This is a genomic window from Streptomyces atriruber, from assembly GCF_001418325.1.
GTDB lineage: Bacteria > Actinomycetota > Actinomycetes > Streptomycetales > Streptomycetaceae > Streptomyces > Streptomyces atriruber.
Genome location: NZ_LIPN01000062.1, coordinates 1 through 56457 on the forward strand (window position 1 = coordinate 1; position 56457 = coordinate 56457).

Sequence of the window (56457 nt, forward strand, 5' to 3'; positions counted from 1 at the left end):
CCCCGCCGACGACCCCAAGCCGACGAAGCCCCCGGAGCCGACCCCGACCGAGACGTGCGACCGCTTCCTGTGGTGGTGCACGTAAGCGCCTGGAGCCCGTCAGCGCCTGGAGCCCGTCGTGGACCGTGGTCCGGCCGAGCGCGATCAGCCGCAGCCACCTTTTTGAAGGGAGCTGAACACGTTGTCCAATGAGGGGAACCTCGTGGGCAGGTCGGCCTGCGCGCCCGCATGGACGGTGAAGCAGCCCGTGCCGTAGTTGTATCCGTCGTACAGGGCCCACTGATCCCCGTTGCGGTTCCAGTACGAGGTGGTCCGATTGTCCATGGACTGGCCTCGTAGGTCCGGGGATCCGGAGCGGAACCAGGCGATCGTCCCGGTTCCGTTGCGCCCGTCGAAGACGCAGAAGGAACCGTTGGGACAGCGGTCCCACCCGGCTGCCGGGGCGGCCGATGCGGGCTGCGCCGAGGCCGTGCCAAGAGCGAGGACGAGGGCGGCTGTGGAGCCCAGCGTCGCAAGTTTCACGCGCATTGCGGTTCCTCCGATGGGCGATTGGGCGATGTCCAGAGGGGGATCCGGGTGGCGTGCGGGGTGGCCGCGCCCGGTTCGGGGGTGTTACGGCGTGCAGCCCACCCCGTCGGCGTACTTGGAACTGCTGATGAACCAGGTCGGCCCCAGAGTGTAGGTGGAGTGGGCCGCCACACACTGGTAGCTCTTGCTGGCGCCCAGCGCCCAGGTCTCGATCAGGTGATTGAAGTTTCCGCAGTTCCTCCACACCGCCCGGCCGCCCCAGTTGTCGGTGTAGCCACAGTTCGGCTCGGCGGCTGCCGTGGGCCGCTCCGCCGCTTGTGCCGATGTCGGCATCACCAGGAGGCCCGACAGAGCCAGTCCCAGTGCCGCTGCGGTGATCGGGAGTTTCCGGAGCATCGCTTGTTTCCTTTCCGGTTCCGTCCTGGCCCTCCTCTGTGAGGGGCAGGCGGCTGTCACCGTGGCACGGCCCGGATGGCTGTCGCCATCGTTTCAAGCACCGCTGAAAGGATCGCTCCGCCCGGTGGGGACGAGGTATGGCGTCGCGCGAAGGAGGCCCGGCCGCCGCATCGGTGTCAGGGGCACCGGGGAGACTGGAGAGGTCCACGAAGGCGGCGGTGCGGAGGGCGGGGGCCGTGAAACGCATTCATTTCACCGCGGAGGATCTTGCACGGACCAGGGTGGCCGTGTCCCTCGGGGTGGCGGCAGAGACGTTCGACGGCGTGCGGCTGCTTCGGGCGAGCGCGGACACTCCGGCCCTGGCGCCGTTCCTACGGTGGCGGGCCGCGGTCGGCGGGCGGCTGGGCGAACGGGCGGGGCCTTTGGCCGCGTTGATGCCCGGACGCGGACCGGTGTTCGACGCGATGAGCCTGATGGGGAACACGGCGGACCTCGACGAGGCGGTGGAGAATCTCCTGGCGGCTCCGCGGGCCCTGCTGCGGACGGAGCTGGAGAACCTTCGTATCCGGCCCGCGCACCGCAACTGGGCCCGGAATCTGGCGGACGGCGACCGCGAGGCCCGGCTCCAGGTGGCCGCGGCGCTGCGGACGTGCCACGCGGTGACCATGGCGCCTTACTGGCCGCGGATGCGCTCGTTCCTCACCTCTGTGCGAGACGGCCATGTGCGCGCGATGGGCGAGGGCGGGACCGAGAGGATGCTGGAGTCGCTCGATCCGTCCCTGGTGCGCTGGCGGCCGCCGGTGCTCGAAGTCCGCCATCGCCACGAGGCGGACGTCCACTTGGGCGGGCGCGGCCTGGTCGTCTCCTCGGCCGTGTTCTCCTTGCGACAGGCTGAACTGCTGGCCTGTCCAGGGGACTCGGCGCAGGCACCGGTGCTCGCCCTGCCGGCCTTGGGGGCCGAGCCGCCGGGGGCGGGTCTGTGGAGCGTCGGTGACACGGCGGGCCGGCCGCTGGAGGAGTTGCTGGGACGTACCCGGGCAGCGGTGCTCGAAGCGGTGGCGGACGGTTGCAGCACCACGGACCTTGCCCGTCGGGTACGGGTGTCCGCCAGCTCCGCCAGCCAGCACGCGACCGTGCTCCGCAAGGTCGGCCTGATCACCACCGGCCGCGACGGCAAGGCCGCCCGCCACACCCTGACCCCGCTGGGCGCAGCGCTGCTGGAATCCGGCGTCCGCCACCCCTGACCGGAGAGAACGACCTCTGAAACGACCTCTCAGCTTGACTCTGTCGGGGATCTTGGAGTTCCGGGTGCGGCAGCACGGTCAACGGGCATGCTCGGGTAGTTCGGCCGACCGATGCAGCTGTCGAGGCGCCCGTTGTCCCTGCGCCCCCGTTCCGGTGAGCAAGTCCCTCCTCTGACTGCGCAGGTGGCGCGGGCGAGCAACTCGGTTGGTACGACGCCGATATGGGTGCGGGATCGCCTCGATGGGCTGTGGCGTGACGAGGACTTCGCCGACTGGTACCCGCGGGACGGGCCTCCGGGGCTTTCGCCTGCTCAACTGGCCACCGTCTGTGTGCTGCAGTTCCTGTTCGGCCTGTCGGACCGGCAGGCCGCCGAGGCGGTCCGCTGCCGCATTGACTTCAAGTACGCGTTGGCGATGGAGCTGGACGATCCGGGCTTCCACTACAGTGTGCTGGCCGACTTTCGCGACCGTCTCACCGAGGGCGACCGTGCTGACCGCCTCCTCGACCTCGCGCTGGACCGCCTCAAGGAGGCCGGCCTGGTGCGTGAGCGCACCACGCAACGCACCGACTTCACCCATGTCCCGGCCGCGGTGCGCGACTTGACCCGCCTGGAGCTGGTCAATGAGGCGGTCCGCGCCGCACTCGAAGAAGTCGCCAGCACCTCCTCTCACCTGCTTGACGATCTGGTCGGCGAGGACTGGGGGCGCCGCTACGGCCGGCCGGTCCGCCTGGGCAAGAACCCCACCAGACCCAAGACCAGGATCCTCGCCACCGGAAACGACGCCGTCCGGCTCCTGGAACACCTCTACCGGCATGGGGCAGATCGCGTGTCTGGCCCTCAAGTCCAGGCCCTGCGGCAGATCGTGGTGCAGCACTACCACCGTGACGCCGCAGGGCACCTGCGCTGGCGCAGCGCCGAGAAAGAAGGCGGAGCCGGGTTGCCGCCCTCGTCCCGGGCGATCATCTCTCCCTACGACACCGCGGCCCGCTACGCACGGCACGGACACATCATCAGCTGGAAGGGCTTCGCCGCCCATCTCACCGAGACCTGTGCTCCGGACAGCCCCAACGTGATTACGGACGTGGCCACCACGGCGGCAACCACCCACGACAGCCGGGTCCTTCCCGGCATTCACACCCGCCTGGCCCGCCGCGGACTGCTGCCCGCCGAGCACTTGGTCGACGGCGGCTACACCTCACTGATCCGCCTGGAGCAGGCCGCCCGCGAACACCAGATCACTGTCAGCGGCCCGCTCACGGTCAACCCCACCCGCCAGCACCGCCGGGGCGACGGATTCGGCCGGGAAGACTTCCACATCGACTACGACCGCCACCAGGTGACCTGCCCGAATGGCCAGCGCGAGAGCTCCGCGAGCTGCAACTCCGCGTCCGCGCTGAACAGCAGACACCCGAGTGGAAAACCCGTTACGCAGTCCGCTCCGGCATCGAGGGCACCGTCAACGAGTTCGCCCACGGACATGGCATGCGCCGCTGCCGCTACCGAGGCCTCCGACCGCCTTCCAGACCTACCTAGACCAGCACCAGATCCCCCGGCCCAAGTCCTGGCGGACCCTCGGAACCTGACCCCGCTCATCAAGATCCCCGACAGAGCCAAGCTAAGAGGCCAGCGCGGAACATAATCAACTCAAAGCTCCTAAAACGTAAAAAAATGTCTCAGACATCATCAGAGATGGGCAAACGCCGCTCGGTATTCCCAACGCACGGGCCGGTCTCCGGCACTGTCCTGCGGTCGGTGAGGTCCGTTGGTTCTGATGAATCCCCAGGTTCGGACACGTTGAAGGGAAACCCTATCGCCATCCCGTCAATTGCTTTTCGACCTGGTGTGGCAACCTGGGTAAACTTCTGGGCGCGGCGAGCAGAAGCTGACCAGGGGTGTCTGTGGCGCCCAATTGTTGCGAGGAGGTGACGTGTTGATGAAAGAGCCCTCATGGCTTACTCAGAGACGTCATGTGGACCTCGGGCGTGTCTCCAGCGCCCTGTGTCGGCGCGCCGACCGGTAGCAAGGTCTCATCTGACCTGCTTATCCCGAGCCGCCTATTTTCCTATTTCCCGGGGCCGGCCCACTTCTGCCGCCATTCTGGCGCCTCACCTTCTTGACGGCTTTCTCGAGGCATGCCCCAAACATTGCTTTCGTGCGCCGATTCTCCAGCTTCTAAGACGTGCGGAAACGTGTGCCGATGCCGTATTCACCTGCTCTTCCCGCGGAAGCGCCCACGTGCCCCGGGGACGCCGGCCCGCTCTTACAGACCCACTGGGAGTACCTCATGCCCACCCCCTACCCTTCCGACCCGCTGCGTTTCGCCTACTGGGTCCCCAACGTCAGTGGCGGCCTGGTTACCAGCACCGTCGAGCAGCGCACCGACTGGAGCTACGACTACAACCGCGAACTGGCCGTTCTGGCCGAGAACAACGGTTTTGACTACGCGCTCACTCAGGTCCGATACATGGCCAGTTATGGCGCCGAGTACCAGCACGAATCCACCTCCTTCAGCCTGGCGCTGCTGCTCGCCACCGAGCGTCTGAAGGTCATCGCCGCCGTCCTCCCCGGTCTCTGGAATCCCGGCGTGCTGGCCAAGTTCGGAGCTACTGCGGACCAGTTGTCCGGTGGCCGGTTTGCGGTCAACGTCGTCAGCGGCTGGTTCAAGGGCGAGTTCACCGCGCTTGGCGAGCCCTGGCTGGAGCACGACGAACGCTACCGGCGGGCTGAGGAGTTCATCACTGCGCTCCGCAGTATTTGGACCCAGGACCATGCACGATTGGCGGGCGACTTCTACCGGATCCGCGACTTCTCGCTCAAGCCCAAGCCGGTCACCTTCCCGTCGCGGCCGCACCCGGAAATCTTCCAAGGCGGCAACTCCACCGCGGCCCGCGCCATGGCCGGACGCGTATCCGACTGGTATTTCAGCAACGGTAAGGACTTCGACGGTGTCACGGAACAGCTCACCGACGTGCGGGCGTCGGCCGCGGCGGCCGGGCGGCCCGCGCCGCGTTTCGGGCTGAACGGCTTCATGATCGCGCGGGACACCGAGACAGAGGCACGTGACGCGCTGCGGGAGATCATCGCCAAGGCGGACACCGAGGCCGTAGGCGGCTTCGGGGAAGCCGTGAAACAGGCGGGTCAGTCCGCCGCCGACGGCAAGGGCATGTGGCAGGACTCCTCGTTCGAGGACCTCATCCAGTACAACGACGGGTTCCGTACGGGGCTGATCGGCACTCCGGAGCAGATCGCCAAACGCATCGTCTCCTACAAGCGCCTCGGCGTGGACCTTTTCCTCCTCGGATTCCTGCACTACCTGGAAGAGGTCGAGTACTTCGGCCGGCGCGTCCTGCCGCTCGTGCGCGAGCTGGAAGCCCAGCTGCCCAACGAGTAGGCGCAGCAACCAGTCCGAGCGGTGGTCTGACCGGCCCGCCCGGGCCGCTGGCCAATCCGTTTACTACCGCCGCCCCTTCAAGACCTAGGTGACCGCCATGTCCACTGTCCTGTCCGTCTCCGGGAGTCCCTCCGCGACCTCCCGCACCGCCCGCTTGCTGCGACACCTGAACACCAGGCTCACCGACGACGGCCACCGAGTCCTGGAACTCGACGTGCGCACGTTGTCCGCCCAGGCGCTGTTCGGCGCCGACTTCCAGCACCCCGACATCGTCACCGTCACCGAGCTGTTCGCGCAGGCCGACGGCGTGATCATCGGAACGCCCGTCTACAAGGCCGCCTACTCCGGACTCCTGAAGTCGTTGCTCGACCTGCTGCCTCAGCACGCGCTGGCGGGCAAGACCGTGCTGCCGCTCGCCACCGGCGGCAGCACGGCCCACGCCCTGGCCGTCGACTACGCGCTGCGGCCAGTGCTCTCCTCCATGGGCGCCGCGCACATCGTCCAGGGGTGGTTCGTCCCGGACCGACAACTCGACCTGCGGGAGGACGGCACGCTCGCCACTGAGCCGGCCACCACCGAGGCCCTGCACCGCGTCACCGACCAGTTCTCCAGCGCCCTCGGCCGGGCTCCACTGCTCGCCGCGGCGAGCTGATCCACCACCGTAAGGAACCTCCGTGACTACCCCCACCCCCACCACAGCGGCGCATCCGGACCAGCCCGCACCTGACCACGTTCACGTGATCACTGACGACGCCGAAGCGATCGCAGTGGCAGCCGCACTGGCCGACGCTTTCCGCCCCGGTGCGGCGGAACGAGACGCCCAGCGACAACTGCCGCACGCCGAAATCGAGCAGCTCTCGTCAAGCGGCCTCCTCGGCATCACCGTGCCGCGGGCACACGGTGGTGCCGACGTCTCCGCCCGAACGCTGGCTGAGATCTTCCGACTGCTGGCCACCGCCGACCCCAGCATCGCCCAGATCCCACAGAGCCACTTCGTGTACGTCAACGTCTTGCGCGCCCAAGGCAGCCCTGGCCAGAAGGAGTTCTTCTTCCGCGAGGTGCTGACCGGGCGCCGCTTCGGCAACGCGCAGGCAGAGGCAGGCACCCGGCACACCCAAGACATCCGCACCCTCCTGGAACCTGACGGCGACGGTGACTACATCCTGACCGGAACCAAGCACTACTGCACCGGCGCCCTGTTCGCCCATTGGATCCCGGTGCTGGCCCGCGGTGCCGAGGACAAGCTGCACGTCGCATACGTACCGCGTGGCGCGCCCGGCGTGACGGTCGTCGACGACTGGGACGGCATGGGGCAACGCACCACCGCCAGCGGCACGGTCAGTCTCGACGGCGTCGCCGTACCGGCCGACCGCATCGTGGCCCACCACCTCACCTTCGAGGGCCCGCAACTGCACGGGGCGTTGGCCCAGTTGTTGCATGCGGCCATCGACAGCGGTGCAGCCCAGGCAACACTGACCGAAGCGGCCGAGTTCGTCCGGACGAAGAGCCGCCCCTGGTTCGAAAGCGGCTCCGCCACGGCCGCCGAGGACCCGCTCCTCATCCAGCGCTTCGGCGCCCTCGAACTAAGAGTCCGGGCTGCGACGGCCCTCTTGGAGTCCGCGGCCCAGGCCGTGGACACCGCCGCCGCCCGCCTCACCGACGACACAGCCGCCGAAGCGTCGATCGCGGTCGCCGCAGCGAAGGCGTACGCGGCAGAGACGGCCGTGGACACGGGAAGCGCGCTCTTCGAAGTGGCCGGCACCCGGGCCGCCCTGGACGGCCTCAACCTGCACCGGCACTGGCGCGACGCGCGCACCCACACGCTGCACGACCCGGTGCGCTGGAAGGTGCAGCACCTCGGCCGGTACGTCCTCAACGGCACCAAGCCGCCCCGACACGGTCTCTTGTGACCGCGCTTCCCCTCCCGGCCCTGCTTCTTTCCCTGTTCCCGGAGATACCGTGAGCCTCACCTTCCACTGGTTCCTGCCGACCTACGGCGACAGCCGGCACATCGTCGGCGGCGGCCACGGCCTGCCCGCCGGTGTCGCGGGCGGGCAGCGCCCCGCCACCCTCGGCTACCTCACCCAAATCGCCCGCGCCGCCGAACAACTCGGCTTCGAAGGCGCCCTGACCCCCACCGGAGCCTGGTGCGAAGACGCCTGGCTCACCACGGCCATGCTCGCCCGGGAGACCGAGCACCTGAAATTCCTCATCGCTCTCCGGCCCGGCGATATCTCCCCCACCCTGGCCGCCCAGATGGCGGCCACCTTTCAGCGGCATGCACCCGGCCGGCTGCTCCTCAACATCGTCACCGGCGGCGAGAGCCACGAGCAGCGCGCGTACGGCGACTTCCTGGACAAGAACGCCCGCTACGCCCGTACCGGCGAGTTCCTGAGCATCGTGCGGGGCCTGTGGCAGGGACGGACAGTCGATTTCGACGGGGAGCACCTGCGGGTCGAACAGGCGCGGTTGGCCCGTGTGCCTGCCCCCGTACCGCCCATCTACTTTGGCGGATCATCGGCGGCGGCGGGGGAGGTCGCTGCCCGCTTCAGCGACGTGTACTTGACCTGGGGCGAGCCGCCCGCGCAGGTTGCCGAGAAGATTGCCCGGATCCGCAAGCTTGCCGCCGACGCGGGGCGCACGGTGCGTTTCGGCATCCGGCTGCACGTGATGACACGGGACACCGCCGACCAGGCATGGGCCGAGGCCCGCCGCCTGCTGGACGGCTTCTCGCCGGAGGCGATCCGCGCTGTACAGGAAGGACTGGCCCGCAGCGAGTCCGAGGGACAGCGGCGGATGATGGCCCTGCACGGCGGCAGCACGGACGGACTGGAGGTCGCGCCCAACCTCTGGGCCGGCATCGGCCTGGTCCGCGGTGGCGCGGGCACCGCTCTGGTGGGCAGCCACGCCGAGGTAGCCGAGCGGATCGTCGAGTACCAGAAGCTCGGCATCGAGGAATTCGTCCTGTCCGGCCACCCACACCTCGAGGAAGCGTACTGGTTCGGGGAAGGGGTGCTGCCGCGCCTGGCAGAGGCAGGGCTGTGGTGGCGGCCGGCAGGTGTTGGGGAGCAGGGGGCAGGGACTGAGGTGCAGATCCCTTTCGCGGGACGGTGATGAGCGGCTCCACGGAACCGGGCTGATCAGTCCTCACTCCTTGCCGGAGCCTCCGGCGTGATCATCCAACCGGACCCGTCGGCGCACCGGACTCCTGGTGAGCTGTGGCACCCGCCTCGACGCGGCAGTCCCATGCCGCGTCGAGGCGCTGAACATCGCTGTGCCAGGGAGTCCGCGGGCCCGGACACGGCGCGGGACCCGCCGAGGTCAGCAGGCCACCGGCCACCACCCCGTGGAAATCCCTTGCCCGCACGAACCCGGTCCGCCGTGAATGCCTCACCTTGGCCGGCGCCGTCGTTCAGGAAAGCCACCACTCGGCCAGGGCGCGGCACAGACTGAGCAACTCCCATCAGGTCCCGTCCCTCAGAGGATTTCCCAGGTCGGTTCGTTCTCGTCGGCTACGCGCAACCGCCAGGCCCTGGCGATGTCCCGCACCTTCAGCAGGGACCAGCAGGGCGGCAGCAGGTCGTAGTGGCCCGGCTACCGCAGCCGGTGGACCGGGTGGTGGCCATGTGGATGACGAAGTCCTCGTCGCCACTGCTCAGTAGGCGGGGACGGCTTCCCGCCCACTGAGGGTTCAGGCATACGAGCCGATCTCGTTGAGACGGTGGATCACATCATGGACGGTGCCCTCGCGTGCCTGGACCAGACGCGCGATCACCAGAACCGTGCTATCGCCGGTCGAGGCCAGCAGCATCATCGCCCGCCCCGAATCTCACCGAGCTGGTACTGCCCCGGCGCGCGATGTGCTGGAGCTTCTGCCCTTCCTGCTCCGTCAGCCTCCGGACGTCGACCGGTGGTGCCATCCCGCCTCTCTGCTGGTTGGAAGTTGTCGCTTCTAACCAGCCCAACGAGCAAGTCGGTGAACTTATGTGGATCCGTGAAAGGGAATCCTTGTCACCGGATAGGAATTTCCTAATCGACTGCAGTCAAGTCTTCAAGTAAAGTCCGACTGCGGAATAGGTGAGCGGCGTCCATTGAGGCGTGGGCTACGCATTGCCGAGTCGCGCCTGTTGCTGCCGAAGGTGGAACGCTTCTGCCGTTAAGAGAAATAGAGAGACTTGACGTGCACGTTTCCCGGAAAAGAATGAGAGACCTTCTCTCTATCTACGCGGATCTCCGCTCCGTCTACGACGAGCTGCAGGTTGCGAAAGCCGGTCAGGATGAAGAACAAGTTCGCCAGAGACTGGATGACATCACGTATGCCTTGTGCATTGCCACATATACCTTGTGCGTGGTCACGAACGCTCGGAACATCGATGCCGCCCTGGCGGCTGCAAGGCTCCACTCGATGAATCAGGCCGAGCCCCAAATAGGACGCAAGCCGGACCAGTTGGAAACGTGAGATGTGGTCCATTGTTTTCCGTAGCCACTGGTGAATATCTGGCGGCAGGCACAGGGGCCGAGCCGTAGCGTTACGCCAACCAGGAGGCGGCTTGCGCGCTGCCGCAGCTCGCGCCTAAGGGTCATTGCGACAGATGCAAGCTCTCTCTTTTGGTTCAGTCGACTCGGAACATCGCTGATGCTGCCTGGCTAGATCGTATGCCCAGGAGATTCGCACCCGCCAGGCAATCCATTAGCGAAGAGACGCGGGAGTATGTCGACATCTCTGCGTAATACTCGATATGAATTTCGCCGAGGCTTCACCCTGATCGACTCACCCGCATTCCCTCCTTTCGGATTCTATTTCAAAGAAAGAGAAAGCAGTGAAGAAGAGTCACATTCGAATGGTTGCCGCTACTGCAATGACTGCAGTACTCTTCGGGTTTGCTGCACCTGTTGTCAACGCAGTCGAGGATCGCCGTGACCTGGCCGAGGTATCGCAGTCAGCAGAGTCGCTGCGGCCTACTCCCGACGATGTCCGCGACCTCATATCTCACATGAGGGAAGACGGCGCAGATGCCAAGCAGGTGCGGGAGTTCGAGCAGTATGCAAAGTGGCTCGAGAACCCTGACGCCCGCAAGGGCAGCGAGCGGATCCTGGGGTCGGGCACGATCGTTCGTAAGCTGATCGTCGCTGGACTGCGCCACGGTGGCGTGTGGGCCGGCAAGATCGTAGGAAAGCTCCACAAGAAGAGCGGCGCCTTCCTCAAGCGCAACGGCGGCAAGGTCGCTGACGCGATTGAGGACGTCGAGAGCTGGAGCGAAACTGCGTTGACCATCGCTCTGGTCAAGGCCGGTGTTCCAGCTGACATTGCCAAGGATCTCGCCACGGCCATCATGCTGGTCGCCGCCTGAGGCCGCTGATTTCGCGGGTGGCACCGGCCGGCCGGTCCGAGTGTCACCCGCTACCCCGATTTTCCCACGGAAAGGAGGCATATTGTGGAGCCCCTGCGGCCGGATGGCGAACCCACCTGGGCCTCACTGTCAAGGCGTGAGAAGGTGTCCGCTGGCCTCGGCATGACCGGCCTGGGGCTCGGCATCCTCGCCGCCCTGGCTGTAGCAGCCGTAGGAGGCACCCTGGCTGTCGCTTTTCTCTCCGGTGACTTGATCCAAGCCGACAGCGGCAGCACTCTCGTCTGGGCACTCGTGCTGCTCCTACCCTGTGGCCTACTCGCGGGTGCATGCGCTGTTCCTGTACGTCTTGCGCTGCGCCTGATAGGTGTTCATGGAAGAGCAAAAAGTATCTCGGACGCGGCCATATCCATGGCGACTACCTTTCTGGGGGTGCTGCTCGTAGAAGCCTTCACTCCCGGACTTAACGTCGAACACTCATGGCTCCCAGCGCTGCTGGCAACACTGTTGGTCGCTCTTGTCAATCTAGTGATCGACCGTATTGAGTGCCGGAAGGGCAACCTCAAGAGCGGCGTACGTTGAGCCCAAGGCGCACGCATATAGGTCTGCGGTGGTCAAGAAAATGTCCCGGAGGCCAACTCGCCAGTGGCGGGGAACGGGAGGTGCCGTCACTGAACCGCGGCCACAATCAGCGCAATGCTGTCGAACGATGCATCAACCGGCTCACGCAGTGGCGCGACTGGCACTGCGAACGGACAAGTTCGCCATCGCCCACGATCCGGCGCCACAGCCGCATACGCCAGGGGGCACATGTCCAGTTTCAGTGATGTGCAGAAGGCTGTTCGTGCAGAGAAGTTCCGGATTTGGTTCACATGAATGTGTGGGGGTGCTGCGAGGCCGCTGTTCACCCAGCAGGCCGGAATAGCGGTGCCGAGAACAGCTTCTAAATATCCTCAGAACCTCGATCGCTGATCCGCGGAACAGGTCGATACGGCCCCAGCTGTGGCCGCTGCATTTTCCAAAGATGCCGGTGCCACCACTTGATACACCAGATAGCGCATGAGATCGGCACGACGGACAAAAGCGTGGGGACCGCTGGCGGTAGCCACGGCAAGACGGAGTTGGGCCATACCACGGCGAGGACGATGGGGAGTACGAAACTTTGACCGAGCATGAGGGTTCCCCACCCATACTCCACCCGAGACCACCACGATAGCCCTTCAAGATACGTCTCCAACCGAAACATGACGCTAATAATCAGCGCCACGGCCGGTGCGATCACCCAAGGAGAAGTGGGCAAACCGCGGTTGCCGATACATTCACCGATAAGGGTGCCGGGTATATAGGCCACCAGAAGGAACATGGCCGTATAAAGAACGCCTCCCCCTATGGCCCCAAGCTCATCATCTGAGTCAGCAACGGGACTTTTTTCATCGCTTTTCACGGCGCCCACTTCCCTTCGTTATCCTACAGGCACGCCTCTGCCAGTGCGGGGAGTCCCGTGGAGTTGACTATGAGGTTAGCAATGTCCTCGTCGATGCCAGTGGGGCGCTTCTTGTGCTTTATCCAAGCCCAAACAGCTTTGATCACCTTCTTACCCCCCTTGGCGATCTTGTAGACCTTGGCGACTCCGATCGCGTTCTCAGCGGAAAGCTTTGCCACCCCAGCCGCGCACTGGAACCATCCCCGCGTTGCGGGTTCTGCACTAGCAGCCTGGTTCAGAAAATCTGCCAACTCCTGCTGCGCCCCATGGTCACCGGCCTCGATACGCTGAATGAGCGAATCGGGAATTGAACCAATAATGTCGAACGCTTGCTGGAGTGCGGCCACTCCCTCCTCGTCGCTGACGCCATCAAGGCGACCGGAGCGAATGAGGGCAGAGGTTGCATCTCCGGTTGACTTCCGTACCTCGATACGGATTACGGAATCCTGCAGACTCTGCAGCGCATCAACAGATGCTGCCGCCTGCGGCGTCTTCTCTTTCTCTTGCGTTCGATCGGCGGCAGCGGCTGCCCCGGAGGCAGCGGTGCCAATCATGGCTGCGGCGACAAGAGTGGCAACTCCTGCCGCGACAAGGCGACGGTGAGCCATGTTCTCTCGCACAACAGTCCTTTTGCTCTGAGTTCAAGCGCGACTCGGCAACGCGTCGGTCCAGTCCGCAGTCGCCACAGATCGCCTCTATTGCGAGAGGACATTACTTACATCTTCAGCCCCAGTCGATTAGGAAATTCCGTTATAGCGATAGGGATTGCCTTTCACCTCTTCCCGCCCCGTCCAATTGGCTGGCCTGTCATGAGTCCTGGGGCGGCCTGCTGGGCGCACAGAAAGGCATAAATGCGGTGGGCGAGGTCGGGAATCTACTGCGGCAGTAAGTCCCCGGTGGCGCAAACTGGAGGTGAAAGAACTTGATGGAGCCGGCCGGAGCCGTGCGAGCCACTATCAGAAGTGGCTACGTCGCGCTGCTCACAGCCCAGACGATCAACGGCCTGCCCGTGACGGCACGACTCTCCGATATCACCTTCCTCGGCCGGTGCCCGTTGCAGGCGCACCCGAGTGGGAGGCGCACCCGCCGATGCGGCAGGATTCCTCGGCCAGGTGCAGGTTCATCTCCGCCTCGACAGCGGCCTGCATCAACTCGCGCGTGAGCTCGACCAGGAGGCCGCCCTCACCCATCAACCGCTGTCCGCCATCGCGGCCCTTGTCCGCGGCGAGCTCAGCCAGTTCGTCCATCAGGCCGGGACTCAGCCTGCGCTCGGATGCCGCCCGGCGGCTCGCCGCTGTCGTCTTCGATGCAGCACCGGCACCGGCAACGTCCATGTCCAGCACCGCAACCGACACGCCGCCAGCGTCCTAGACCGGGTGACCGTTCTCCGTGTCCATCAGGGGGCCCTTCCGAGCGGGCGCCCACCTGATTCATGACACTCCCAATCAGAGCTGTTTGGCTCCGGCGTGTGGGTTCGTGCGCTGTTCTATGGCCCGGCGTATGAGGATGGCGTGTAGAGCGTGTGCGGCTGGCGGCACCGATTGTGTGTGGCGTCGTTGAATCATGACGCGAAGTTCGGTGGCGTCGTCTGCGAGAGGGCGGTAGGTGATGGTGCCGCTGCGTTCCAGTGGGTCGCCGTGCACGCTGTAGTCGGGCAGGACGGTGGTGCCGAGTCCCTCGGCGACCATGAGTTTACCCATTTCGGCGCCGTCGGCCGAGTAGGAGAAGGCTGGTGCTCTGCCGCTGAGGAGCCGGTGGACATAACGGTGCATGACGTAGCCGGCTCGCATGGCGATCAGAGGCTGAGCCAGTAGGTCGGCGACGGTAACTGTGCTGAGTGCGGCCAGTGGGCTGTCCTGGCGCATGCAGACGACTGGGCGTCCGCGGAGCAACTCGGTGGTGTGCAGGCCGGGCGGAAGGTCGTCATCGCGGAGATAGCTGACGAGCCCGAGGTCGAATCCGCCCTCGGCGAGGTGTTGTTGGATACCGTCGTGCCGGTCTGCGATTACTTCCACAGGGGTGGATGGGTGGGTGGTGTGGAACTCGCGGATGGCTGGTGTCAGGAGGGTAACGGTGGCCGCGTTGACCGTACCCAGTCGCAGTGTGCGGCCGCTGTGGTGCTGCTCGCCAGCTGCTCGGCGCAGACGGTCGACTGCGTCCAGTACCGCGGCGATGTGCGGCAGCAGTTCGCGTCCCTCGTAACTGATCTTTGAACCGGACCGTTTGCGTTCCAGGAGCTCCACTCCCAGTTCCCGCTCCAGTTTGCGTAGCGTCTCACCCAATGCCGGCTGGGACAGGTGCAGTTCTTCCGCAGCGCGACGTAGTGACCCCAGGCGTGTGACTGCCTCCAGGTATTCCAACTGTTCCACGCGCATATCCAGCTACCTCCGATGCGCATCATAAGCCAACCACCGGTACGGATAGGTGAAAGGTGAACCCTATCGCCATATCGGAAATCGTCGATAGACGCCACCAGGAATGCTCGTTAGAGTTGCCCCCAGAGGGCCTGGTCGGCTTCCCTCATCTCCCGTTCAGCGGCCGACCAGGCCCCATTTTTCATCGCACCCAAGGATCTCTCATTCCGTTTATTGAACGGATTGACAGAAGAGTTTCCTTGGGGAGTCTTCATCTCTTCTGATGGCTGACTTCCTGTCCATTTCGCCATCAATGGAATCCGCGGAACCGCCAAATAGGCAGGAGCGTGAGGCGCCGGAATCTAAGCCACTCGAAGAAAGGAGGAACCGTGAGGCAATCCACCCATCAAGTGCTGCTGGCTGCTACTAAGAATGAGGCATCAGGTGTCACGTCCGTTGTCGCTATCTGCGCCTGCATCGGCGCTGCCCTGTTGTTTGTTGGCGCGCTTATCAGTATCGCGCGGTCACGTCTGACTGGAGGTATGAAGTTTGCTTGGCTGGTCTTCGCTTTCGTGCTCCCCTTCCTGGGAAGCCTGCTTTGGTTTCTCTTCGGTCGCCGTGACTCCCTACGTGAACCACGAACGCGGTGACTCATTCAGGAATTGAGGGCGCCTGGGGCTTTGAGGCATGGCCGTAGCCGCCTTTCTTCCCAGCTTGCAGGGGGACTTGGTCAAGCTCACCTCTGAGTTTGGCCAATCCAAAATTCACAAATGTTGACGATTCAAGGGTAGGGGCAAAGGTACTGACAAATTCAGGCCCTTCGGCCGTATGCTTTGGGGCTTTGTCCCCTGTCGGCGAACGATCTGGTTCGTGACGCCGGGCGTCGTCATCCGGATCGCAGAGGCCTCAATTGGGAGTAGCAGGCGTCGGAGCTCCGGCAAGGGTTGTTGCTGCACTGTGCGGGCGCTTCGTTGGCCTGCTTGGCTGATGCCGTGCATGCGAGAGATGAACGTCCATTTCATGAATCCGAATTCGGATCGAATCGGAAACTCCATCAAGGCTTTGGGTGAGCCAGAGGGCGTGCGCCCCCTAGGTGCTGTTGTCTCGCTCGGCGTATCCCTTGGGGGGCCTCTTCGTAGCGACCGATGGGACCATCCTGCCGGTTGGATTAGATATTTACTCGATGGCTCTCGATTGGGTGATCCTGGGGAATTTTGTCGCTTTTTTATAGTGTCTTCAATGCTTTACCTCTTTGTTGTTTACCCTATCGGGTGCGGCTTGAAGGGGAGGAGCTTCGACTGATCTCGGCACGTTTTGAAGATGGATAATTGTTAAGTTCCCCCCCTGGGTAGGTGTTACGTACGGCGTGAAGAATATATATCTATTGTCCGACGTCGAGCAAAGGTTGGCCATTGAAGGAATTCTGCGCGCCTATCCTGATTGGAGCGACGAAGGGATAGCGGAACTCACAGGAATCGGCATGCAGAGGATCGCTGCTGTGCGCCGCCTGTCAGCTGAAAAGACCTCCCCGTCGATGCCAAGGGCACCGCACGGCGGTTCAGCACGTAGATCTGCCGTCAAGACTGGACGGAAAAGAGCTGCGGAGCGAGCAGAAATAGTCAGTAATGCTCGAACGGATCTCCGCGCCCAGTCAGAGGAAACCGAGGGGGATCCGCAGAAGAGGATCGGATCAACGGCCGACTACTACCGGCTCCTGCGCGCCCTGCGCAATGATCCTTCTGTCCGAATGACGGAAACGGGGAGACTCCTTATCCAGTGGCTCGGCATCCTCTCGCTCGATTCAGAGCTCTTGGACAGTCTCATCACCTCTGTGCCGACGCACCAGACCGGTTCAATGGCGAAGCTTGCTGAACAGTGTGCTGCTACCTGGCAGAAATTGTCCGATCAATTCGCGCAGCGGACATGCTAGGGTCCAGCATCGGAGAGCTGAGGAATATGCCATACCTGCCGACGGCCACTGCATACAGCCCAGGCAGCACATGCGACTGTTTGAACGGCTCAGCGGGATCCCTGCCACCTGGCGCCCACCCGACGCGACGGCCGGGCCACCACCATTCTCACGAGTAGCCCGCAACAGAGGCAGGGATGGTGTCTTGTTCGGAGAGTAGTTCGTACTCAATCGGGGTGCGGTAGCCCAGTGCTGAGCTTGTTCTTCAACCTCTGGGGTCGAACTGGGCGTCGTGCAAGGTCACTCAACTGAGGATTCGTCGGTCAGGCGGACGGCCCTCGCATGATCCTGCGTTCCGCCACGGAAACAGATTCATACGAAGGCCGCAGAGGTGAGCTGGCTGCATCACGATGCCCGGCGCGACGCGTTCGACGTCACGTCACACTTCCGGGGAGACCTGTACGCGTGCCTGTCCCGGCGCGGTGACACCTTGTTCGAGCTGTGCGACGCGATGCTCTGCGAGAACGGGCCGGTGACCTCGCCGGTCGATCTGACGCTGCCGGCCGAGCACCGCCGTGGGCACGGTGCGCTCTAGACGCGCTGAACTGCGGGCGCATCGAGGCGGCGGGGTCGCGCCGTGCGCCGGCGGTGCTGCCGCAGCCCAAGGCCGCGGACGACCGGCTCGTCCTGGCGGTCGACGTGACCAACTGGCTTCGCTCGGACGCCCCGTGCAGCCCCGAGCGGCTGTTCTGCCACGTCTATGGGCGCTCGGGCCGCTCCAGCGACCAGTTCATCCCCGGGCGGCCGTACTCGTTCCTCGCTGCACCGGAGACCGGCCGCACTTCGTGGTGCCAGCTGCCGGACGCGGTCCGCCCCGGCCCTGACGACGACATCGCCGAGGTCACTGCCGCCCAGGTCCGCGGCGTCGTCAAGGACCTGATCGACGGCGGCCAGTGGGAGCCAGCGGATCCCGACATCCCTGGTCGTCTTCGACGCCGGCTACGACGCCCCCGCGCATGGCCTACCTCCTCGACGGCCTCCCGGTCGAGGCTCTGGGGCGGATGCGCTCCGACCGCGTCATGCGCCGTCCGGCGCCCTCCCGCGAGGAGTTCTACCGGGCCGACCCCCGCGGCGGACACCCACCCAAGCACGGCGGCGAGTTCCGCTTCGCCAAGCCGGACTCCTGGGGCGATCCCGACGCGGCAACGGTGCAGGGCACCGACCGCTACGGCACCGCCCAGGCCATGGCCTGGGACCGTATCCGCCCCAGGGTGACCACCCGCAACGCCCGGATCGACCACGACGGTGAACTCCCCGTCCCCGAAGGAACCCTGATACGCCTCCAAGTCGACCACCTGCCCGGCGGCCAGGACGCGCTGCCCATCTGGCGGTGGTCCTCGAAGACCGGCATGAAAGCCACGGACATCGACCTTGCGATGGCAGACGTTCCTCCGCAGATTCGACCTCGAACACACCTTCCGCATGATCAAGCAGACGCTCGGCTGGACCCGGCCGAAGCTCCGCACTCCCGAGGCCGCGGACCGCTGGACCTGGCTCGTCATCACCGCCCGCAAAGGTCAAAGAACAAGCTCAGCAGATGTGCGGGCTGCGGCGCTCGGCCAGCACCATCCATATGCCCAGGCAGCAAATCAGGCGAGCGATGAAGGGACGGCGGTGTTCTTCAGCGATCTGGTGCGGTGCGAGACCCGCCTGTACAACACGCTCAACGACCGGCTGCGCAAGGGCTACGGGATCACCGCGTCCCAGTACGAGTTCCTGCGCCATCTGCGCGAGCACCCGCACGCCCGCGCGCGAAGCCCGTACATCGCATCAGCCGGAGAGAGCTACTCGTCACTTCACCGGAGCTTCGGGAGGACCGGGCACAGAGACCCGCGAGTTCGCGAAAACTGAAGCGGTCAGATCTCTTCGCCCAGCATCCTGCGCAGCAGCCCCCGCAGCGCGAGCCGCTCCTCGCGCGAGAGCTCCGCCAGCGGCTCGCGCGCGAAGTTCAGCGACTCCCGCAGGCCGCGGGCGACCTCGACGCCCTCCGCCGTGGGCGCCGCCAGCTTCACGCGCCGGTCGGCCGCGTCGGGGCGCCGCTCGACGAGGCCGCGCGCCTCCAGGCGGTCGACGATCCCCGTGATGTTCGACGGCTCGCACTTCAGCTTCTGCGCGATGTGGCGCATCGGCATGGGTTCGAGGGAGAGCAGCCCGAGGACGCGTGCCTGCGCTCCGGTCAGCGCGTGCTCGGCGGCCGCCTCCTCGTACTCCTCGTAGTAGCGCGCCACGACCGTGCCGATCAGCTCGACGACTTCGAGTGTCAGCGGGTCGGTGCGGGGGGTGCGGGCGCTGGAGCTACTGGTGGGCATGCTCGCCAGGCTACCCGTTTACTTGACATCATGAAATATTCAGGAGCATGGTTGTTTTACAACCTCAAGCATTTTTCGTGACCCCCGGCGCTGGCACACGACAGCCCGCACGCAGTAGGAGGACGCCCCCCATGACCGTCACCCCCGAGCAGCTTCCCTCCGTCAGCCGCGAATGGCACCTCGTGCGGCGCCCGTCCGGCTGGCCGGTCCCGGAGGACTTCGCGCTGCGCGAGGTCCCGGTGGAGGCCCCGGCCCAGGGCCGCGTCCTGGTCCGCAACCTGCACTTCTCCGTGGACCCGTACATGCGGGGCCGCATGAACGACGTGAAGTCGTACGTGCCGCCGTTCCAGCTCGACCGTCCCATGGAGGGTGGCGCGGTCGGCGAGGTCGTCGCGTCGAACGCCGAGGGCTTCGCGGTGGGCGACCACGTCCTGCACTTCGCGGGCTGGCGCGAGTACGCCTCCGTGCCCGCCCAGCACGCCACCAAGGTCGACCCGCAGGCCGCTCCGCTCTCCGCCTACCTCGGCGTGCTCGGCATGACGGGCCTGACCGCGTACGCCGGGCTGCTCGAAGTGGCCTCCTTCAAGGAGGGCGACGCCGTCTTCGTCTCCGGCGCCGCCGGTGCGGTCGGCGGCCAGGTCGGCCAGATCGCCAAGCTGAAGGGCGCCTCGCGCGTCGTCGGCTCGGCCGGTTCGGACGAGAAGGTGAAGCTGCTCGTCGAGGAGTACGGCTTCGACGCGGCCTTCAACTACAAGGACAAGAAGTCCGTCGCCGAGCAGCTCAAGGAGGTGGCCCCCGACGGCATCGACGTCTACTTCGACAACGTCGGCGGCGAGCACCTGGAGGCTGCCATCAGCCGCCTGAACCTGCACGGCCGCGTCACCATCTGCGGCATGATCGCGGGCTACAACGACACCGAGCCGACCCCGGCCCCGCGCAACCTCGCCATGGTCATCGGCAAGCGGCTGCGCCTGCAGGGCATGCTCGTGCAGGACCACGCGGCGCTGCAGCCCGAGTTCGTCCGCGAGGTCGGCGGCTGGATCCGCTCCGGCGAGCTCAAGTACCGCGAGACGGTCGTCGAGGGCGTGGAGAACGGCGTCGAGGCCTTCCTGGGCATGCTCCGCGGCGAGAACACCGGAAAGATGATCGTCTCCCCGGGCTGAGCGACTCCGGCCGCCCCATCGGAAAACTTCCGGTATCCGATAACCTAATTCCGCAAACCGTGGTTGTGGGCGCGCGCCACGTCATGTCTCAGGAGGAAAAGGCAGTTATGTCCATCCAGAAGATCGACGTCAAGTACACCGCCGTAGCCACCGCGGAGAACGGCCGCGACGGCCGTGTGGCCAGCGACGACGGCAAGCTCGACGTCGTCGTGAACCCGCCGAAGGAGATGGGCGGCAGCGGCGCGGGCACCAACCCGGAGCAGCTCTTCGCGGCGGGCTACAGCGCCTGCTTCCAGGGCGCCCTCGGCGTGGTCGCCCGCAAGGAGAACGCCGACATCACCGGCTCGACCGTGACCGCCAAGGTCGGCATCGGCCAGAACGAGGCCGGCGGCTTCGGCCTGGAGGTCGTCATCACGGCCGCCATCCCGAACGTGGACGCGGCCACCGCGCAGTCCCTGGTCGAGAAGGCGCACCAGGTGTGCCCCTACTCGAACGCCACGCGCGGCAACATCAAGGTCGAGGTCTCGGCCGCCTGACCGCAGGCCGTACGTACGTGAGGGCCGCACCCCGCTCCGGGGGGCGGCCCTCACGCGTGCGCGGGGCGCGTGGCCCGCTTCGGCCGGGGCGCTCAGCCCGCCGCGAGCGCCGCCTCGTGGACCGCCCTGACCAGCCGCTCGTTCTCCGTGGCGGGGCCGCCGGGGTAGGCGAACCGCCGCCGCGTGTAGCCGTAGGCGAGCCCGCTGCGCGGATCGGCGAACGCCTGCGAGCCGCCCGCGCCGCTGTGCCCGATCGTGCCCGCGCCCAGGAACGGGTACACGGCCACCGAAGTCGCCTGGAAGCCGACGGCGAACGCCTTGAAGGCCCCCGCCACCAGATCGTGGCCGACCGACTGGATCTGCCCGAACTCGGCGACCGTGTCCGGTTCGAGCAGCGCCTCGCGGCCGTCGACGCCGGTGACCGCCGCCGCGTACATCCCGGCGAGGCCCCGCGCGGACGCCGCACCGCCGACCGAAGCGGGCCCGGCGGCGCGCAGCGGGCGGGAGTTGGGCACCGCCTCCAGATCGGTGGGCTCGGCGGTGTGGCGGTTGAAGGCGATGGAGCCGAGGCTCTGCGGCCGGGGCGGCAGCGCGTCGAGCAGGGCCGCCTGCTCGGGCGTGGGCGCCATCGGCTGCACGGCACGGAACCGGCTCTCGTGCTCCTCGGGCAGCCCCAGGAAGAAGTCGAGCCCGTACGGGGCGCGCACCCGCTCCTCGTACACCTGCTGCAGGGTCTGCCCGGTGGCGCGGAACACCACCTCTCCGGAGAGCGCTCCGATGGCGAGCGCGTGGTAGCCGAAGGCGGTGCCCGGGCGCCAGAAGGGGCGCTGCGCGGCCAGGCGCGCGGCGATCGCCCGGTCGTCGGCGATCTCCTCGGCCCGGAAGCCGGAGTCGGCGCCCGGGACGCCGGCGCGGTGCGCGAGCAGCTCCCGCAGGGTCACCGCGCCCTTGCCCTCGGCCGCGAACTCCGGCCAGTAGTGGGCGACGGCCCGGTCCAGGTCCAGGACCCCGTCCTGCACGAGGAGGGCCACGACGAGGTGGGCGGCGCCCTTGGTGGAGGAGTAGACGCCGTAGAGGCTCTCGCCCGTGACGTCCGGGCCCACCCACAGGTCGACGACCTTGCGGCCCCGCACATGGGCGGCCAGCTGCCCCTCGTACAGGGGCAGCTCGTTCGCGAGTACGGCGGTGAACTCCTCGCGCACCGCCTCGTATCCGTCGGCGACCGTGCCCTGCACTCGGATCTCACGGGTCATGGCGGAGAAACCTCCAGGGGCGCGGCGGTGTGGCAGTGACATGATCAACCGCCGCGCCCCCGAACTGCATTCCCGCTATCGGCCGACGCTCAGCAGCGCCCGGCCGACCTGCGGGAACATCCCCTTCGGGTGGTCGCGGAAGAGCGGTTCGGTACCGAAGAGGACCACGTCCGTGCCGCCGTCCGACCCACTGACGACCGCGGCGCGGCCCGCGGCGTCCGCGGGCCCTCCCGTGCCGTCCTCCGCGGCCCGCCAGTGCCCGGACACCAGCGGATTGCCGGTGCCGTACTTCTGCTCCACGCGCACACCGGGGCCGAGGTCGGTGAACCACGACGGCGAGTAGACGAAGCCGTGGTCCGGCGCCCCGCCGGTGACGGTGCCGCCCGCGTTCACCACGCGGACCACGCCGTTGGCGTCGCCGTTGCCCCCGACGGCCTTGACGGCGAGGAGCCCGGCGTCGGCGTTGAGCGCGGCGCCGGTCGCGCCCCGCCCCACCAGACCGCCGCCCCCGGCGAGGAACCGGTCGAGCCGTTCCCTGGCGGCCGCGTTCAGCTCGCCGCGGTCCAGTCCGGCCGACACGAAGAGCGCGTCCGTCTTCTTCCAGTCGAAGCCGGAGTTGAGCACGGCCGTCGACACGGGCACCACGTCGAAGTTCATCTCCCGCAGCGCGAACAGCTCGCCCGGCGTGACGGCCGCGGCGACCCGCGTACGGTGCAGGGCCGTGCCGCCCTTCGCCTTCGTGGCGTCGAAGGCGACGTCGTACTTCTTCGCCGCGACGGCCGCGGCACGGCGCGCCGAGGACGGCAGGACGGCGCTCCCGTCACGGTCGCGGCGTGCAGAGACCCCCTGCGCGAGAAGGGAGTTGAGTGCGGCGATCTCGCGCGGGTCGTCGAGCCGCAGCCGCAGGTCGCCGCGCGGCGCCACGTACCCGACCTGCGAGGCCGCCCGTACCGGACGCGCGTGCACGCCCGTCAGGCCGCCGCCCTTGACCGCGTCCACGCTCGCGCCCCACAGCCGTCCGAGGCTCCAGCCCGAGATGTCGTACATCGTCGACACCTTGTCGCTGATGTCCCGCCCGTCGGCCAGCATCACATTGGCCAGGCCCCGCTTGGGCTGGTGCATGTCGACGACGTACGAACCCTTCGCGTACGTCCGCCCGCCGAGCCGGAAGGCGTGGCTCGCGCGTTCCACGCGGACGTCGTTGGCGATCAGATGGTCCACGAGGCGCGACGCCGCCGCGGCGGAGCGCTGGCCGCGCCCGCCCTCGGCGCCGTCCGCCGGAATCACGTACGCCCGGGGGAACTCGGTCGTGTACACGTCCTCGGGACCGATCCCGGGCACGCCCGGCACGGTCTCCTCCGACACCGGCACCTGCTTCGCGCCCGTCGCGCCCCGCCGGAAGACCTCGATCTGGTCGGCGATCACCGAGGCGCGGTGCCGGTCGGTGTAGTCGAGGGTGGCGCGCATCGCGGCGCCCGCGATGTCCGTGTTGATCCTGGCCCTGCGGCGCAGCTCGGCGACCGGCTGCGACTCGTACTCCCCGTTGTTCACCTGCATCGGGAACTCGATGGTGTGCGTGGCGACCGCGCCGTGGAAGGGCATGTACTGCGGGGTGAAGATCGGCGGCCAGTCGTCCCAGCCCTCCTTCTGGTCACGGAAGGGGATGACGGCGGGCCGCACGCCGTCCTTCGCCTCCGTGTACCCGAGGCCGTTGACGGCCGCCTCCATGCCGAGGGCGTTGGCGTAGGAGTTCTTGAGGAAGAGGTCGTACTCGTAGTTCTCGCCGTGCGGGGGAGTGGTCGGCTCGATCAGCGTGCCGTTCACATAGCCGTGCAGGTCGATCATGACCGCGGGCTGCTTGGCGATGGCGATCTCGCGGACTGCGCGGGCCTCGGGCTGCGAGGCGGTGATGAAGTCGCGGTTCAGGTCGAAGCCGTTGGCGTTGGCGCGGGTGCCCGCTATGCGGCCGTCGGGGTTGGTGGTGACGTTGAAGTAGAGGCGGTGGTGCGCGAGCAGGTCCCGGCTCTTCTCGTCCTCGGCCTTCGCGAGCTTCTCGATGAGCTTGAGGGCCGCGTCGGTGCCCTCCCACTCGTTGCCGTGGATGTTGTTGTTGATGAAGACGGGCGTCTTGTACGAGGACTTGATCGCCCCGTCCTTCGCGGCTGCCGCGGGGTCGTTCTCCATCTTCTCCCGCATCCGCGCCTGCCGGGCCGTCTCGCGCGCGGACTCGGGGGCGGTGACGGTCACGAGGTAGAGCTGGTGTCCGCCCGCCGAACGGCCCGCGATCTCCACGCTCACGCGGTCGCCGATGCGCTGCAGGTCGTTCAGCTTCGGGGCTATGCCGTGGTACGGCGTCAGCCCCAGTTTTATCGACTTGTCGGCAGGGTTCTCCGGGGGCGGTTCGAGCTTCCGCTCGCGCGGGTACCCGCGGCCCCGGTCGCCGAGCCTCGCAGCGCCGGACCTCGCGTCGCCGAGGGCGCGTTCGGCCGCGGCCTCCGGGGTCCTGGCGGCCCGGTCGGCGCCGGGCGGCGTCCCCTCGCGGATGACCGGGCGCGGCGTCGGGTCGGCGGTCGCGCTGCCCGGGACAAGCGCGGTGAGGACCAGCGCACCCGCGGTGGCGGCGGTGGTGAGCAGAACGGGTCTGGATGGCCGGGACATACCCATATGTACCTCCGGAAGATCGGTAAGCGAGGTCTTACCGGTTCAACTCCCGTTCAACAAGAGGGCCTTGATTGCCAGCTGTGACAGTCCCGGCACACGACCCCGAACAAACCCCCGGCGACCTGCGGCTAAGGTGTGCCGCATGCGCGATCTGGGTGTGGGCTTCGGCTACTTGATGAAGGGGCAGCGCTGGGTCGCCCAGCACGGCAGGCAGTACGGATGGGGGCTGCTGCCCGGCCTCATCACGCTTGTCCTCTATGCGGCCGCGCTCGTCTCGCTCGCCCTGTGGGGCATCGACCTCGTCGGCTGGGCCACGCCGTTCGCCGACGACTGGTCCTCGCCCTGGCCCGGCCTCTTCCGCGGCTTCCTGACGGCCCTGCTCTTCGCCCTCGCGCTGCTGCTCTCCGTCGTCACCTTCACCGCGGTGACCCTGCTCATCGGGGATCCCTTCTACGAATCGCTGTCCGAGCAGGTCGACATCTCCGAGTGCGGCCACGCCCCCGAGTCGGGCCTGCCGCTCTGGCGAGACCTGTGGATCTCCGCGCGGGACAGCCTGCGCATCGTGGTGCGCGCGCTGGTGTGGGGCGTGCTGCTCTTCGCGCTCGGCTTCATCCCCGTCGTCGGCCAGACCGTCGTCCCGGTGATCGGCTTCTGCGTCACCGGCTTCTTCCTCGCCGAGGAGCTCTCCGCGGTCGCGATGCAGCGCCGCGGCGTCGAACTCCGCGAGCGGCTCGCTCTGTTGCGCTCCCGCAAGCGGCTCGCCTGGGGCTTCGGCACGCCGCTCGCCGTCGCCTTCCTGGTGCCGTTCGTCGCCGTGTTCCTGATGCCGGGCGCGGTCGCGGGCGCGACGCTGATGGCACGGGACCTGCTGGGCGAGAACGGCTCGGACGGCGACGGCTCACGCCATGGCGTCGGCGGTCAGGACGACGACGCGGCGACCCCGAGGATCTCCCGCACCTGAGCGATGATGTCGAGCCGGTTCCGCACGAACTCGGGATCGGTGACGTCACCCGTCGCCGGGTCGGTGTTCCCCGCGCCGAACTGCAGCACCGGCGTGTGGACATGGCCGCCGGGCAGCCGGTCGTGCAGCCCGAGCCGGTCCCGCAGCAGGGTGGCGCGGTAGGCGATCTCGTTCGACAGGTAGTCCCCGCCGCCGCCCGCCCGCGCCGCCGACCCCTCGGTGGGGCCGTCGGGCCGGACCACGGGCTCGCCGCCGCCCGCCGGTATCTCGGTCACCGACGTGTTGTCGTACACCGGGAAGCGCCCGGTCTTCGCGGCCGCGATCTCCTTGTACGGGAGGGTCGTGGACGTCCACTGGGGTTGCGTCGCGGGATCGCTCACCGGGACGATCCCGGTGCGTGACAGGTTCTCGTTGTCGGCGAAGCCGCCGCGCCAGGCGCCGTTGGTCCGCTCGATGTCGAACTTCCCCACGCGGCCCTGGCTGATGGTGGTGAACAGGTCGACGCGGGGCAGATACGGCCGCAGCGCCCGCTCCACCGCGCCGTCGGCGAAGTCGTCCCAGCGGACCGGGAAGACGACCGCCTCGACGCGCGCGGGCCCGTCGGCGGTCCGGATCGTCGTGCCGTCCAGGGCCAGGGCGGCGGCGCCCGACGGATTGCTGATGCGGACGTCGCGGTCGAGGGTGAAGGGGTCGAACCCGGTGACGAGGATGCGCTTGACGTGCCCGCGCCCGTGTCCGTGCTTTCCGGGGCGGTGATCGACGGTGTCCTGTCCGCGGGACGACCGCTCCAGGGCGCCCATGAGCCGGTCCCGCTGCTCAGGGGTGAGGGCGAAACGATTCGGCTCCCACTGCCGCAGCTCGCGCGTCATCCCGAGCCGTGCCCAGTACAGCGGCCGGTCGTCGTCCTTGCTGAGGCCCGACTGCTGCTTCCCCTGCGCCCGGTCGACGGCCCGCCGCCACAGCGACTGTCCTTCGCGTACGACCAGACGCTGCGCCTGGCCGTAGGAGCGGACCTTCTCCAGCGCGTCGGCGAGCTCCGGGGCCACGGAGTCGAATCCGCTGCGCCGCAGGATCTCCTGCGGGGCGGCGCGGTCGAGTCGGGCCTCCTCGGCGGTGGGGGCCGTGCGCCCGGCCGGGGCGGCGGAGGCGGAGGCCGGGACACCGAGCCCGGTCAGCAGGGCGGCGACGCCGAGGGCGCCAAGTCGTGAGAGCACGCGAGTCCTTCCGTGACGGGTGAGGTGGCGGAAGTATCGCGGGACGGGCGGCGTGAGCGCTACGGCACGTCAGGGTGCGTTGCGCGGACTCCGGGCGCGGGCCGCCGCCGCGAGCAGCGCGCAGCCGACCGCGCCGACCACCAGATCCACCCAGGCCGGCGCCCCCGCCTCCCGCAGCACGGCGGAGACCCCGAACGAGGTGTCCCACCCCGACTCCGTGATCGCGGAGCCGAAGCCCTGCACGAGCAGGATGGCGCCGAAGAGGGCGAGGAGCCCGCCGGTGGACTTCTTGGACTTGGTCCTGGGCTTGCCCTGGAGCGTGGTCCGGTTGCGGCTGGTCATGCGTGTCTCATCTCCCCGATGGCGATGCCTCGCGGCGTCACGTTTTTCCGATGCGGTCGCATCAGATCATGCACCTCTCCGCGATATGATGCAACCGCATCGAAAAGGCCCGAGGATCGAGAAGGCCCGAGGAAAGGCGCCACCGACATGCCCAAGCAGGTCGACTACGAGGACCGTCGGAGCCGCATCGCCGAAGCGGTCTGCCTGCTGATCGCCCGCTCCGGAATGGAGTCCGTCAGCCTGCGGGACGTGGCCGCCGAGGCCGGGGTGTCGATGGGGGCGGTACAGCGCTGCTTCCGCACGAAGGACGAGATGCTGCTCTTTGCCCTCGAAGGCATCTCGGAACGGATCGGGGACCGGGCGAAGGCCCGCATCGAGGCGTCGGGCACCCCGGAGTCGGCCGTGACGCTGCTGGACCAGGCCCTGTCCGCGCTCGCGCTCGTCGAGCCCGAGGACAGGACGGAGGCGCAGGTCTGGGGGGCGTTCGTCGCGCATGCGGCGGTGAGCGAGGAGTTGGCGGGGGTACTGCGGGACACGTACGCGAAGCTCCACGAACTCCTCGTCTGGCTCCTCGACTACGGCCGCACCACGGGGGAGCTGCGCCCCGACGTGGACGCGTCGACGGAGGCCCGCGTCCTGCTGGCCCTGACGGACGGCCTCACGGCCCAAACGGTGGTGGGCCACCACACGCCGGAGTCGGCGCGGGGGGTGTTGAGGGGGTACGCGAAGGGGTTGGAGGTCTACTAGAGGCTCCTCCCCCCGCTGGACGCCGCGGAGCGGCGGTCTTGAGGCTCCTGCCCAGCAGGACGTCGCAGGGCAACAGGCCGGACCGTAAACCGGTTGCCGCCCCCTCCCCGCCTCCGCGAGGCTGACCGCATGAGCGCGGTCATGATCGCGGGCCTGCTCGCCGGTTACGGCATCGCGATGCCAGTGGGCGCCGTAGGCGCCTACCTCGTGGCCCTCACCGCGAGGACGACCTTGAAGGTCGGCGCCTGCGCCGCGTTGGGCGTGGCGACCGCCGACGGACTCTACGCACTCGTGGCCGCACTCGGCGGCGCCTCCCTCACCGACGTCGTCGAGCCGGTCATGGAGACGCTGCGCTGGGCCTCGGTCCTGGTGCTCGTCGTGATGGCGGCACGCGGTGCGGTGACGGCGGTCCGCGAGCACCGCGCAGGCGACGCCGCCACCGTCAGGACCGGCGCCCCCCTCGGCCCCGCCCGCGCCTGCGCCGCCCTGCTCGGCCTCACCCTCCTGAACCCGGCCACCGTCATCTACTTCGGCGAGCTCGTCCTCGGCAGTCCCGCCACGGCATCGCTGACGCGCACGGAACAGGCGGTGTTCGCGCTGGCCGCCTTCCTCGCGTCCGCGAGCTGGCAACTGCTCCTGGCGGGCGGCGGCGCGCTGTTGGGCAGGGCCCTGACGGGCCGCGCGGGCCGACTGGTCACCGCGCTGGCGTCGAGCGCGCTGATCACGGGCCTGGCGGTCCACCTGCTGCTGAGCGCCTGACGCCGGGTGGAAGCCGGGTGCGGGCCGGATCCGTCAGTCGGCGAGCCCGGTGAGCCGACCGATCACGCACCGCGCGGTGTCGGCCATCACGGGGTTCGTCTCCTGGTAGTACGAGAGCTCCATGAGCGCGATCGTGAGCGCCCAGCCCTGCCCGCGCGCCCACATGTCGTCGTCGACGGCCGCTCCGAGGGCGGTACGGAAGACGGGGCGGGCCGCGGCGTCCATCAGGTACCACGCGGCGATCAGGTCGACGGCGGGGTCGGCCGTACCCATGCACTCGAAGTCGATGACGGCACCGAGTCGGCCTTCGTGGACCAGTACGTTCCCCGGCTGGAGGTCGCCGTGCACCCAGACGCCGGGACCCTGCCACGGGGCGGCGCGCAGCGCGGCGTCCCATACGGCGGTGACGGCGTCGACGTCGACGACCCCGCGCAGCCCGCTGACGGCCTCGCGCGTGGCGGTGTCGCGCGACGCGAGGGCATCGCTGCGGTAGGCGGCGGGTGCGCCCGTCGGGTCGACCTCGCGCAGGGCGGTGATGAACTCCGCCATGTCCTTCGCGAACAGGGCGGGTTCGGCGAGCGGCCGCCCCGCGACGGGCGTCTCGCCGTCGAGCCACCGGAAGACGGACCACGGGTACGGGTAACCGTCGCCCGGCCCGCCCATGCCGAGCGGCGCGGGCACGGGGACGGGGAGCGCCGCCGCCAGCCCGCGCAGCCACCGGTGCTCGCGCTCGATGTCCTCGACGGAGCCGGACAGTCGGGGCAGCCGCACCACCATGTCCGCGCCGAGCCGGTACATCGCGTTGGACGTCCCCGCGGAGTCCACACGCTCCACGGGCAGCCCGGCCCAGGCCGGGAACTGGTCCTCGACCAGCCGACGCACCAGCGCCCCGTCGATGTCGACCTCGTCGGCGTGCATCTTCCCCGTACTCACATGTCCCCTTCGTCCACCGGACCCGGGCCCGGATCCCGAGCCCGGACCGTATCCGCTTCCGTAGGGTCGGTCGAACAGAATTCGGTGAATCTCTCAGGAAGAAGCCGCATCCGAATGACCGTGACCGTGAACCTGACCGTCGAACCAGCCCCCGGCAGACCGGGGTTGACGCTCCGCCCCTGGACCGCCCGAGACGTCCCCGCCCTCCTCGCGGCCCACCGCGACCCGGACCTGCGCCGCTGGCTCGTGCTGCGCCTGGAGAGCGCGGCGGACGCGCACCGCTGGGTGGGGGAGCAGCACGAGGCGTGGGCCGCGGGCACCTGGTTCAGCTTCGCGGTACTCGAAACCGACGGCGACACCCGTACCGACCACCCCGTCGTGGGCAACGTCGTGCTCAAGGCGGTACCCGACGGCTCGCGCCCCGGCGCCGCCTCGGAAGTCGGCTACTGGACCGCCCCCGAGGCCCGGGGCAAGGGCGTGGCCCCGCGCGCCCTCGAAGCCGTCTCACGCTGGGCGTTCGCCTCCCTGACCCTGGCGGTGCCCGGCCGCCTCGAACTCCTCCACGCCGCCGCCAACGAGAACTCCTGCCGCGTCGCCCGGAAGTCCGGGTACGCCTTCCACTCCGTACTGCCGCCCTTCCCGCCCGACTATCCGGGCGAAGGCCACCTGCACGTCCGCGTCAACAACCCTGCGAGCCAATACACCTAGGCGTCGCGCGCCCCCAGTCCCCGCGCCGCCCCCCCGAAGCGCCGTCAGGAACGGCCGTACCGCGGGCGCGGGTGTCCGGCCCCGCGCCGTCGCCGCGTACACCGCGCGCGGAGGCATCCCCTCGTCCCGTACCGGAACCAGCACGATGTCCGGCCGTACGCCCTCCGCCGCCAGCGCGGGGACCAGGGCGACGCCGAGCCCGGCCGCCACGTACCCCTGCTTCGCCGTCCACTCCGCGACGACGTGCGCGACGCGCGGCCGGAAGCCGTGCCGCAGCGCCGGGTCGAGCAGGGAACCCTCGATGCGGGCGCTGCCGGAGATCCAGTCCTCCGCGGCGAGCCTGCGGAGCCGCAGCTCTGGCTCGCCCGCCAGCGCGTGTCCCGCGGGCAGCGCGACGTAGAGCGTCTCGTCGAGCAGGTGGTGCAGCTCGTACGCCTCGCCGGGGCCGGGCAGCGTGCCGCCCGTCGCCGACACCACCGCCAGATCGAGCTCCCCCTCCGCGAGCCGGGACAGGAGCGCGGGTGTCAGGCCCTCCTCGCGGGTGAGGGTCACACCGGGGTGCCGGGAGCGGAAGGCGGCGATGGCCCGCGGCACGAGACCCGCGTCCGCCGTCGCGAACGCCCCGACCCGCAGCAGCCCGCCCGCCGCGTCCCGCAGGGCCGTCAACTCCCGTGCCATGGAGTGCAGTCGTGTCAGCAGCTCCTCCGCGTGCGGCAGCAGCGCCCGGCCCTGCGCCGTCGGCCGCACCCCGCGCGGCAGCCGGTCGAAGAGCGGCGCCCCGCCGAGCGCCGCCTCCAGCGCGGCGATCTGCCGCGACACCGCGGACTGCGTCCACCCCAGCTCCCGCGCGGCCACCGTGAACGACCCGTGCCGGGCCACGTCCAGGAAGGTGCGGAGCCAGCCGGTCGACAGCTCGGGCGGGGCGGTGTCCGCTCCGTGGGCGGGCTGTGCGCCGCGGGCGGATCGTGTGCCGTGGGCAGAGGGTGCGGCATGCGGGTTCGGCATGGCTGGCATGCTAGACATTCGCTTGTCGCATCGCGCGGCCGGGCCTAGCGTCGGACGCATGGAAAAGATCGCATTCCTCGGTCTGGGACACATGGGCGAGCCGATGGCCCGTCAACTGCTGCTGGCCGGGCATCCCTTGAGCGTGTGGAACCGCACCCCCGAGAAGGCCGACGCTCTCGTCTCGGCGGGGGCCACGGCCGCCGCGAGCCCCGCCGACGCCGTGCGCGAGGCCGACGTCGTCATCACGATGCTCGCCGGGCCCGACGCCGTGCGGGAGGTCGCGGACGCCGTGGTCCCGGCGCTGCGCCCCGGCGCGCACTGGGTGGAGATGTCGACCGTCGGGCCGGAAGCGGTGCGGGAGCTGGCGGGCCGCGTCCCGGACGGCGTGACCCTCGTCGACGCCCCCGTCATGGGCAGCACGGACAAGGCCGCAGAGGGGCGGCTCGGCATCCTGGCGGGCGGTGACGCGGCGGGCGTGGAGCAGGTCCTCGCCCGCTTCGGCCCCGTCACCCGCACCGGCGCCCTCGGCTCCGGGGCCGCGCTCAAGCTCGTCGTCAACACCGCCGTCATCGGCGGGGTGGCCCTGGTCGCCGAGGCGATGAAGCTCGCCGACGCGCTCGGCCTGGACGAGGACACCGCCAGGAGCGCCCTCGCCGCGGGCCCGCTCGGCGGCGCCGTCGCCCGCGCCTTCGCGACCGACGTGCACTTCGGCAGCGACCTCGCCGTCAAGGACGTCTCCCTCGCGACGGGGGTGGCACGACTGCCCGCGATGGACGCCGTGTTGAGCCACTTCGAAGCGGCCGCCGCCGACCCGGACGTCGTCCACGAGGACATCGCCCGCGCCGTCACCCACATCCGCGCCCGCCGTGACAGCTGAGGAGAACGGAACAGCCATGCAGATATCCATCGACAACCCCGTCGGCGCCCCGCAGCCCTTCGGCCCTTACTCGCAGGTCGCCCGTGTCGAACACGCCGACGGAGGCGTCCTGTTGTACGTCTCCGGGCAGTGCGCGGAAGGGGACGGCACGGCCGCCCAGTCCCGCGGTGTCTTCGAGGCCCTGCGGCTGCTGCTCGCGGCGCACGGCGCGGGGCTCGACGACATCATCAACATCCGTACGTACCTCACCGACATGGACGGCTTCGCCGATTACGCCGCCGTGCGCAAGGAGTTCCTCACCGGGACCCCGCCCACCAGCACCACCGTCGCGGTCTCACGGCTCGTCCCGCCGCGGGCGCTGGTCGAGGTCGAGGTCGTCGCCGCCGTCGGCACCGGGGGAGCCGCCGCCGGGGGAGCCGGCGCCCAGTAGCCGCAGGAAGTCCCTGAACGCCCCCGGCATGTCCACCGCGTCGGGGGCGAGCAGCCACTGGTACTGCAGGCCGTCCATCGCCGCCACCATCAGCGGCGCGGCGGCCTCCGGGGTGAGACCGCCCGGCAGCCGGTCGCCGTACTCGGCGCGCAGCACCGCCGCGAAGTTCTCGCGCACCGCCTCGTACCGCTTCGTGAAGAAGGCGCGGGCGGGGTGCCCGTGCGTGACGCTCTCGCCGAGCAGGGCGGAGAAGGTCTGCACGATGCCGGGGCGCATCGCGTTGTACTCGACCAGCGAGCCCAGCAGATCCAGGCGCCACTCGCCGCGCGGCACCGCGTCCCACTGGTCGCGCGCCTCCAGGACGGCGACCAGCAGGGCCTCCTTGGTGGGGAAGTAGTGCAGCAGGCCCTGCTGGGTCAGCCCGACCCGCTCGGCGACCGCCCCGAGGCTCGCGCCCCGGTAACCGCGCTCGGCGATCACCTCGAACGCCGCCCGGAGGATCTCCGCGCGCCGCTCCTCGCTCCTGGCCCTGGCCGCCATGGCCCGCACCCCTTCCCTGTGTCCTCGCTCGGAGGACCGTACGACATCTTCGAAAACGGACCACAGATAACGACAGGGTAACGAAACCTACCTCTCTACAGGTGGCCGATGCACGATGGAAGGACCGGCGCGGACGGCACGAGACGGACGGAACGAGGAGGCACCGCCATGGCGGAGACCCAGCCCACCGAGCAGCGGCAGGACCACGAGCGGGACCGGCACGGGGAGCGGGCGCGCGAGGCGGCCGTCGAGGCCGCACTCGGCAAGCTCGACCTCGACGCCAAGGCCCGCCTCCTGGGCGGCCGGAACATGTGGGCCCTGCACGCCCTGCCGGAGATCGGCCTCCGGTCGCTCGTGATGTCCGACGGCCCGGTCGGCGTGCGCGGCGTCCGCTGGACCGCCGACGACCCGTCCGTCGCGCTGCCCTCCCCGACCGCGCTCGCCGCCACCTGGGACCAGGACCTGGCCCGCCGCGCCGGTGCCCTGCTCGCGCAGGAGGCCCGCCGCAAGGGCGTGCACGTCCTGCTCGCCCCCACCGTCAATCTCCACCGCTCCCCGCTCGGCGGCCGCCACTTCGAGGCGTACAGCGAGGACCCGTTCCTGACCGGCGTCATCGGCACCGGCTATGTGCGGGGCGTGCAGTCCGGCGGCGTCGGCACGACCGTCAAGCACTTCGTCGCCAACGACGCCGAGACCGACCGCTTCACCGTCGACAACAAGGTGCCCCCGCGCGCCTTGCGCGAGCTGTATCTGGCGCCCTTCGAAGCGATCGTCGCCCATGCCCACCCGTGGGGCATCATGACCGCGTACAACCAGGTCAACGGCGTGACCATGACCGAGCACCGTCACCTCGTCGGCGAGGTCCTGCGCGGTGAATGGGGCTTCGACGGCTACAACGTCTCCGACTGGATGGCCGCCCGCTCCACCACCGGCGACATCGAGGGCGGCCTCGACGTCGCCATGCCGGGACCGAGGACCGTCTACGGCGAGCCGCTCGCCGCCGCCGTACGCGCGGGCGAGGTCGCCGAGGAGACCGTCGACGCGGCCGTCCGCAACGTCCTGCGCCTCGCCGCCCGCGTCGGCGTCCTCGAGGGCGCCGAGCCGGTCGTCGCCCCGCGGGACCTCCCGGCCGGGATCGACGGCGACGCCCTGGCCCGCGAGATCGCCCGCCGCGCCTTCGTCCTCGTGCGCAACGAGAACCGGGCCCTGCCGCTCGGCCCCGACGGCACCGGCGCGGGCACCGTCGCCCTCATCGGCGCCGCCGCCCGCGACGCCCGCATCCTCGGCGGCGGCTCCGCCACCGTCTTCCCCGACCACGTCGTCTCCCCGCTCGACGGCCTGACCGCCGCCCTGCCCGAGGGCGCGCTCACGTACGCCGTCGGCGCCGACCCCAGCGACGAACTCGCCGCCGCCGACAAGGGGTTCGCGCTCCGCGCGATCTGCCGCGACGCCACGGGCGCCGTCCTCGGCGAGGGCAACCTCCCCTCCGGCCACGTCCAGTGGATCGGCGACGACCTGCCCGACGGCGTCACCCACGAGACCCTGGCGGGCGTCGACGTGGTCGGCACCTTCACCCCGCGCGAGAGCGGCGAGCACGTCTTCGGCACCAGCGGCCTCGGCGCCTTCACCCTCACCGTCGGCGGCGAGACCCTGTACGACGGCGTCCAGGGGATGGGCTCCGCGTCCGACCCCTTCGAGGCGTTCTTCGGCTCGCCCGTCGAGCGCGGCAGGGTGCGGCTCACCGCCGGTGAACCCGTCGAGATCTCCCTGCGGCACCCGCTCACCGAGGACTTCGAGGCCCCGCTGCGGGGCGTCGTGTTCTCCCTCGTCCACCTCGGCCCGCGGCGCGATCCCGACGAGCTGATCGCCGAGGCCGTCGGCGCCGCCCGCGCCGCCGACACCGCCGTCGTGGTCGTCGGCACCACCGAACGCGTCGAGTCCGAGGGCTTCGACCGCCGCGATCTGCGGCTGCCGGGCCGCCAGGACGACCTGGTCCGTGCCGTGGCCGCCGCCAACCCGAACACCGTGGTCGTCGTCAACTCCGGCTCACCCGTGGAGCTGCCCTGGCGCGACGACGTCGCGGCCGTCCTGCTCGGCTGGTTCCCCGGCCAGGAGGGCGGCGCGGCCCTCGCCGACGTCCTGCTCGGCGTCGAGGAGCCCGGCGGCCGCCTCCCCACCACCTGGGGCGACCTGGCCGCCGCCCCCGTCACCGACGTCACCCCCGCCGAAGGCGAACTGGCCTACGCCGAGGGCGTGTTCATCGGCTACCGGGCCTGGGAGGAGGCGGGCGCCACGCCCTCCTACGCCTTCGGACACGGACTCGGCTACACCGACTGGACGTACGAGTCGCTGACCGTCGAAGGCACGACGGCCACGATCCGCGTCCGCAACACCGGTGACCGCACGGGCCGCGAGGTCGTCCAGGTCTACCTGGCCCCCGCCCCCGGCGACCCCGACCGCCCGGCCCGCTGGCTGGCCGGCTTCGCGGGCGCGGTGGCGGCGCCGGGCGAGACCGTCGAGGTGACCGTGGAACTCCCGCGCAGGGCCTTCGAGACCTGGGACGAGGGCACGGACTCCTGGACGTACCGGAGCGGCACGTACGAGGTCCAGGCGGGCCGCTCGGTGGCCGACCGCCGACTGACCGAGACGCTCATCGCCTGAGGGGGCCGGCGGACCATCGCCCGAGGGGTCCGGCGGACCGTGCTAGCGCGACGAGAAGCCGTACACCGTCTCCGACGCGTACACCCCGCCCGGCCGCAGCTCCGTCCCGGGGAACCGCGGCCGGTTCGGGGAGTCGGGGAAGTGCTGCGTCTCCAGCGCGATCCCGCCGCCCGGCGCGAACGGCAGGTCCGCCGCGAAGTGGTCCGCCGTGTAGAGCTGCAGCCCCGGCTCCGTCGTCGAGACGGTCAGTATCCGCCCGGAGCCGGGATCGCTCAGCCCGGCCACCTCGACCGGCTCCGCGGTGACCCCCTTGTCGAGCACGTAGTTGTGGTCGAAGCCGGGTCCGACCTCGCGTGCCGCGCGGAAGTCGCACCGCGTGCCCGCCACGTCCTCGTACTCCCCGGTGGGAATCCCGTCCCCGTCCACCGGGGTGACGCGGGACGCGGCGATCCGCAGCTCGTGCCCGAGCGCGGTCCCGGTGCCCGCCCCCGCGAGGTTCCAGTACGTGTGGTTGGTGAGGTTCACGACGGTCGGCGCGTCGGTCGTCGCCTCGTACGCGATCCGCAGCGCCCCGGTCTCGTCGAGCGTGTACGTCACCGAGACCGCGAGCCGCCCGGGATAGCCCTCCTCGCCGTCGGGGGAGATCCGCGAGAGCCGCACCCCGTGCCCGTCGGCGGGCTCCGCGTCCCAGACGTGCTTGTCGAAGCCGCGCTCGCCGCCGTGCAGCGCGTTGGGCCCGTTGTTCCGCGCGAGGCGGTACGCACGCCCGTCGACCTCGAAGGCGCCGCCCGCGATCCGGTTCGCGTACCGCCCCACCACCGCCCCGAAGTACGGCCCCGGATGCGCCAGATACCCCGCCAGCTCCTCGAACCCCAGCGCCACCGACGCCATCCGCCCGAAACGGTCGGGCACTTGCGCCGACTGCACGATTCCGCCGTACGTCAGGACGCGTACCCGTACCCCGGCCCTCTCCAGGGTCCAGCGGTGGACGGGGCTGCCGTCGGGAAGCGTTCCGAAGAGTTCACTACGCATGATCGAGACCCTACGCGGCCCCCGTCACGCCACGGGCTTCCTCGACGTCACCTGCCGATAGGCGATCTCGGCGAGCCGTGACTGCCCGTTCTTGCTGGGGTGGAACCAGTCCCAGTGGCTCAACTGGTCGCCGTCGAAGCGGTAGTCGAAGACCGCCCCGCCGTCGTAACGGCAGCGCCGGTCCTTGTCGCACACGTCTTCAAGGACCTTGTTGTACGCGACCACGCGGTCCTGCACCGAGTCGCGCCGCTCGGTCGCGGCCGCGTTCAGGTCGTCGGGGTCGGCCAGCATCGAGGAGCAGATGCCCAGCTTCCACACCTGCTTGCCCAGCGGATTGGTCCGCCCCTGCGACCAGAGCCGCTTCAGGTCCGGCACGGACGCCACGTACACCTGCGCCTTCGGCAGCTCGCGGCGCAGGGTGCGCAGCGCCTGCTCGAAGTCGGCGCGGAACTCGCCGACGGGCGTCATCGCGGCGGCCGACGAGCGGCACGCGTCGTTGGCGCCCGTCATCACCGTGACCAGCTCGGGACGGTCCGCGGCGGCCGCCTGGATCTGTCCGTCCAGATCCTCCATGCGGGCGCCGGTCTTCGCGTGGTTCCAACTGTGCGAGGCGGCCCGCTCCTTCCCGAGCAGCCGCGTCGCCAGGCTGTCGACCTCGCTGTCGGTGCCGGTCGCCCAGGACGCCTCGGGGCAGTCGGAGAGCACCGAGCAGGCGTCGAAGCCGCGCGTGATGGAGTCGCCGACCGCGGCCAGCGAGCGGGGCGAGGTGTCCCAGGCGGGAGTGGGTTTCGGCGACGGCTTGCCGTGGGCGGACTCACCGCCCGGTGCCCCCGAGTTCCCGCCCTGCGCGTCGCAGGCGGTGAGCGCCCCGCCGCAGAGAAGGGCCGCCGTCGCGACTGCGACGACGGCGCGTGAGCGGCGCCTGCGGTTCCGCATCCCTGCTCCCCTCGGTCGTTCAACGTGACGTCGTGCGCGTGCCCAAGGTTGCGCCCCGCCGGGTGAAAGGTCGGAGTTTCCTGGCCTCTGGACCGACGGTACGTCACACTCCTTGCGCCGCCGCACGGTAGCCTCGGGCCCGTAGCCGCCGGGCCACTGCTGTCACGGCAGCGACAGGGCGGGTGGTCCACCCGGTGACGCCTCGCTCTTGTGGTTCCGCTAAATTACATCACGTCACATCTGTCCCCTTTTCCCAGGTTTATCTAGTATTTGGGGAAAACTGCTCGGCACGGGCGCGAGGCCGCTGGGGAAGGCGAACCTCGACCCACACTGGAGGTCCCGGTGACGACACGTGGAGTTCTGTATGTGCACTCCGCTCCGCGCGCGCTGTGCCCACACGTCGAGTGGGCTGTCGCGGGCGTGCTCGGTGCGCGTGTGAGCCTCGACTGGATCAGGCAGCCCGCGGCGCCGGGCACCTGGAGATCCGAATTCTCCTGGCAGGGCTCGGTGGGCACCGCCTCCAAGCTCGCCTCCGCCCTGCGCGGCTGGGATCTGCTGCGCTTCGAGGTCACGGCGGAGCCCTGCGCAAGCGCCGAGGGCGAGCGCTACAGCGCCACGCCCGAGCTCGGCATCTATCACGCCGTCACCGGCATCCACGGGGACATCCTCATCCCCGAGGACCGGCTCCGCGCCGCGCTGGCCCGCTCGCAGCGCGGCGAGAGCGACCTGGAGGCCGAGCTCGCCAAGCTCCTCGGCAAGCCGTGGGACGACGAGCTCGAACCGTTCAGGTACGCGGGCGAGGGCGCGCCCGTGCGCTGGCTGCACCAAGTGGTCTGACCGCGGTCTGAAAAGTGGTCCGACGTACGCGAAGGGCCCCACCGGATCGGTGGGGCCCTTCGCGTACGTACGGCAGGTTCAGCCGCAGCGGACTCAGACGGTCCGGAACGCCAGGACGACGTTGTGGCCGCCGAAGCCGAACGAGTCGTTCAGCGCCGCGATCCTGCCCTCGGGCAGCGCGCGGGCCTCGCCGCGGACGACGTCCGCGTCGACCTCGGGGTCGAGGTTCTCGATGTTGATCGTCGGCGGGGCGACGCGGTTCTTCAGCGCGAGGACCGTGGCCACGGTCTCCACGCCGCCCGCGCCACCGAGCAGGTGACCGGTCATCGACTTGGTGCTGGAGATCGCCATGTGGTCGACGTCGTCGCCGAACGCCTTGCGCAGCGCCTTGATCTCCGCGACGTCACCCTGCGGCGTCGAGGTCGCGTGCGCGTTCACGTGCGCGATCTCGGCGGGCTTGAGGTCCGTCGTGTCGATCAGGTTCTGCAGCGCCGCGGCGATGCCGTTGCCGGACGGCTCGGGCTGCGTGATGTGGTGGGCGTCGGCCGAGATGCCCTGGCCGACGGCCTCCGCGTAGATCTTCGCGCCGCGGGCCTTGGCGTGCTCCTCGGACTCCAGGACGATGACGCCGGCGCCCTCGCCGAGCACGAAGCCGTTGCGGGAGGCGTCGTAGGGACGCGAGGCGCCCTGCGGATCGTCGTTGTCCTTGGACATCGCCATCATGTTGCCGAACGCGACGATCGGCAGCGGGTGGATCGCCGCCTCCGTGCCGCCCGCGACGACGACGTCGGCGCGGCCGGTGCGGATCATCTCGATCGCGTAGCCGATGGCCTCGGCGCCCGAGGCGCAGGCCGACACCGGGGTGTGGACGCCCGCGTGGGCACCCAGCTCGATGCCGACGTTGGCCGCCGGGGAGTTGGGCATCAGCATCGGCACGGTGTGCGGGGAGACGCGGCGTACGCCCTTCTCCTTGAGCACGTCGTACTGGTCGAGCAGCGTGGTCACGCCGCCGATGCCGGAGGCGATGACCGCGCCCAGGCGGTGCGGGTCCACCGAGGTGTCCTCGCCCGCCTTGGCGGTGTAGCCGGCGTCCGCCCAGGCCTCCTTGGCCGCGATCAGCGCGAACTGCGCCGACCGGTCCAGCTTGCGGGCCTGCGGGCGGGGGATGACCTCGCCGGGCTCCACGGCGATCTGACCGGCGATGCGGACGGGCAGCTCGGCTGCCCAGTCCTGCTCCAGCGCGCTGACGCCGGAGCGGCCCGCGAGCAGGCCCTCCCACGTCGACGCTGCGTCGCCACCCAGCGGTGTGGTTGCGCCGATACCGGTGACGACCACGGTGCGATTGGTCGAGTTCACAGGAAAATTCTCCACGGTGTTGAGGGGATCAGCGGCGCCACCGCCGGGTGGCGACAGAGCACGGGCTGGGTCAGCCCTGGTGCTCGAGGATGTACTTGGTCGCGTCGCCGACCGTCTTGAGGTTCTTGACGTCGTCGTCCGGGATCTTCACGTCGAAGCGCTCTTCGGCGGCGACGACGACCTCGACCATGGACAGCGAGTCGACGTCCAGGTCGTCGGTGAAGGACTTGTCCAGCTGGACGTCCTCGACCGGGATGCCGGCGATCTCGTTGACGATCTCCGCGAGACCGGCGACGATCTCTTCCTGAGTGGCGGCCATGTTGGCGCTCCTTCTTACGTATCCAGAGGGTGTGGCGCCCGCCGCGGCAGCGGCAGGTTGGTTTCAGCGGTACGGATCGGATGATCCGGACGTGTTGCCTAGGGGAGGGTAACGACCGTCGCGGCGTACACGAGACCCGCCCCGAAGCCGATGACGAGGGCAGTGTCGCCGCTCTTCGCCTCCCCGGTCGCCAGGAGCCGCTCCATCGCGAGCGGGATCGAGGCGGCCGAGGTGTTGCCGGTGGTGCGCACGTCACGGGCCACCGTGACGTGTTCCGGCAGTTTCAGAGTCTTCACCATCGAGTCGATGATCCGCTCGTTGGCCTGATGCGGAATGAAGACATCCAGGTCGTCCGCGGTGATTCCGGCCGCGTCCAGCGCCTGCTGGGCGACCTTCGCCATCTCGAACACGGCCCAGCGGAACACCGCCTGGCCCTCCTGCGTGATGGCAGGGTACTTGGCAGGCGCACCGCCGTTGCGGTACACGTCCCAGGCCTCGGTCTGCTTGATCGTCTCGGCCTTGTCGCCCTCCGAGCCCCAGACCGTCGGGCCGATCCTCGGCTCCTTGGCGGGGCCCACGATCACGGCGCCCGCGCCGTCACCGAACAGGAACGCCGTCGCGCGGTCGTGCAGGTCGGTGAGGTCGCTCAGCCGCTCCACGCCGATGACCAGGACGTACTCGGCGGAACCCTCGACGACCATGCCCTTGGCGAGCGTGAGGCCGTAACCGAATCCGGCGCAGCCCGCGGAGATGTCGAACGCGGCGGGCTTGCCCGCGCCGATCTTGTCCGCGATCTCGGTCGCGATGGCCGGGGTCTGCTTGAAGTGCGAGACGGTGGAGACGATCACGGCTCCGACCTGCTCGGGCGTGATGCCGGCGTCGGCGATCGCCTTGCCCGCGGCCTCGACGGACATCGCGGCCACGGTCTCCTCGTCGGAGGCCCAGTGGCGCGTCGCGATGCCGGAGCGGGAGCGGATCCATTCGTCGGACGAGTCGATCGTCTCGAGGATGACCTCGTTCGGCACGACACGGGTGGGACGGTAGCCGCCGACGCCCATGATCCGCGCGTACGGATGGCCCTGGCTGGCCTTGATCTTCGTCATGCGCTACGGCTCCTTGTCTGTCGTCGGCTCAGGAATGCTCGGCGACGAGCGCGCGGGCCGCGTCGAGGTCATCGGGGGTCTTCACCGCGAGCGTCTTGACGCCGGGCAGGGCACGCTTGGCCAGACCGGTCAGCGTACCGCCGGGGCACACCTCGACCAGCGCCGTCACGCCGAGCTCCTTGAACGTCTCCATGCACAGGTCCCAGCGGACCGGGTTGGCGACCTGGCCGACCAGCCGGGAGATCACGTCGGCGCCGGTGGTGACCGCCTTGCCGTCGCGGTTCGAGACGTAGGTGAGCCTCGGGTCGGCGACGGTGAGACCTGCGGCGGCCTCCTCCAGACGCGTCACGGCGGGCGCCATGTGCTCGGTGTGGAACGCGCCCGCGACCTTGAGGGCGACGACCTTGCGGACGCCTTCGGGCTTGTCCTCCTGCAGCGCGGCGAGCTGCTCCAGGGTGCCTGCGGCAACGATCTGGCCGGCGCCGTTCACGTTCGCCGGGGTCAGCCCGAGCTTCTCCAGGTGCGGGACGGTGACGTCGGGGTCGCCGCCGAGCAGCGCGGCCATGCCGGTCTCGGTGACGGCGGCGGCGTCGGCCATGGCCAGGCCACGGGTGCGGACCAGGCCGAGGGCGTCGTCTTCGGTGATGACACCGGCGTACGCGGCCGCGGTGATCTCGCCGACGCTGTGCCCGGCCACGGCGCCCGGCGTGATGTCACCGAGTGCCGCGGCGGAGAGTAGACCGGCGGCCACGAGCAGCGGCTGGGCCACGGCCGTGTCACGGATCGCGTCCGCGTCGGCCTGGGTGCCGTAGTGGGCGAGGTCGAGCCCGATGGCGTCCGACCAGGCGGCGATGCGGTCGGCAGCACCGGGGAGGTCGAGCCAGGGGGTCAGGAAGCCGGGCGTCTGAGCGCCTTGGCCGGGAGCGACGAGTACGAGCACTCTTACACTCTCTCTTGTGGACGGTGGGAGCCGCCCGTGGGGACAGGGACGAAGAACGGCTGGGGGATTTGTAGAGGGCCGACAAACCCGCCGCCAAACTCTATGACTGAGGATCGCCGTCGGCCAGACGTCCCAGGATCAGTGCGATACGCAGCGTGAAAGCGGAGCGCACATCGGAAGGCGACCAGCCGGTGACGTCAGTCACACGTCGGAGCCGGTAGCGCACGGTGTTCGGGTGGACGAAGAGCATCCTGGCCGCACCTTCGAGACTGCTGGCCTGTTCCAGATACACGCTGAGCGTTTCCAGGAGCGCGGAGCCCGCTTCCTCCAGTGGTCTGTAGATCTCCTCCACCAACTGCTCGCGCGCCGCCGGATCCCCCGCGATCGCGCGTTCCGGCAGCAGATCGTCCGCGAGGACGGGCCTCGGGGCGTCCTGCCAGGCGGCGGAGGCCTTGAGTCCGGCGGCCGCGGCCTGCGCGGAACGGGTCGCGGCGAGCAGATCGGGGACGATCGGCCCGGCCACGACGGGGCCCGCGGCATACGGTCCGATGAGGGACTTCGCCACATGCAGCGGATTGTCGTTCCCACCCGCGATGACGACCAGACGGTCACCGAGGACACCCGTCAGGACCTGCAGCTTCGCGTGCCGGGCGGCGCGGCGGATGGCCTCGACGGTCAGCTCGCTGTCTCCGTCGGGGGCCGTGCCGAGGACCACGCACACATGCTCGGGGGAGTTCCACCCGAGAGCGGCGGCGCGCGAGACGGCCCCTTCGTCGGCCTCTCCGGACAGCACCGCGTTCACGACCAGCGACTCGAGCCGGGCGTCCCAGGCACCGCGTGCCTCGGCGGCCTGCGCGTACACCTGTGCGGTGGCGAAGGCGATCTCGCGTGCGTAGACGAGGAGCGCCTCGCGCAGCACCGACTCGTCACCCGGGGCGGCGACCTCGTCGATCGCCGACTCCATCACCTCGATCGTCGTACGCACCATCTCCACGGTCTGGCGCAGGGTGATCGCCCTGGTCAGCTCGCGGGGGGCGGTGCCGAAGACGTCGGTGGAGATGGCCTGCGGGGCGTCCGGGTGCCGGAACCACTCGGTGAACGCGGCGATACCGGCCTGGGCGACCAGACCGATCCAGGACCGGTTCTCCGGCGGCATCGCCCGGTACCAGGACAGCGTCTCGTCCATGCGCGCGATGGCCTGCGCCGCGAGGCTCCCGGACGACTTCTCCAGACGCTTCAGGGTCGCGGCATGGGCATGGGCGGACCGGCGGGCGTTCTGGTGGGCTTCGTTCGCTGAAGGTTCGGGCACGGGACAAGACTGCCTTATCGGGGCGGGGACGTGCGGTGCCGGGGCCGCGACCTGTCCTACCGTGGAGGCGTGATTGACGTACGGCGCTCCGGCGACCGGTACCGCGGCGGGGAGACCGCGGCCGGTATCGAGTCCTGCCACGCCTTCTCCTTCGGCCCTCATTACGACCCCGACAATCTCCGCTTCGGCGCGGTCCTGGCCTGCAACGAAGAACGCCTCGCACCCGGCGCGGGCTTCGACGAGCACCCGCACAGCCACACGGAGATCGTGACCTGGGTCGTCGAGGGCGAGCTCACCCACCGCGACTCGACGGGCCGTGCGTCACAGGTCCGCCCCGGCGACGTCCAGCACCTCTCCTCGGCGGGCGGTGTCCGCCATGTGGAACGCAACGACGGCCCGGACCCCCTCGTCTTCGTCCAGATGTGGCTGGCCCCCCTCGCGCCGGGCGGCGACCCGTCCTACGAGGTGGTCCGCGGAATAGCCGACTCCACGCCGTACGCGGTGCCCGGCGCGGGCGCACTCCTCCACGTGCGCCGCCTGGCGACGGGGGAGCGGCTGGCGGTCCCGGACGCGCCGTTCGTCTACGTCCACGTGGTGCACGGCGAACTGGCCCTCGCCGACGACCGGCTGGGCCCCGGCGACTCCGCGCGGATCAGCGACGAATCGGCCCTGGAAGGGACGGCCTCGGACGCCGCGGAACTACTGATCTGGGAGATGACGAGCGCCCCATAGCCGCGGGGACGCCGTCAGGCGCGGTCGGCCCGGTCGTTCACCCGCGGACCTCGGCGAGCACCGCGTCGGTGAACGGCGGCCACACCTCGGCCGCCCACGGCCCGAAGGGCCGGTCGGTGAGCGCGACACAGGCCGCCTGCGCATCGGGGTCGATCCACAAGAACGTCCCCGCCTGCCCGAAGTGCCCGAACGTCCGCGGCGACGACGAACTCCCCGTCCAATGCGGGGCCTTGGAGTCCCGGATCTCGAACCCGAGCCCCCAGTCGTTGGGATTCTGGTGCCCGTACCCGGGAAGGACGCCCTTCAGCCCCGGATACGTCACTGTCATCGCCGCCGCCACGGTCCGCGCGTCCAGCAACCGCGGAGCCTGCACCTCCGCCGCGAACCGCACCAGGTCGTCGACCGTCGACACCCCGTCCTTGGCGGGCGAGAGCCCACCCTCGAGCGTGGTGGACGTCATCCCCAGCGGCACGAGGACCGCCTGCCGCAGATACTCCTCGAAGGGAATGTCCGTCGCCTTGGCGATGTGCTCCCCCAGCACCTCGAACCCGGCGTTCGAGTACAGCCGCCGAGTCCCCGGCGCCGACGTCACCCGGTGCTCGTCGAACGCGAGCCCACTGGTGTGCGCGAGCAGATGCCGCACCGTCGACCCCTCGGGCCCCGCGGGTTCGTCGAGCTCGATCGCCCCCTCCTCGTACGCGACGAGCGCCGCGTACGCCGCGAGGGGTTTGGTGACCGAGGCGAGCGCGAAACGCCGGTCCGTGGGGCCGTGCGTCCCCGCGACGGTGCCGTCCGCACGGACGACGGCCGCGGCAGCGGTGGGGACCGGCCAGTTCTCGATCAACGCCAGGCTCTGCATGCCCCCGAGCCTATGCGTCCTACAGGTTGAGCCGCATCGAGGGGTCGGCCTTGCGCACGAAGCCGAGCGACGCGTACAGCGGCTCCGCCTCGACCGACGCGTTGAGGTCCACGCTGCCCGCCCCGTGCTCCCGGAACCAGTCGAGCAGCGCCTCCATCGCCGCCCGCGCATACCCCTTGCGCCGCTGGTCCGGGTCGGTGGCGACGCTGAACACGCAGCCGACCCTGCCGTGCGGATTGCCCGCCCGCCCGATCCGGTATTCGAGCGACCCGGCGACCAGCGCCGCGAGCCCGTCCGGCCGCTCCGGATGATCGACGACGAACGCCACGAAGCTTCCCTCGGGCTCCGCGAGCCGATGCCGCACGGTCGCCAGGGACTCGGCGTGCCAACTGGTATCGGAGCCGGAGCCGGAGCCGGACCCAGCGCCAGCCCCGGGCCCGGATTCCACGGCAAAGACAGAGTCGATCATCACCTGCCTCAGTCTGAGCAGTTCCTCGGCATCCTCTGGCGTGGCCCGTCGTACGAGATTCATGCCGGGACCGTAGTGAACACGAGCCGAGACGTCTCCGGAATTTCTCCTGGATCAGCTTGCTTGGAGTGCACTCCAGGGTTCTAGCGTGAGGGGCATGACGGTGATGGAGACCAGGACCGAAGCGAGCGGGACCGCTGTCCGCGCACCCGGACCGGCCGCGCCCCCGAGCCCGGACGGCCAGGACCACTACACGATCAGCGAAGTCGCCGCCCACACCGGTCTCTCCGCCTACACCCTGCGGTGGTACGAGCGGATCGGCCTGATGCCGCACATCGACCGCTCCCACACGGGCCAGCGCCGCTACCGCAACCGGGACCTGAACTGGCTCGCCTTCGTCGGCAAACTCCGCCTGACCGGGATGCCGGTGGCGGACATGGTCCGCTACGCGGAGCTGGTGCGCGAGGGCGAGCACACCTTCCCCGACCGCCAGGAACTCCTGGAGCAGACCCGACGCGACGTCCGCGCCCGCATCACGGAGCTGCAGGACACCCTCGCCGTCCTCGACTACAAGATCGACAACTATGCATGCGCCCGCCAGGCGTCGGAAAGGCCCTGACTGATGACGGACAAGGCAATGGCAAAGGTTCGGCTCGGCACGGGCGGCCCCGAAGTCGGCGTCCAGGGCCTGGGCTGCATGGGCATGAGCTTCGCCTACGGCCCCACGGACACCGACCAGGCCAGGGCCACGCTGGACCGCGCCCTGGAACTGGGCGTCACCCTCTATGACACCGCCGACGTCTACGGCATGGGCGAGAACGAGAAATTCCTGGCCCCCTTCATCAAGGCCCACCGCGACGAGATCGTCCTCGCCACCAAGTTCGCCCTGGCCATCGACCCGGCCGAGCCGACGAAGCGGCGCATCGACAACAGCCCCGTGTACATCCGCTCCAGCGTCGACGCCAGCCTCCGCCGCCTCGGCACGGACGTCATCGACCTCTACTACATGCACCGCCGCGACCCGAACGTGCCCATCGAGGAGACGGTCGGCGTGCTCGCCGAGCTCGTCACCGCGGGCAAGGTCAAGCACGTCGGCCTGAGTGAGGTCACCGGCGGCGAACTGCGCGCCGCACACGCCGTCCATCCCATCGCCGCCGTCCAGTCGGAGTGGTCCCTCTTCAGCCGCGACATCGAGCGCGGCGTCGTCCCCACGGCCGCCGAGCTCGGCGTGGCCCTCGTGCCCTACTCCCCGCTCGGCCGCGGTTTCCTCACCGGCTCGTTCGTCAGCGCCGAAAAGGAGCTCGGCGAGGACGACTTCCGCCGCCAGCAGCCCCGCTTCACCGGCGCCAACGCCACCGCCAACGCGGCCCTCCTGGACCCCGTCCGCTCCATCGCCGACGCCCACGGAGCCAGCCTCGGCCAGGTCGCACTGGCCTGGGTCCAGCAGCAGGCCGACGTCCACGGCCTGGCCGTCGTCCCGATCCCCGGCACCCGCAAGCCGACCCGGGTCGAGGAGAACACCGCGGCCACCCGCATCACCCTCACCGAGGACGAGCTCGCCCTGCTGTCCCCGATCGCCGCCGCCGTCGCGGGCGACCGCTACGCCGACATGACGTCCACGTCGGCGGGCCGCGAGTAGGGACGGTCTCGGTGCGCGGGTAGGTAGGCCGGACTGCAGGCTGGGCTTCTCCGTCGTGGCAGGGAGGCTGGTGGGGAGGTCGGCCTTCTGCGTCGTGGCGGGGGCGCTGGTGGGGAGGCCGGGCTCCTGCGTCGTGGCGGGGACACCGATGGAGAGGTCGGGCTCCTGCGTCGTGGTGGCTATGTGGGGTGTCTGTGCGGGCGGTCTGGGGGTCTGCCCGGGTGCCCGGTGCATCCCCGTGCTCACACCAAGCCCCCGGGCGGGCGGGTAGGACACCTGCGCGGGTGGCTGCAGGCGCGGCCTGGGAGTTCGCCGGAGCACCCGGTTCAACCCCGCACTCACGCCAGCCCCAAGGCGAAGACCGCGAAGCCCGCCGCCAAGAGCCCGGCGAGGGCGCGCCGTGCGCGGGATGCCCGGGTCCACGGGGCCTCGAACCCGCGTGCGTACCGCCCTATCAGGAGCAGCAGCCCCGCGAAGATCGGAAGCCAGGCGACGCGCCAGGCCGTCCACCCGAACGTATCGGGGCTGGTGGTCAGCCCGGGCACCTCGCCGAGGAACGAGCCGGGCACCGCCGCCGTGAGCAGCGCGGTCTGATGCCAGCACAGGATCGTCATCGCGGAGAGATTGATGACGACGACCGGAGCCCACAGGGCCGGTCTGCGCAGCAGCCTGCCGATGCGGTCCCGCAGGAGGATCGCCGCACCGCTCTGCGCCGCGGCGAGAGCGAGGACCAGGAGCGACGGCGGGTGCGAGTTGGTGCGGGCCTCGCCGGGAACCCCGACCATCGACGCGGGGTAGTGGAAGAGGAGGAGCAGCATGACGAAGAGTGCGGTACCGCCCACGAGGAGCAGCCACGCACCACGCTTCCCCAGCCTCTTCTCGCCCCAGCAGACGCCCAGTTGATAGGCGAAGAGCCAGCCCGGCAGCAGATTCAGCAGGCTCAGCCAGGAGGGCATCGCCTCCGCATACGGGCCGTAGCGCAGGAAGTCGACGACGGCCACCGACCCGAGCAGCGGCACCGCGGCCCAGCCCTTCAATCGTTCCGCCGCACGGATGCACCCCGGGGTGAGGGCCGTGATCACCGCATAGACGCCCACGAACCACAGCGGCTGGATGACCAACGTGGAGGCGGTGCGCAGGGTCGCACCCGGCACTCCCAGCGCGGACAGCGTCGGGATCAGCGCGGCCCACACGGCGGTTACGCCGAGGACCGGCCGACCGAGCCGGGCGAGTCGCCCCCGCAGCCAGCCGCCGGTCGACTCGCCTCGCGCTCTCGCCCGGCGGTACGACAGCGTGGAGGCATAGCCGCCGACCAGGAAGAAGATGCCCAGCATCTGCAGCACCCAGCTGACCGGGGAGAGGAAGCCGAACGAGGCGAGCGGGCTGGCATTGTGCAGGGCGCCGTCGGAGTCGAGGGTGAATCCGCCGAGGAGCCAGTGCCCGGTCGGGACGGCGAGCAGGGCGAGGGCACGCAGCCCGTCTATCGCCCGGTCACGATGGGCGGGGGTCTTGGCATCGATGGCGGACGCGGTGCCGCGCAGCGCGCTCAGGGCGCGGCGTGTGGTGGGGGTGCTTCGTGTGCTGAGGATGCTTCCTGTGCTCGGGGTGCTTCCTGTGCTCGGGGTGCGTCGAGCGTTGACGGTGGGCGGCTTGCGCGCGGTGCGGGGCTGGCTCACGGTTCGGGGCGCGTTCGCGGTGCGCGGTGTGTTCATGATGTGCGGTGTGTTCGCGGTGCGCGGTGCGTTCAGGCTGCGCGGCGCGCTCGGGGCGGGAAGGCTCATGTCCGTGCTCCGGTAGGTGTGGTGCCGTCGGGGGAGACTTCTCCGTCGGCGATGAGGGCGAAGGCGCGCAGGGAGTCCGTGCCGGGGGCGAAGTAGCCGGTGTGGCCCTCGGCCTGCTCGGCAGGGAGCCGGCGGGCACCGAAGGCGGGGTCGGTCGGGTCCTCGCCGTGCCCGAGGCCGAACAGCTCGACGCTCGGCACGTTGTCGATCCAGTCGCTGTCGTCCTTGGCGGCCCAGACGCGTGCGGTGGTGTGCAGGTCGGAGACGCTGTCGGCGCGCATTCCCGGGGAGCCGAAGACCACTAGGTCGGCTGCGGGCAGCCGCGGTGCGGCGAGGCCGCACACCACCGAGCCGTAGCTGTGGCAGAAGACGGCGGGCCGCGGGGCGCCGGCCGCCGTCAGGCCTTGGGCGAAGCGCGCGAGGCGCGGAGCGCCGGCCTCGGCCAGTCGGCCCGTGGCGGCGTCGGGGCCGAGGCCGACCGGGGTGGTGTACCCGACCCAGGCGATCACGGCGGTGCGGGCGTCCGCTGCCGCGCGCAGGGAGCGGCCCATGCCCGCCGGTGTCCCGTACTTGTCCTTGCTGCGGTCGAAGGTGCTGAGGTCGATGTCGGAGCCCGGCACGACGACGGAGACATGCTCGGCAGTGGGCAAGTCGCCGTACACTTCCGCGATTTGCCCTCGGCCTCGTGGGTCGAACGCCATTATCTGCCGTCCCGGGGCCAGCAGCTCTTCGTAGCGAACGGCCAGGGAGCGGGCCCGCTCATGGTCCTGGAGGGTGAGGTCGGGGTCGGTCGATCGGGCGCGCTCGCGGGCGAGCTCCTGCTTCAGGAAACGGGAGTTGGCCTCATACCGGAGGGAGATGGGGGCGCCGTCCAGGTTTCCGACGACGGACGGGTGGCGTGCTACCAGTCGCTGCCGATCGGCGGGGCTCAACGAGTCGAAGAACGCTGAGATCCGGGCGGGGGACGCGGTCGCCGGGTCGGGCAGCCGCACGTTCAGTGAACGGTCCGCCCGCCAGGAACTCGTGCCGGGTGGTGGGCCCGTGAGCGGCTGCTGTTCATTTCCGATGGCCCAACCCGCCGTGCCCACCACGACTGTCGTCATGAGTGAGGCGGCGACGAGCGCCCTCTTGCTCCGTGCTTTCCAGGACCGAAGCCGCATGGCCCGTCTCCCTCCCCGCTTCGTGGCGCGCTGTGGCCTGACGAAGCGAAAGGTAGGGAGACGGTGGGCCGGGGCACGTCACACCGAGGAGCCAACTCGCAGGTGATACCGGGGTATGTCCAGGTGATACCCCGGTAGGGGGTGGGGCTGGGACGGGCTACTGCTCGCCTGGTGTGACCAGCCCTGATTCATAGGCGAAGATCACGGCCTGGGCGCGATCCCGCAGGTCCAGCTTGTTGAGCACGCGGCCGATGTGGGTCTTCACCGTCTGCTCGGCGAGCACGAGGCGTTCGGCGATCTCCTGGTTGGACAGGCCGCGTGCGATCAGCACCAGTACCTCGGTCTCACGCGGCGTCAGGCCGTTGAGGCGGAGGGCGTCCTTGCGGGGCGCGGACCGCTGCTTGGCGAAGTCCGCGATCAGACGGCGGGTCACCGACGGGGCGAGCAGGGCCTCGCCGGACGCCACCACACGTACGGCCGAGATGAGGTCGGCGGGCGGCGCGTCCTTCAGCAGGAACCCGGAGGCTCCGGCGCGCAGCGCCTCGTACACGTAGTCGTCCACGTCGAAGGTGGTGAGCATGAGCACCTTCGGCCGGTGCACCACGCCAGGCGGCGGGTCCAACAGGGCTCGGGCGGCATCGAGTCCGTCCATCTCCGGCATGCGGACGTCCATCAGGACGACGTCGGGGTGAGTGCTGCGGCTGACCTCGACGCCCTTCGTGCCGTCCGGGGCTTCGCCCACCACGTCGATGTCGCTCTGCGCCGCGAGCAGTGCGGCGAATCCCGCCCGCACCATGGCCTGGTCGTCGACGATGATCACGCGGATGGTCATGCGGTGCCGGAGTCCTTCGGGATGAGGGGGAGCCGGGCGGCCACGCGGAAGCCGCCGTCGGGGAGCGGACCGACGTCGACGGTGCCGCCGACCAACCGTACGCGCTCGCGCATGCCGACGAGGCCGTGCCCCGTGCCGCTGCCCTCCAGGCGGGCAGGTGGTGCGTCGGACGGGCCGTTGACGACGAGGATCAGGAGGTTCCGGGTGTCCAGGGTCAGTGTGATCCTGGTGCGTGCGCCCGGCGCGTGGCGCATCACGTTCGACAGGGCTTCCTGCACGATGCGGTAGGCGGACAGGTCCACGGCCGGGGTCACCTTGGCCAGCTGGGTGAGGATCGACAATTCGAGGTGCGACAGCTCGATCGGTATACCTGCCCGCACCGTGGCCTCGACGAGGTGCGGCAGCCTCTCGAGCCCTGGCTGGGGCGCCCGTTCACCGTCCGCGCCTTCGCTGCGCAGCACCGAGAGCAGCCGCCGCATCTCGGTGAGGGATTCCCGTGCGCTCGCCGCGATGCTGTCGAACTCATCGCACACCTCGTCGGGCAGGTCATGGAGCCGGTAGGGCGCGGAGTCGGCCTGGACGGTGATCACCGACATGTGGTGGGCGACGACGTCGTGCAACTCGCGGGCGATGCGGGCCCGTTCCTCGAGGAGTGTGCGCTGGGCGCGCTCGGTCTCGCTGATGCTCTCCTGCTCGACGAGCCTGCGCCGGGCGTCGCTGCGCTCCCGCAGCAGGGCGCCGAGGAGCAGCACGGCGCCGCTCAGCACGGTCAGCAGCACACCGGTGTCCTGGCTGCCGCCGTCGCGGAACGCACCGAGCACGACGCCGGCGACCACGGTGACCAGCCAGATTCCGAGGAGCGTGCGGCGGCTCTCCCGCACGGACAGCGCGATGCACAGGACCAGGTACCCCACGATGATCATGGGGGTCCAGGGGGCGGGGCGGGTCGGGTCCGCGGCCAGCGTCGCGACGGCCCCGAGGACGTCCGCGACGATCACGATCCACCACGCCATCAGCGGCCGGGTGATAGCGAGGAGCAGCGGCGCGGCCTGGGCAACTCCCAGGGCACCGGCCAGGCCGCCGTCGACGCCGTAGTCGTTCGTCAGTACCTGGACGGTGACCGGGATGAGGACGGCGACGAAACAGGACGCGATGACCAGCGGCAGCATCCGCACCCAGCGCTTGGGAGCGTGTGCGAGCAGCGGCTCGTTCGGCCCCGAGGGCGCCGACAGTGCGGTCCCCGCCGTGCGCAGGCCGTCGAGGACTGCCGTCGTGGTGCGGCGGAAAGGGCCCGGTCGCCCGTCCGGCGCGGACGTGGGACGTCGGGGCGCGTGACCGGGAGGCGTCGTCTCGTGAGGTGCAGGGTCGGGCGATGTGAGAGGTGCCGGGTCAGGCGATGTGGGATGGGGCGGTATGGGATCGGGAGGTGTCGATGCGCTGCTCATGGCCTGATCAGAGTAGGCATGAAGCTCTCGCCGTGGCGTCATACCGGGGAGCCGGACCGTGCCTCATACCCAGGTATCACCAGGTCCCCTGCGGGCGGCACCAGCACCCGCAGGGATCACAGTTCCGCCAGCAGTTCGGTCTTCTTCATCGTGAACTCGTCGTCCGTGAGCAGGCCCGCCTGGTGCAGTTCGCCCAGGTGCCGGATGCGTTCGGCGATGTCGGCCGGGTCGCGCCGCACGGACGGTGTGGCGGAGGCGCCGCTGCCGACACCGTCCGAGTTCAGGGCCGAGCTCGATGCGCGCACCGCGGCGAGGACCGACGCGGCGAACGGCAGCGACTCGTGGACCGGGCCGTAGCCGAGGCCGAAGACGACGGCCGCCGGGTCCTGGTCGGCCTGTGCGGGCTGCGCCACCGGGGTCTCGCGCCGCAGCAGGCGCAGGTGGCCCTCGAACACCTCGGGGGAACGCCACTCGATGCCGCTCAGGTCGGTGACGAGGAAGCTCTGGTCACCGGCCTTCCACTTCGCCGACGAGGCGCCCGTCCAGAACCACCGGAAGGACACCAGCTTCCCGTCGAAGCTCGCCTTCCCGTCGTACGCCTTGAACTGCAGGGGCGCCTCGGGCGACGCCACCAGATAGCGCTCCGCGGGCTCGCCGTCGTCGGCGGAGATCTGTGCCCGCAGCTCGTCCGCGTAGTACTCGGCGAGCGTCTCCCGCTCCGCGGGCAGCACCAGGCGGTACGGGTCGCAGCTCTCCTTGAGCTGCCCCGCCGCGGCCTCCATCAGAGGATCGGCGCCCGGTCTCGGCACGGCATGCAGAATCACCGTCCCGCGTTTGCCGGGGGAGAGCGTCACCGCCGAGATCGCTTCATGGGGGATGCGCCGTTCACCGAGTGTCTGGAACAGCTTCGGTGTGCGGATTCCCCGTTCGAAGCGGATGAGCACAGAGTCGGACTCGAACTCCCAGGCGGCATGAAATCCGGCCAGAACATCACCCATGCGGCTCATCGTAGGCGGCACGCGCGCCTCCGTCCCTCCTGCGGCGGGCCGCTGTTTCATCGATTTCTACGCGCGTCAGGCCGCTGCCCCACCGGAAATACCCTTCCGGCAGGCACCGTCCTCACTCGCGCATCGCACCGCGTGGTACGAACCAGTTCCGATTTCTGCGAAGTTCCGCAGGCTCTCCGTGCCCGGCTCGAAATAGCCGGTGTGCCCTTGAGCGCCGGCCGCGGACAGCACGCGCGCGCCGAACCCTTCGGCCACCGGGTCGGCGCCGTGGCCGAGCCCGCCGAACTCCATGTTCGGTACGTCCTGAATCCAGTCGTCGCCGTCCCGGGTGGCCCAGATCCGGGCACCCGTGCCCAACTGGGAGGCCGTGTCGGCGCGCATGCCGGGGCTTCCCGCTACCGCGATGTCGCTGACCCTCGAGGGCAGGTCCCGTGCGGCCACACCGCACACCACGGAGCCGTAGCTGTGGCAGTACAGCGCGACCGGGCTGCGGCCGGGCAGGCCGCGCACCATGGCTTCGAGGCGCGTGGCCCCGTCCTCGGCGCGCATGGCCGTCGCCGCGTCGACGCCGATCCCGACGGGTGCGGTGTAGTCGGCCCAGGCGATCACGGCGGTATGTCCGCGAGGGCTGACCGAGCGCTCCGCGCGGTAGAGCGATTTCGCCATCCCCACCGGTGCCGAGTACTTGCGGAACGTCCGCTCGAAGGTCAGCACGTTGGTGTCGACGCCGGGCACGACGACGGAGACGCGACGGGCCTTGTCTATGTCTCCGAAGACCTCTGCCATGCGTCCGGAGCCCATGGGGTCGAAGGCCAGGACCTGGCGTCCCGGGCGCATCATGACGCCGAACCGCTTCATCCTGCGCTCGGCCTCATGCTGCCCCAAGGGGGAGAGGCGCTTGTCGTGCATGCGCTCACGCTCGACCTTGCGGGCCTGCCCCAGGGCGATGTGGTTCGCGCGGTAGCGAAGCGTGGCGGGCGCGCCGTTCATGTTGCCGACCGCGAGCGGGTAGCGGCCGGCGAGCCGGTTGCGCTGGTGTCCGTCGAGCGAGGCGAAGAAGCGGGCGAGCTTGGTGGAGGAAGCGTCGGGGTCGGGCAGGCGGCGCCCGTCGATACTTCCCCGCTCCCAGGCGGAGAGCGCGGCTTGGAGGGGCGAGGCGTCGCCCCTGTTGTGGCGCACGGCGGTCCAGCCGGTGGTCGCAAGCATGACGAACACGACGGCCAGCGCGAGCAGAGCGCGCCACGCGTTGAGTTGGGGGGATGAGTCGAAGGAAGTCACTACGGAACACCCTAGGAGAACCGTGATGCCTACCGTGCATCGCGTGAGGCAGATCACGTTTCTGTAGGGGTAATTGAGGCAAAGCGGGCGCATCTGATCTCGACCGATCACGCTCCGTAAGTGGCGCACGCGCGCGGCGCGACGGGGGTGACGGTGGCTCAGAGTGTACGTGCGAACACGTAACGCTTGGGAGAATTCAGCTGGTTGAAGAGCTACTCGGACGGTGTCGGCCGGTGTGTGCGCCAGCCCTGCGCCAACGCGGGCCCCAGGTGGTCGAGATACGTCTCCGTGAGCTCGCGGATCGACTCCGGACTGGTGTCCTCGCCTGCGCCCCACTGGCGCCCCGTGATCCGCATGACGCCGCTGAACGCGGCCACCGCCACGCGCGGGCGCGGATCGCTCTCCAGGTCGAGCCCCTCGCGTTCGGCGATCACGCGGGCGACCTCGTCCTCCATCTCGATGGAGCGGCGCAGGTGGGCGGCGACGAGGGTGGGTGTCGACTCGATCATCTGGTAGGTGCGCATGTGGAGTTCGACCGGGACCACCTCCTCGATGGACTGGCCCATCGCCTCCCAAGTGCCGAGAACGGCACCGCGCAGCGCCTCCAGTGGGGCTTCGTGTGCGGGGCGGTCGCGCACGGCCTGGACGAACCGCGCCTCCACCATCTCCTGGACCGCGAAGGCGGCTTCCTGCTTGTTGGCGAAGTACCGGAAGAACGTGCGCTGCGAGACGTCGACCGCTTCGGCGATCTCGTCGACGGTCGTCTCCTCGTAGCCCTTGGTCGTGAAGAGTTCGAGTGCCGCACGCAGAAGGGCGTCCCGGGTGCGCTGCTTCTTCCGCTCGCGCAGTCCAGGCCTGCCGACGGGCTCGGCGGAAGCGTGCTCGGCGGTCTCCGTGCGCGCTTCCAGGCGGTCCGTCACTCGCTGCGTGGTCTTCACACCGTGGTCCTCTTTCTCGCCGTTTTCCCAGTTCACCATACCTGTGAGCTACGTGACAGTTGCCGACTTGTGAAATGGTTTGTCAACTGTCAGTCGCTGTCACTAACCTCGATCACATGACTAGTCAGATCACCGTCGACAAGGCGGACAAGGCGCCGGAGCCCGTGCCGGTTCCGGCCCCGGCCAAGGGGCTCCGTGGCCACCCCTGGCTGACGCTGTTCGCCGTTGCGATCGGCGTGATGATGGTCGCCCTCGACGGCACCATCGTGGCGATAGCCAACCCGGCCATCCAGAAGGATCTCGGCGCCACCTTCGCGGAAGTCCAATGGATCACCAACGGCTACTTCCTCGCGCTCGCCGTCGCGCTGATCACCGCGGGCAAGCTGGGTGACCGCTTCGGCCACCGGCAGACGTTCCTCGTCGGTGTGGTCGGCTTCGCCGCCGCCTCCGGCGCCATCGGCCTGTCGGACAGCATCGCGCTGGTGGTCACTTTCCGCGTGCTCCAGGGTCTCTTCGGAGCCCTGCTGATGCCCGCCGCGCTCGGCCTCCTCCGGGCCACGTTCCCGGCCGAGAAGCTCAACATGGCCATCGGCATCTGGGGCATGGTGATCGGCGCCTCCACGGCCGGCGGCCCGATCCTCGGCGGCCTGCTCGTCCAGCACGTCAGCTGG

54 protein-coding genes and 4 pseudogenes (1 of these 58 only partly in view) are annotated in these 56457 nt (G+C 69.5%); 28 read left to right on the forward strand and 30 right to left on the reverse strand.

Annotated elements, in window-relative coordinates; all coding sequences use genetic code 11:
• Positions 1–144: 144 nt before the first annotated feature.
• A complete protein-coding gene (locus tag AOK03_RS07100; protein WP_055564317.1) occupies positions 145–528 on the reverse strand; it encodes a peptidase inhibitor family I36 protein in 384 nt (127 codons plus the stop codon).
• Between the two features lie 84 nt (positions 529–612).
• A complete protein-coding gene (locus AOK03_RS07105; RefSeq protein ID WP_055564318.1) occupies positions 613–924 on the reverse strand; it encodes a hypothetical protein in 312 nt (103 codons plus the stop codon).
• 236 nt (positions 925–1160) lie between these two features.
• On the opposite strand from AOK03_RS07105, the gene AOK03_RS07110 reads away from it, so the two are divergent.
• The 8 genes and pseudogenes from AOK03_RS07110 (at position 1161) to AOK03_RS07135 (ending at position 8675) form a co-directional block, all read left to right on the forward strand.
• Entirely contained in the window at positions 1161–2168 is a 1008-nt protein-coding gene (locus AOK03_RS07110) for an ArsR/SmtB family transcription factor (RefSeq protein WP_055564370.1), read from the forward strand.
• A 111-nt stretch (positions 2169–2279) separates the two neighbouring features.
• Positions 2280–2579 (forward strand): annotated as a pseudogene (locus AOK03_RS43810) (transposase); the annotation flags it as partial.
• A gap of 965 nt (positions 2580–3544) precedes the next feature.
• The gene (locus AOK03_RS43815) at positions 3545–3703 is read left to right on the forward strand and encodes a transposase (protein ID WP_244177515.1); all 159 of its coding nucleotides are present in this window, start codon (positions 3545–3547) and stop codon (positions 3701–3703) included.
• A gap of 400 nt (positions 3704–4103) precedes the next feature.
• A complete protein-coding gene (locus tag AOK03_RS45110) occupies positions 4104–4190 on the forward strand; it encodes a putative leader peptide (RefSeq protein ID WP_425264360.1) in 87 nt (28 codons plus the stop codon).
• A 264-nt stretch (positions 4191–4454) separates the two neighbouring features.
• The gene (gene sfnG, locus AOK03_RS07120; protein WP_055564319.1) at positions 4455–5561 is read left to right on the forward strand and encodes a dimethylsulfone monooxygenase SfnG; all 1107 of its coding nucleotides are present in this window, start codon (positions 4455–4457) and stop codon (positions 5559–5561) included.
• Positions 5562–5658: 97 nt separating this feature from the next.
• Positions 5659–6213 (forward strand): NADPH-dependent FMN reductase, encoded by a 555-nt coding sequence (ssuE, locus tag AOK03_RS07125; RefSeq protein WP_055564320.1) that lies wholly within the window; start codon positions 5659–5661, stop codon positions 6211–6213.
• An 85-nt stretch (positions 6214–6298) separates the two neighbouring features.
• Positions 6299–7471: an SfnB family sulfur acquisition oxidoreductase gene (locus tag AOK03_RS07130; protein ID WP_055564321.1), complete on the forward strand. Its 1173-nt coding sequence runs from the start codon at positions 6299–6301 to the stop codon at positions 7469–7471.
• Positions 7472–7520: 49 nt separating this feature from the next.
• A complete protein-coding gene (locus AOK03_RS07135) occupies positions 7521–8675 on the forward strand; it encodes an LLM class flavin-dependent oxidoreductase (protein ID WP_055564322.1) in 1155 nt (384 codons plus the stop codon).
• A 470-nt stretch (positions 8676–9145) separates the two neighbouring features.
• Here AOK03_RS07135 and AOK03_RS40585 read toward each other — a convergent pair.
• Positions 9146–9481: pseudogene (locus AOK03_RS40585) on the reverse strand (helix-turn-helix domain-containing protein); the annotation flags it as partial.
• A 281-nt stretch (positions 9482–9762) separates the two neighbouring features.
• On the opposite strand from AOK03_RS40585, the gene AOK03_RS07140 reads away from it, so the two are divergent.
• The 3 genes from AOK03_RS07140 (at position 9763) to AOK03_RS40590 (ending at position 11491) form a co-directional block, all read left to right on the forward strand.
• On the forward strand, positions 9763–10020 hold the full coding sequence (locus tag AOK03_RS07140) for a DUF5133 domain-containing protein (protein ID WP_055564323.1): 258 nt from the start codon (positions 9763–9765) through the stop codon (positions 10018–10020).
• A 361-nt stretch (positions 10021–10381) separates the two neighbouring features.
• Positions 10382–10912 (forward strand): hypothetical protein, encoded by a 531-nt coding sequence (locus AOK03_RS07145; protein ID WP_244177512.1) that lies wholly within the window; start codon positions 10382–10384, stop codon positions 10910–10912.
• 84 nt (positions 10913–10996) lie between these two features.
• Positions 10997–11491, forward strand: coding sequence for a hypothetical protein (locus AOK03_RS40590; RefSeq protein WP_244177513.1), 495 nt, complete (start codon positions 10997–10999; stop codon positions 11489–11491).
• An 885-nt stretch (positions 11492–12376) separates the two neighbouring features.
• On the opposite strand, the gene AOK03_RS42450 is transcribed toward AOK03_RS40590, so the two are convergent.
• From AOK03_RS42450 to AOK03_RS07155, 3 genes are all read right to left on the reverse strand, one after another.
• Positions 12377–12946, reverse strand: a complete 570-nt coding sequence (locus tag AOK03_RS42450; protein WP_157868881.1) for a hypothetical protein — start codon at positions 12944–12946, stop codon at positions 12377–12379.
• Between the two features lie 477 nt (positions 12947–13423).
• Positions 13424–13747 (reverse strand): hypothetical protein, encoded by a 324-nt coding sequence (locus AOK03_RS07150; protein WP_055564325.1) that lies wholly within the window; start codon positions 13745–13747, stop codon positions 13424–13426.
• 90 nt (positions 13748–13837) lie between these two features.
• Positions 13838–14767, reverse strand: coding sequence for a LysR family transcriptional regulator (locus AOK03_RS07155; protein ID WP_055564326.1), 930 nt, complete (start codon positions 14765–14767; stop codon positions 13838–13840).
• A 389-nt stretch (positions 14768–15156) separates the two neighbouring features.
• Between AOK03_RS07155 and AOK03_RS44975 the strand changes: the two genes are divergently transcribed.
• The 3 genes and pseudogenes from AOK03_RS44975 to AOK03_RS43395 all read left to right on the forward strand — a co-directional run.
• Positions 15157–15396 carry a PLD nuclease N-terminal domain-containing protein gene (locus AOK03_RS44975; RefSeq protein WP_208609508.1) on the forward strand — a complete coding sequence of 80 codons (240 nt, stop codon included), beginning with the start codon at positions 15157–15159 and terminating at the stop codon, positions 15394–15396.
• Between the two features lie 716 nt (positions 15397–16112).
• Positions 16113–16676: a hypothetical protein gene (locus AOK03_RS42455; protein WP_157868882.1), complete on the forward strand. Its 564-nt coding sequence runs from the start codon at positions 16113–16115 to the stop codon at positions 16674–16676.
• Between the two features lie 370 nt (positions 16677–17046).
• Positions 17047–18225 (forward strand): annotated as a pseudogene (locus AOK03_RS43395) (transposase); the annotation flags it as partial.
• 346 nt (positions 18226–18571) lie between these two features.
• Here AOK03_RS43395 and AOK03_RS07175 read toward each other — a convergent pair.
• Positions 18572–19024, reverse strand: coding sequence for a MarR family winged helix-turn-helix transcriptional regulator (locus AOK03_RS07175; protein ID WP_055564328.1), 453 nt, complete (start codon positions 19022–19024; stop codon positions 18572–18574).
• Between the two features lie 131 nt (positions 19025–19155).
• Between AOK03_RS07175 and AOK03_RS07180 the strand changes: the two genes are divergently transcribed.
• Both AOK03_RS07180 and AOK03_RS07185 read left to right on the forward strand, forming a co-directional pair.
• Entirely contained in the window at positions 19156–20187 is a 1032-nt protein-coding gene (locus AOK03_RS07180; RefSeq protein ID WP_055564329.1) for an NADP-dependent oxidoreductase, read from the forward strand.
• A 107-nt stretch (positions 20188–20294) separates the two neighbouring features.
• Positions 20295–20723 carry an organic hydroperoxide resistance protein gene (locus AOK03_RS07185; RefSeq protein WP_055564330.1) on the forward strand — a complete coding sequence of 143 codons (429 nt, stop codon included), beginning with the start codon at positions 20295–20297 and terminating at the stop codon, positions 20721–20723.
• Positions 20724–20815: 92 nt separating this feature from the next.
• On the opposite strand, the gene AOK03_RS07190 is transcribed toward AOK03_RS07185, so the two are convergent.
• Together AOK03_RS07190 and AOK03_RS07195 are read right to left on the reverse strand one after the other, a co-directional pair.
• On the reverse strand, positions 20816–21976 hold the full coding sequence (locus tag AOK03_RS07190) for a serine hydrolase domain-containing protein (protein ID WP_055564331.1): 1161 nt from the start codon (positions 21974–21976) through the stop codon (positions 20816–20818).
• A gap of 75 nt (positions 21977–22051) precedes the next feature.
• Positions 22052–24640 carry a M14 family zinc carboxypeptidase gene (locus tag AOK03_RS07195; protein WP_055564332.1) on the reverse strand — a complete coding sequence of 863 codons (2589 nt, stop codon included), beginning with the start codon at positions 24638–24640 and terminating at the stop codon, positions 22052–22054.
• Positions 24641–24779: 139 nt separating this feature from the next.
• Here AOK03_RS07195 and AOK03_RS07200 point away from each other — a divergent pair, with 139 nt between their 5' ends.
• On the forward strand, positions 24780–25598 hold the full coding sequence (locus tag AOK03_RS07200; RefSeq protein ID WP_055564333.1) for an EI24 domain-containing protein: 819 nt from the start codon (positions 24780–24782) through the stop codon (positions 25596–25598).
• Here the strand turns inward: AOK03_RS07200 and AOK03_RS07205 are convergent.
• Both AOK03_RS07205 and AOK03_RS07210 read right to left on the reverse strand, forming a co-directional pair.
• Positions 25556–26812, reverse strand: a complete 1257-nt coding sequence (locus tag AOK03_RS07205) for a pyroglutamyl-peptidase I (RefSeq protein ID WP_055564334.1) — start codon at positions 26810–26812, stop codon at positions 25556–25558. The genes AOK03_RS07200 and AOK03_RS07205 overlap by 43 nt on opposite strands.
• 69 nt (positions 26813–26881) lie before the next feature.
• Positions 26882–27154, reverse strand: a complete 273-nt coding sequence (locus tag AOK03_RS07210; RefSeq protein WP_055564335.1) for a hypothetical protein — start codon at positions 27152–27154, stop codon at positions 26882–26884.
• 147 nt (positions 27155–27301) lie between these two features.
• On the opposite strand from AOK03_RS07210, the gene AOK03_RS44830 reads away from it, so the two are divergent.
• Positions 27302–27901: a TetR/AcrR family transcriptional regulator gene (locus tag AOK03_RS44830; RefSeq protein WP_055564336.1), complete on the forward strand. Its 600-nt coding sequence runs from the start codon at positions 27302–27304 to the stop codon at positions 27899–27901.
• A 129-nt stretch (positions 27902–28030) separates the two neighbouring features.
• The gene (locus AOK03_RS07220; protein ID WP_055564337.1) at positions 28031–28660 is read left to right on the forward strand and encodes a LysE family transporter; all 630 of its coding nucleotides are present in this window, start codon (positions 28031–28033) and stop codon (positions 28658–28660) included.
• A 33-nt stretch (positions 28661–28693) separates the two neighbouring features.
• On the opposite strand, the gene AOK03_RS07225 is transcribed toward AOK03_RS07220, so the two are convergent.
• Positions 28694–29578, reverse strand: coding sequence for an aminoglycoside phosphotransferase family protein (locus AOK03_RS07225; protein ID WP_055564338.1), 885 nt, complete (start codon positions 29576–29578; stop codon positions 28694–28696).
• A 129-nt stretch (positions 29579–29707) separates the two neighbouring features.
• Here AOK03_RS07225 and AOK03_RS07230 point away from each other — a divergent pair, with 129 nt between their 5' ends.
• Positions 29708–30301, forward strand: coding sequence for a GNAT family N-acetyltransferase (locus tag AOK03_RS07230; RefSeq protein WP_055564339.1), 594 nt, complete (start codon positions 29708–29710; stop codon positions 30299–30301).
• Positions 30302–30343: 42 nt separating this feature from the next.
• Here AOK03_RS07230 and AOK03_RS07235 read toward each other — a convergent pair.
• Positions 30344–31399: pseudogene (locus tag AOK03_RS07235) on the reverse strand (LysR family transcriptional regulator); the annotation flags it as partial.
• Here AOK03_RS07235 and AOK03_RS07240 point away from each other — a divergent pair.
• Together AOK03_RS07240 and AOK03_RS07245 are read left to right on the forward strand one after the other, a co-directional pair.
• On the forward strand, positions 31365–32183 hold the full coding sequence (locus AOK03_RS07240; protein WP_055564340.1) for an NAD(P)-dependent oxidoreductase: 819 nt from the start codon (positions 31365–31367) through the stop codon (positions 32181–32183). The pseudogene AOK03_RS07235 and the gene AOK03_RS07240 overlap by 35 nt on opposite strands.
• 16 nt (positions 32184–32199) lie before the next feature.
• Entirely contained in the window at positions 32200–32613 is a 414-nt protein-coding gene (locus AOK03_RS07245; protein ID WP_055564341.1) for a RidA family protein, read from the forward strand.
• On the opposite strand, the gene AOK03_RS07250 is transcribed toward AOK03_RS07245, so the two are convergent.
• The gene (locus AOK03_RS07250) at positions 32518–33153 is read right to left on the reverse strand and encodes a TetR/AcrR family transcriptional regulator (protein WP_055564342.1); all 636 of its coding nucleotides are present in this window, start codon (positions 33151–33153) and stop codon (positions 32518–32520) included. The genes AOK03_RS07245 and AOK03_RS07250 overlap by 96 nt on opposite strands.
• A 168-nt stretch (positions 33154–33321) precedes the next feature.
• On the opposite strand from AOK03_RS07250, the gene AOK03_RS07255 reads away from it, so the two are divergent.
• Entirely contained in the window at positions 33322–35814 is a 2493-nt protein-coding gene (locus tag AOK03_RS07255; RefSeq protein ID WP_055564343.1) for a glycoside hydrolase family 3 protein, read from the forward strand.
• Positions 35815–35856: 42 nt separating this feature from the next.
• Here the strand turns inward: AOK03_RS07255 and AOK03_RS07260 are convergent, their stop codons facing one another.
• Together AOK03_RS07260 and AOK03_RS07265 are read right to left on the reverse strand one after the other, a co-directional pair.
• Positions 35857–36846 carry an aldose epimerase family protein gene (locus AOK03_RS07260; RefSeq protein WP_055564344.1) on the reverse strand — a complete coding sequence of 330 codons (990 nt, stop codon included), beginning with the start codon at positions 36844–36846 and terminating at the stop codon, positions 35857–35859.
• A gap of 24 nt (positions 36847–36870) precedes the next feature.
• The gene (locus AOK03_RS07265; RefSeq protein WP_055564345.1) at positions 36871–37782 is read right to left on the reverse strand and encodes an SGNH/GDSL hydrolase family protein; all 912 of its coding nucleotides are present in this window, start codon (positions 37780–37782) and stop codon (positions 36871–36873) included.
• A 342-nt stretch (positions 37783–38124) separates the two neighbouring features.
• Between AOK03_RS07265 and AOK03_RS07270 the strand changes: the two genes are divergently transcribed.
• A complete protein-coding gene (locus AOK03_RS07270; protein ID WP_055564346.1) occupies positions 38125–38619 on the forward strand; it encodes a DUF3145 domain-containing protein in 495 nt (164 codons plus the stop codon).
• A gap of 93 nt (positions 38620–38712) precedes the next feature.
• Here the strand turns inward: AOK03_RS07270 and fabF are convergent, their stop codons facing one another.
• The 5 genes from fabF to AOK03_RS07295 all read right to left on the reverse strand — a co-directional run bounded on the left by fabF (position 38713) and on the right by AOK03_RS07295 (position 43646).
• Entirely contained in the window at positions 38713–39975 is a 1263-nt protein-coding gene (fabF, locus tag AOK03_RS07275; RefSeq protein WP_055564347.1) for a beta-ketoacyl-ACP synthase II, read from the reverse strand.
• Positions 39976–40045: 70 nt separating this feature from the next.
• Positions 40046–40294 carry an acyl carrier protein gene (locus AOK03_RS07280; protein ID WP_016642582.1) on the reverse strand — a complete coding sequence of 83 codons (249 nt, stop codon included), beginning with the start codon at positions 40292–40294 and terminating at the stop codon, positions 40046–40048.
• Between the two features lie 98 nt (positions 40295–40392).
• Positions 40393–41397, reverse strand: a complete 1005-nt coding sequence (locus tag AOK03_RS07285; RefSeq protein WP_055564348.1) for a ketoacyl-ACP synthase III — start codon at positions 41395–41397, stop codon at positions 40393–40395.
• Positions 41398–41425: 28 nt separating this feature from the next.
• Positions 41426–42337 (reverse strand): ACP S-malonyltransferase, encoded by a 912-nt coding sequence (locus AOK03_RS07290; protein WP_055564349.1) that lies wholly within the window; start codon positions 42335–42337, stop codon positions 41426–41428.
• A gap of 100 nt (positions 42338–42437) precedes the next feature.
• Positions 42438–43646 (reverse strand): PucR family transcriptional regulator, encoded by a 1209-nt coding sequence (locus tag AOK03_RS07295; RefSeq protein ID WP_055564350.1) that lies wholly within the window; start codon positions 43644–43646, stop codon positions 42438–42440.
• A gap of 69 nt (positions 43647–43715) precedes the next feature.
• Here AOK03_RS07295 and AOK03_RS07300 point away from each other — a divergent pair, with 69 nt between their 5' ends.
• A complete protein-coding gene (locus tag AOK03_RS07300) occupies positions 43716–44378 on the forward strand; it encodes a pirin family protein (protein ID WP_055564351.1) in 663 nt (220 codons plus the stop codon).
• Between the two features lie 37 nt (positions 44379–44415).
• Here AOK03_RS07300 and AOK03_RS07305 read toward each other — a convergent pair whose 3' ends face one another.
• Complete coding sequence (locus AOK03_RS07305; protein ID WP_055564352.1) at positions 44416–45237, reverse strand: serine hydrolase domain-containing protein; 822 nt, start codon at positions 45235–45237, stop codon at positions 44416–44418.
• A gap of 19 nt (positions 45238–45256) precedes the next feature.
• Entirely contained in the window at positions 45257–45769 is a 513-nt protein-coding gene (locus tag AOK03_RS07310; RefSeq protein ID WP_055564353.1) for a GNAT family N-acetyltransferase, read from the reverse strand.
• A gap of 94 nt (positions 45770–45863) precedes the next feature.
• On the opposite strand from AOK03_RS07310, the gene AOK03_RS07315 reads away from it, so the two are divergent.
• Positions 45864–46325 (forward strand): MerR family transcriptional regulator, encoded by a 462-nt coding sequence (locus tag AOK03_RS07315; protein WP_055564354.1) that lies wholly within the window; start codon positions 45864–45866, stop codon positions 46323–46325.
• 18 nt (positions 46326–46343) lie between these two features.
• Positions 46344–47345, forward strand: a complete 1002-nt coding sequence (locus AOK03_RS07320) for an aldo/keto reductase (protein ID WP_425264358.1) — start codon at positions 46344–46346, stop codon at positions 47343–47345.
• Between the two features lie 338 nt (positions 47346–47683).
• Here AOK03_RS07320 and AOK03_RS07325 read toward each other — a convergent pair whose 3' ends face one another.
• From AOK03_RS07325 to AOK03_RS07355, 7 genes are all read right to left on the reverse strand, one after another.
• Complete coding sequence (locus AOK03_RS07325) at positions 47684–49126, reverse strand: acyltransferase family protein (RefSeq protein WP_244177514.1); 1443 nt, start codon at positions 49124–49126, stop codon at positions 47684–47686.
• The gene (locus tag AOK03_RS07330) at positions 49123–50286 is read right to left on the reverse strand and encodes an alpha/beta hydrolase (RefSeq protein ID WP_055564356.1); all 1164 of its coding nucleotides are present in this window, start codon (positions 50284–50286) and stop codon (positions 49123–49125) included. Before AOK03_RS07330 ends, AOK03_RS07325 begins: the two co-directional genes overlap by 4 nt.
• A gap of 157 nt (positions 50287–50443) precedes the next feature.
• The gene (locus AOK03_RS07335; RefSeq protein ID WP_055564357.1) at positions 50444–51118 is read right to left on the reverse strand and encodes a response regulator; all 675 of its coding nucleotides are present in this window, start codon (positions 51116–51118) and stop codon (positions 50444–50446) included.
• Positions 51115–52293: a sensor histidine kinase gene (locus AOK03_RS07340; protein WP_425264359.1), complete on the reverse strand. Its 1179-nt coding sequence runs from the start codon at positions 52291–52293 to the stop codon at positions 51115–51117. Before AOK03_RS07340 ends, AOK03_RS07335 begins: the two co-directional genes overlap by 4 nt.
• A 386-nt stretch (positions 52294–52679) precedes the next feature.
• A complete protein-coding gene (locus tag AOK03_RS07345) occupies positions 52680–53570 on the reverse strand; it encodes a DUF4429 domain-containing protein (RefSeq protein WP_055564358.1) in 891 nt (296 codons plus the stop codon).
• Positions 53571–53636: 66 nt separating this feature from the next.
• Positions 53637–54848, reverse strand: a complete 1212-nt coding sequence (locus AOK03_RS07350) for an alpha/beta hydrolase (protein ID WP_055564359.1) — start codon at positions 54846–54848, stop codon at positions 53637–53639.
• A gap of 212 nt (positions 54849–55060) precedes the next feature.
• The gene (locus AOK03_RS07355; protein WP_055564373.1) at positions 55061–55756 is read right to left on the reverse strand and encodes a TetR/AcrR family transcriptional regulator; all 696 of its coding nucleotides are present in this window, start codon (positions 55754–55756) and stop codon (positions 55061–55063) included.
• Positions 55757–55902: 146 nt separating this feature from the next.
• Here AOK03_RS07355 and AOK03_RS07360 point away from each other — a divergent pair, with 146 nt between their 5' ends.
• A protein-coding gene (locus tag AOK03_RS07360) for an MFS transporter (RefSeq protein WP_055564360.1) crosses the window boundary here: on the forward strand, positions 55903–56457 show its start. Its footprint extends 1056 nt past the window's final position; 555 of the gene's 1611 nt are visible here — the first part of the coding sequence; it begins with the start codon at positions 55903–55905; the stop codon falls past the right edge of the window.

Coding starts and splice junctions, on each gene's coding strand:
- AOK03_RS07100 (WP_055564317.1), bottom strand. CDS start 528: ATGCGCGTGAAACTTGCGACGCTGGGCTCCACAGCCGCCCTCGTCCTC.
- AOK03_RS07105 (WP_055564318.1), bottom strand. CDS start 924: ATGCTCCGGAAACTCCCGATCACCGCAGCGGCACTGGGACTGGCTCTG.
- AOK03_RS45110 (WP_425264360.1), top strand. CDS start 4,104: ATGAAAGAGCCCTCATGGCTTACTCAGAGACGTCATGTGGACCTCGGG.
- sfnG (WP_055564319.1), top strand. CDS start 4,455: ATGCCCACCCCCTACCCTTCCGACCCGCTGCGTTTCGCCTACTGGGTC.
- ssuE (WP_055564320.1), top strand. CDS start 5,659: ATGTCCACTGTCCTGTCCGTCTCCGGGAGTCCCTCCGCGACCTCCCGC.
- AOK03_RS07140 (WP_055564323.1), top strand. CDS start 9,763: ATGAGAGACCTTCTCTCTATCTACGCGGATCTCCGCTCCGTCTACGAC.
- AOK03_RS42450 (WP_157868881.1), bottom strand. CDS start 12,946: ATGATTGGCACCGCTGCCTCCGGGGCAGCCGCTGCCGCCGATCGAACG.
- AOK03_RS07155 (WP_055564326.1), bottom strand. CDS start 14,767: ATGCGCGTGGAACAGTTGGAATACCTGGAGGCAGTCACACGCCTGGGG.
- AOK03_RS07175 (WP_055564328.1), bottom strand. CDS start 19,024: ATGCCCACCAGTAGCTCCAGCGCCCGCACCCCCCGCACCGACCCGCTG.
- AOK03_RS07180 (WP_055564329.1), top strand. CDS start 19,156: ATGACCGTCACCCCCGAGCAGCTTCCCTCCGTCAGCCGCGAATGGCAC.
- AOK03_RS07185 (WP_055564330.1), top strand. CDS start 20,295: ATGTCCATCCAGAAGATCGACGTCAAGTACACCGCCGTAGCCACCGCG.
- AOK03_RS07190 (WP_055564331.1), bottom strand. CDS start 21,976: ATGACCCGTGAGATCCGAGTGCAGGGCACGGTCGCCGACGGATACGAG.
- AOK03_RS07195 (WP_055564332.1), bottom strand. CDS start 24,640: ATGGGTATGTCCCGGCCATCCAGACCCGTTCTGCTCACCACCGCCGCC.
- AOK03_RS07200 (WP_055564333.1), top strand. CDS start 24,780: ATGCGCGATCTGGGTGTGGGCTTCGGCTACTTGATGAAGGGGCAGCGC.
- AOK03_RS07210 (WP_055564335.1), bottom strand. CDS start 27,154: ATGACCAGCCGCAACCGGACCACGCTCCAGGGCAAGCCCAGGACCAAG.
- AOK03_RS44830 (WP_055564336.1), top strand. CDS start 27,302: ATGCCCAAGCAGGTCGACTACGAGGACCGTCGGAGCCGCATCGCCGAA.
- AOK03_RS07220 (WP_055564337.1), top strand. CDS start 28,031: ATGAGCGCGGTCATGATCGCGGGCCTGCTCGCCGGTTACGGCATCGCG.
- AOK03_RS07225 (WP_055564338.1), bottom strand. CDS start 29,578: ATGCACGCCGACGAGGTCGACATCGACGGGGCGCTGGTGCGTCGGCTG.
- AOK03_RS07230 (WP_055564339.1), top strand. CDS start 29,708: ATGACCGTGACCGTGAACCTGACCGTCGAACCAGCCCCCGGCAGACCG.
- AOK03_RS07240 (WP_055564340.1), top strand. CDS start 31,365: ATGGAAAAGATCGCATTCCTCGGTCTGGGACACATGGGCGAGCCGATG.
- AOK03_RS07245 (WP_055564341.1), top strand. CDS start 32,200: ATGCAGATATCCATCGACAACCCCGTCGGCGCCCCGCAGCCCTTCGGC.
- AOK03_RS07250 (WP_055564342.1), bottom strand. CDS start 33,153: ATGGCGGCCAGGGCCAGGAGCGAGGAGCGGCGCGCGGAGATCCTCCGG.
- AOK03_RS07255 (WP_055564343.1), top strand. CDS start 33,322: ATGGCGGAGACCCAGCCCACCGAGCAGCGGCAGGACCACGAGCGGGAC.
- AOK03_RS07260 (WP_055564344.1), bottom strand. CDS start 36,846: ATGCGTAGTGAACTCTTCGGAACGCTTCCCGACGGCAGCCCCGTCCAC.
- AOK03_RS07265 (WP_055564345.1), bottom strand. CDS start 37,782: ATGCGGAACCGCAGGCGCCGCTCACGCGCCGTCGTCGCAGTCGCGACG.
- AOK03_RS07280 (WP_016642582.1), bottom strand. CDS start 40,294: ATGGCCGCCACTCAGGAAGAGATCGTCGCCGGTCTCGCGGAGATCGTC.
- AOK03_RS07285 (WP_055564348.1), bottom strand. CDS start 41,397: ATGACGAAGATCAAGGCCAGCCAGGGCCATCCGTACGCGCGGATCATG.
- AOK03_RS07305 (WP_055564352.1), bottom strand. CDS start 45,237: ATGCAGAGCCTGGCGTTGATCGAGAACTGGCCGGTCCCCACCGCTGCC.
- AOK03_RS07310 (WP_055564353.1), bottom strand. CDS start 45,769: ATGAATCTCGTACGACGGGCCACGCCAGAGGATGCCGAGGAACTGCTC.
- AOK03_RS07315 (WP_055564354.1), top strand. CDS start 45,864: ATGACGGTGATGGAGACCAGGACCGAAGCGAGCGGGACCGCTGTCCGC.
- AOK03_RS07320 (WP_425264358.1), top strand. CDS start 46,344: ATGGCAAAGGTTCGGCTCGGCACGGGCGGCCCCGAAGTCGGCGTCCAG.
- AOK03_RS07325 (WP_244177514.1), bottom strand. CDS start 49,126: ATGAGCCTTCCCGCCCCGAGCGCGCCGCGCAGCCTGAACGCACCGCGC.
- AOK03_RS07330 (WP_055564356.1), bottom strand. CDS start 50,286: ATGCGGCTTCGGTCCTGGAAAGCACGGAGCAAGAGGGCGCTCGTCGCC.
- AOK03_RS07335 (WP_055564357.1), bottom strand. CDS start 51,118: ATGACCATCCGCGTGATCATCGTCGACGACCAGGCCATGGTGCGGGCG.
- AOK03_RS07345 (WP_055564358.1), bottom strand. CDS start 53,570: ATGAGCCGCATGGGTGATGTTCTGGCCGGATTTCATGCCGCCTGGGAG.